The sequence below is a fragment of the Saccharopolyspora antiqui genome, assembly GCF_052246905.1.
GTDB lineage: Bacteria > Actinomycetota > Actinomycetes > Mycobacteriales > Pseudonocardiaceae > Saccharopolyspora.
This window is the reverse complement of the sequence record NZ_JBQQBO010000005.1, coordinates 224,017-280,156: the sequence shown is the minus strand read 5'-3', so window position 1 is coordinate 280,156 and position 56,140 is coordinate 224,017. Positions and strand designations below refer to the sequence as shown.

The 56,140-nt window shown below is 69.5% G+C and carries 54 protein-coding genes and 1 pseudogene (2 of these 55 running past the window's edge); 26 read left to right on the top strand and 29 right to left on the bottom strand.

Going from position 1 to position 56,140, the window contains the following annotated elements; translation table 11 throughout:
* From ACTWQN_RS11835 to ACTWQN_RS11820, 4 genes are all read left to right on the top strand, one after another.
* Positions 1-550, top strand: the 3' portion of a protein-coding gene (locus ACTWQN_RS11835) for an IclR family transcriptional regulator (RefSeq protein WP_443203447.1). It extends 209 nt beyond the left edge of the window; 550 of the gene's 759 nt are visible here — the last part of the coding sequence; its start codon lies beyond the left edge, outside the window; it ends in the stop codon at positions 548-550.
* Between the two features lie 228 nt (positions 551-778).
* Positions 779-1,825, top strand: coding sequence for a Rieske 2Fe-2S domain-containing protein (locus ACTWQN_RS11830; protein WP_443203446.1), 1,047 nt, complete (start codon positions 779-781; stop codon positions 1,823-1,825).
* Positions 1,822-2,049: a hypothetical protein gene (locus ACTWQN_RS11825; protein ID WP_443203445.1), complete on the top strand. Its 228-nt coding sequence runs from the start codon at positions 1,822-1,824 to the stop codon at positions 2,047-2,049. Before ACTWQN_RS11830 ends, ACTWQN_RS11825 begins: the two co-directional genes overlap by 4 nt.
* Positions 2,050-2,183: 134 nt before the next feature.
* Positions 2,184-3,128 (top strand): PDR/VanB family oxidoreductase, encoded by a 945-nt coding sequence (locus ACTWQN_RS11820; RefSeq protein ID WP_443203444.1) that lies wholly within the window; start codon positions 2,184-2,186, stop codon positions 3,126-3,128.
* A 38-nt stretch (positions 3,129-3,166) separates the two neighbouring features.
* Here the strand turns inward: ACTWQN_RS11820 and ACTWQN_RS11815 are convergent, their stop codons facing one another.
* Positions 3,167-3,541 carry a glucose-6-phosphate isomerase family protein gene (locus tag ACTWQN_RS11815; RefSeq protein WP_443203443.1) on the bottom strand — a complete coding sequence of 125 codons (375 nt, stop codon included), beginning with the start codon at positions 3,539-3,541 and terminating at the stop codon, positions 3,167-3,169.
* Between the two features lie 262 nt (positions 3,542-3,803).
* Here ACTWQN_RS11815 and ACTWQN_RS11810 point away from each other — a divergent pair, with 262 nt between their 5' ends.
* On the top strand, positions 3,804-4,556 hold the full coding sequence (locus ACTWQN_RS11810) for an SDR family NAD(P)-dependent oxidoreductase (protein ID WP_443203442.1): 753 nt from the start codon (positions 3,804-3,806) through the stop codon (positions 4,554-4,556).
* Positions 4,557-4,563: 7 nt separating this feature from the next.
* Here the strand turns inward: ACTWQN_RS11810 and ACTWQN_RS11805 are convergent, their stop codons facing one another.
* Positions 4,564-5,577: an adenosine deaminase gene (locus ACTWQN_RS11805; RefSeq protein WP_443203441.1), complete on the bottom strand. Its 1,014-nt coding sequence runs from the start codon at positions 5,575-5,577 to the stop codon at positions 4,564-4,566.
* Positions 5,578-5,715: 138 nt separating this feature from the next.
* Positions 5,716-6,216: a hypothetical protein gene (locus ACTWQN_RS11800; RefSeq protein WP_443203440.1), complete on the bottom strand. Its 501-nt coding sequence runs from the start codon at positions 6,214-6,216 to the stop codon at positions 5,716-5,718.
* A 209-nt stretch (positions 6,217-6,425) separates the two neighbouring features.
* Here ACTWQN_RS11800 and ACTWQN_RS11795 point away from each other — a divergent pair, with 209 nt between their 5' ends.
* On the top strand, positions 6,426-7,298 hold the full coding sequence (locus ACTWQN_RS11795) for a helix-turn-helix domain-containing protein (protein ID WP_443203439.1): 873 nt from the start codon (positions 6,426-6,428) through the stop codon (positions 7,296-7,298).
* A complete protein-coding gene (locus ACTWQN_RS11790) occupies positions 7,295-7,669 on the top strand; it encodes a DUF397 domain-containing protein (protein ID WP_443203438.1) in 375 nt (124 codons plus the stop codon). The genes ACTWQN_RS11795 and ACTWQN_RS11790 overlap by 4 nt, the downstream gene beginning before the upstream one ends.
* 52 nt (positions 7,670-7,721) lie before the next feature.
* Here the strand turns inward: ACTWQN_RS11790 and ACTWQN_RS11785 are convergent, their stop codons facing one another.
* From ACTWQN_RS11785 to ACTWQN_RS11775, 3 genes are all read right to left on the bottom strand, one after another.
* A complete protein-coding gene (locus ACTWQN_RS11785; protein ID WP_443203437.1) occupies positions 7,722-8,489 on the bottom strand; it encodes an IclR family transcriptional regulator in 768 nt (255 codons plus the stop codon).
* A 78-nt stretch (positions 8,490-8,567) separates the two neighbouring features.
* A complete protein-coding gene (moaA, locus tag ACTWQN_RS11780; RefSeq protein ID WP_443203436.1) occupies positions 8,568-9,593 on the bottom strand; it encodes a GTP 3',8-cyclase MoaA in 1,026 nt (341 codons plus the stop codon).
* 444 nt (positions 9,594-10,037) lie between these two features.
* Complete coding sequence (locus ACTWQN_RS11775) at positions 10,038-10,193, bottom strand: hypothetical protein (RefSeq protein ID WP_443203435.1); 156 nt, start codon at positions 10,191-10,193, stop codon at positions 10,038-10,040.
* Between the two features lie 121 nt (positions 10,194-10,314).
* On the opposite strand from ACTWQN_RS11775, the gene ACTWQN_RS11770 reads away from it, so the two are divergent.
* From ACTWQN_RS11770 to ACTWQN_RS11755, 4 genes and pseudogenes are all read left to right on the top strand, one after another.
* The gene (locus tag ACTWQN_RS11770) at positions 10,315-11,136 is read left to right on the top strand and encodes a lipase family protein (protein WP_443203434.1); all 822 of its coding nucleotides are present in this window, start codon (positions 10,315-10,317) and stop codon (positions 11,134-11,136) included.
* A gap of 381 nt (positions 11,137-11,517) precedes the next feature.
* Positions 11,518-11,985 carry a (2Fe-2S)-binding protein gene (locus ACTWQN_RS11765; RefSeq protein ID WP_443203433.1) on the top strand — a complete coding sequence of 156 codons (468 nt, stop codon included), beginning with the start codon at positions 11,518-11,520 and terminating at the stop codon, positions 11,983-11,985.
* Positions 11,982-14,075, top strand: a complete 2,094-nt coding sequence (locus ACTWQN_RS11760) for a xanthine dehydrogenase family protein molybdopterin-binding subunit (RefSeq protein ID WP_443203432.1) — start codon at positions 11,982-11,984, stop codon at positions 14,073-14,075. The genes ACTWQN_RS11765 and ACTWQN_RS11760 overlap by 4 nt, the downstream gene beginning before the upstream one ends.
* Positions 14,076-14,407: 332 nt before the next feature.
* Positions 14,408-14,518: pseudogene (locus tag ACTWQN_RS11755) on the top strand (zinc-binding dehydrogenase); the annotation flags it as partial.
* Between the two features lie 141 nt (positions 14,519-14,659).
* Here ACTWQN_RS11755 and ACTWQN_RS11750 read toward each other — a convergent pair.
* From ACTWQN_RS11750 to ACTWQN_RS11685, 14 genes are all read right to left on the bottom strand, one after another.
* Positions 14,660-15,886, bottom strand: a complete 1,227-nt coding sequence (locus ACTWQN_RS11750; RefSeq protein WP_443203431.1) for an alpha/beta hydrolase family protein — start codon at positions 15,884-15,886, stop codon at positions 14,660-14,662.
* 78 nt (positions 15,887-15,964) lie between these two features.
* Positions 15,965-16,627 (bottom strand): response regulator, encoded by a 663-nt coding sequence (locus ACTWQN_RS11745; RefSeq protein WP_443203430.1) that lies wholly within the window; start codon positions 16,625-16,627, stop codon positions 15,965-15,967.
* Between the two features lie 10 nt (positions 16,628-16,637).
* Complete coding sequence (locus ACTWQN_RS11740; RefSeq protein ID WP_443203429.1) at positions 16,638-18,257, bottom strand: sensor histidine kinase; 1,620 nt, start codon at positions 18,255-18,257, stop codon at positions 16,638-16,640.
* A 75-nt stretch (positions 18,258-18,332) separates the two neighbouring features.
* The gene (locus tag ACTWQN_RS11735) at positions 18,333-19,928 is read right to left on the bottom strand and encodes a flavin monoamine oxidase family protein (RefSeq protein ID WP_443203428.1); all 1,596 of its coding nucleotides are present in this window, start codon (positions 19,926-19,928) and stop codon (positions 18,333-18,335) included.
* A 371-nt stretch (positions 19,929-20,299) separates the two neighbouring features.
* Complete coding sequence (locus ACTWQN_RS11730) at positions 20,300-21,223, bottom strand: PfkB family carbohydrate kinase (protein ID WP_443203427.1); 924 nt, start codon at positions 21,221-21,223, stop codon at positions 20,300-20,302.
* On the bottom strand, positions 21,220-22,662 hold the full coding sequence (locus tag ACTWQN_RS11725; protein WP_443203426.1) for a purine-cytosine permease family protein: 1,443 nt from the start codon (positions 22,660-22,662) through the stop codon (positions 21,220-21,222). Before ACTWQN_RS11725 ends, ACTWQN_RS11730 begins: the two co-directional genes overlap by 4 nt.
* A 25-nt stretch (positions 22,663-22,687) precedes the next feature.
* Positions 22,688-23,686 (bottom strand): ADP-ribosylglycohydrolase family protein, encoded by a 999-nt coding sequence (locus ACTWQN_RS11720; protein ID WP_443203425.1) that lies wholly within the window; start codon positions 23,684-23,686, stop codon positions 22,688-22,690.
* Positions 23,683-24,399 carry a GntR family transcriptional regulator gene (locus ACTWQN_RS11715; protein ID WP_443203424.1) on the bottom strand — a complete coding sequence of 239 codons (717 nt, stop codon included), beginning with the start codon at positions 24,397-24,399 and terminating at the stop codon, positions 23,683-23,685. Before ACTWQN_RS11715 ends, ACTWQN_RS11720 begins: the two co-directional genes overlap by 4 nt.
* 54 nt (positions 24,400-24,453) lie before the next feature.
* Positions 24,454-25,062, bottom strand: a complete 609-nt coding sequence (locus ACTWQN_RS11710; protein ID WP_443203423.1) for a GTP-binding protein — start codon at positions 25,060-25,062, stop codon at positions 24,454-24,456.
* On the bottom strand, positions 25,043-25,417 hold the full coding sequence (locus ACTWQN_RS11705; protein WP_443203422.1) for a DUF742 domain-containing protein: 375 nt from the start codon (positions 25,415-25,417) through the stop codon (positions 25,043-25,045). The genes ACTWQN_RS11710 and ACTWQN_RS11705 overlap by 20 nt, the downstream gene beginning before the upstream one ends.
* Positions 25,418-25,536: 119 nt before the next feature.
* Entirely contained in the window at positions 25,537-25,962 is a 426-nt protein-coding gene (locus tag ACTWQN_RS11700; RefSeq protein ID WP_443203421.1) for a roadblock/LC7 domain-containing protein, read from the bottom strand.
* Between the two features lie 76 nt (positions 25,963-26,038).
* A complete protein-coding gene (locus ACTWQN_RS11695; protein WP_443203420.1) occupies positions 26,039-28,414 on the bottom strand; it encodes a sensor histidine kinase in 2,376 nt (791 codons plus the stop codon).
* A gap of 79 nt (positions 28,415-28,493) precedes the next feature.
* Positions 28,494-29,255, bottom strand: coding sequence for an MHYT domain-containing protein (locus ACTWQN_RS11690; protein WP_443203419.1), 762 nt, complete (start codon positions 29,253-29,255; stop codon positions 28,494-28,496).
* Positions 29,256-29,506: 251 nt separating this feature from the next.
* Positions 29,507-30,577, bottom strand: a complete 1,071-nt coding sequence (locus ACTWQN_RS11685; RefSeq protein WP_443203418.1) for a LacI family DNA-binding transcriptional regulator — start codon at positions 30,575-30,577, stop codon at positions 29,507-29,509.
* Between the two features lie 184 nt (positions 30,578-30,761).
* Between ACTWQN_RS11685 and ACTWQN_RS11680 the strand changes: the two genes are divergently transcribed.
* From ACTWQN_RS11680 to ACTWQN_RS11635, 10 genes are all read left to right on the top strand, one after another.
* Positions 30,762-31,940 carry an amino acid ABC transporter substrate-binding protein gene (locus ACTWQN_RS11680; RefSeq protein WP_443203417.1) on the top strand — a complete coding sequence of 393 codons (1,179 nt, stop codon included), beginning with the start codon at positions 30,762-30,764 and terminating at the stop codon, positions 31,938-31,940.
* A gap of 144 nt (positions 31,941-32,084) precedes the next feature.
* Positions 32,085-32,969, top strand: a complete 885-nt coding sequence (locus ACTWQN_RS11675) for a branched-chain amino acid ABC transporter permease (protein WP_443203416.1) — start codon at positions 32,085-32,087, stop codon at positions 32,967-32,969.
* Positions 32,953-34,023, top strand: coding sequence for a branched-chain amino acid ABC transporter permease (locus ACTWQN_RS11670; RefSeq protein WP_443203415.1), 1,071 nt, complete (start codon positions 32,953-32,955; stop codon positions 34,021-34,023). The genes ACTWQN_RS11675 and ACTWQN_RS11670 overlap by 17 nt, the downstream gene beginning before the upstream one ends.
* Positions 34,020-34,760, top strand: a complete 741-nt coding sequence (locus ACTWQN_RS11665) for an ABC transporter ATP-binding protein (protein ID WP_443203414.1) — start codon at positions 34,020-34,022, stop codon at positions 34,758-34,760. Before ACTWQN_RS11670 ends, ACTWQN_RS11665 begins: the two co-directional genes overlap by 4 nt.
* A complete protein-coding gene (locus tag ACTWQN_RS11660; protein WP_443203413.1) occupies positions 34,750-35,517 on the top strand; it encodes an ABC transporter ATP-binding protein in 768 nt (255 codons plus the stop codon). The genes ACTWQN_RS11665 and ACTWQN_RS11660 overlap by 11 nt, the downstream gene beginning before the upstream one ends.
* Positions 35,518-35,796: 279 nt before the next feature.
* Entirely contained in the window at positions 35,797-36,951 is a 1,155-nt protein-coding gene (locus ACTWQN_RS11655) for a Gfo/Idh/MocA family protein (protein WP_443203412.1), read from the top strand.
* Positions 36,948-38,108 carry a dihydrodipicolinate synthase family protein gene (locus ACTWQN_RS11650; protein ID WP_443203411.1) on the top strand — a complete coding sequence of 387 codons (1,161 nt, stop codon included), beginning with the start codon at positions 36,948-36,950 and terminating at the stop codon, positions 38,106-38,108. The genes ACTWQN_RS11655 and ACTWQN_RS11650 overlap by 4 nt, the downstream gene beginning before the upstream one ends.
* Complete coding sequence (locus ACTWQN_RS11645) at positions 38,105-39,052, top strand: sugar phosphate isomerase/epimerase family protein (protein WP_443203410.1); 948 nt, start codon at positions 38,105-38,107, stop codon at positions 39,050-39,052. The genes ACTWQN_RS11650 and ACTWQN_RS11645 overlap by 4 nt, the downstream gene beginning before the upstream one ends.
* Positions 39,049-39,762: a hypothetical protein gene (locus ACTWQN_RS11640; RefSeq protein WP_443203409.1), complete on the top strand. Its 714-nt coding sequence runs from the start codon at positions 39,049-39,051 to the stop codon at positions 39,760-39,762. The genes ACTWQN_RS11645 and ACTWQN_RS11640 overlap by 4 nt, the downstream gene beginning before the upstream one ends.
* 165 nt (positions 39,763-39,927) lie before the next feature.
* Positions 39,928-42,222, top strand: coding sequence for a PQQ-dependent sugar dehydrogenase (locus ACTWQN_RS11635; RefSeq protein ID WP_443203408.1), 2,295 nt, complete (start codon positions 39,928-39,930; stop codon positions 42,220-42,222).
* Positions 42,223-42,279: 57 nt separating this feature from the next.
* On the opposite strand, the gene ACTWQN_RS11630 is transcribed toward ACTWQN_RS11635, so the two are convergent.
* Positions 42,280-42,897 (bottom strand): TetR/AcrR family transcriptional regulator, encoded by a 618-nt coding sequence (locus ACTWQN_RS11630; RefSeq protein ID WP_443203407.1) that lies wholly within the window; start codon positions 42,895-42,897, stop codon positions 42,280-42,282.
* A gap of 81 nt (positions 42,898-42,978) precedes the next feature.
* On the opposite strand from ACTWQN_RS11630, the gene ACTWQN_RS11625 reads away from it, so the two are divergent.
* The gene (locus tag ACTWQN_RS11625; RefSeq protein ID WP_443203406.1) at positions 42,979-43,872 is read left to right on the top strand and encodes an oxidoreductase; all 894 of its coding nucleotides are present in this window, start codon (positions 42,979-42,981) and stop codon (positions 43,870-43,872) included.
* 111 nt (positions 43,873-43,983) lie between these two features.
* Here the strand turns inward: ACTWQN_RS11625 and ACTWQN_RS11620 are convergent, their stop codons facing one another.
* The 7 genes from ACTWQN_RS11620 to ACTWQN_RS11590 all read right to left on the bottom strand — a co-directional run bounded on the left by ACTWQN_RS11620 (position 43,984) and on the right by ACTWQN_RS11590 (position 48,992).
* Entirely contained in the window at positions 43,984-44,571 is a 588-nt protein-coding gene (locus tag ACTWQN_RS11620) for a ClpP family protease (RefSeq protein WP_443203405.1), read from the bottom strand.
* Positions 44,572-44,803: 232 nt separating this feature from the next.
* Positions 44,804-45,238: an FHA domain-containing protein gene (locus tag ACTWQN_RS11615; protein ID WP_443203404.1), complete on the bottom strand. Its 435-nt coding sequence runs from the start codon at positions 45,236-45,238 to the stop codon at positions 44,804-44,806.
* Between the two features lie 265 nt (positions 45,239-45,503).
* Positions 45,504-46,508 (bottom strand): GlxA family transcriptional regulator, encoded by a 1,005-nt coding sequence (locus tag ACTWQN_RS11610; RefSeq protein ID WP_443203403.1) that lies wholly within the window; start codon positions 46,506-46,508, stop codon positions 45,504-45,506.
* Positions 46,505-47,152 (bottom strand): HD domain-containing protein, encoded by a 648-nt coding sequence (locus tag ACTWQN_RS11605; protein ID WP_443203402.1) that lies wholly within the window; start codon positions 47,150-47,152, stop codon positions 46,505-46,507. The genes ACTWQN_RS11610 and ACTWQN_RS11605 overlap by 4 nt, the downstream gene beginning before the upstream one ends.
* 202 nt (positions 47,153-47,354) lie before the next feature.
* A complete protein-coding gene (locus tag ACTWQN_RS11600; protein WP_443203401.1) occupies positions 47,355-47,801 on the bottom strand; it encodes a GNAT family N-acetyltransferase in 447 nt (148 codons plus the stop codon).
* A gap of 49 nt (positions 47,802-47,850) precedes the next feature.
* Positions 47,851-48,369 (bottom strand): GNAT family N-acetyltransferase, encoded by a 519-nt coding sequence (locus ACTWQN_RS11595; RefSeq protein WP_443203400.1) that lies wholly within the window; start codon positions 48,367-48,369, stop codon positions 47,851-47,853.
* 44 nt (positions 48,370-48,413) lie between these two features.
* Positions 48,414-48,992 carry a helix-turn-helix domain-containing protein gene (locus ACTWQN_RS11590; protein WP_443203399.1) on the bottom strand — a complete coding sequence of 193 codons (579 nt, stop codon included), beginning with the start codon at positions 48,990-48,992 and terminating at the stop codon, positions 48,414-48,416.
* A gap of 62 nt (positions 48,993-49,054) precedes the next feature.
* On the opposite strand from ACTWQN_RS11590, the gene ACTWQN_RS11585 reads away from it, so the two are divergent.
* On the top strand, positions 49,055-49,816 hold the full coding sequence (locus ACTWQN_RS11585) for a hypothetical protein (RefSeq protein WP_443203398.1): 762 nt from the start codon (positions 49,055-49,057) through the stop codon (positions 49,814-49,816).
* Between the two features lie 68 nt (positions 49,817-49,884).
* On the opposite strand, the gene hrpB is transcribed toward ACTWQN_RS11585, so the two are convergent.
* The gene (gene hrpB / locus ACTWQN_RS11580) at positions 49,885-52,326 is read right to left on the bottom strand and encodes an ATP-dependent helicase HrpB (protein ID WP_443203504.1); all 2,442 of its coding nucleotides are present in this window, start codon (positions 52,324-52,326) and stop codon (positions 49,885-49,887) included.
* A 213-nt stretch (positions 52,327-52,539) separates the two neighbouring features.
* On the opposite strand from hrpB, the gene ACTWQN_RS11575 reads away from it, so the two are divergent.
* The 3 genes from ACTWQN_RS11575 to ACTWQN_RS11565 form a co-directional block, all read left to right on the top strand.
* Entirely contained in the window at positions 52,540-53,457 is a 918-nt protein-coding gene (locus tag ACTWQN_RS11575; protein WP_443203397.1) for an LLM class flavin-dependent oxidoreductase, read from the top strand.
* Positions 53,458-53,695: 238 nt separating this feature from the next.
* Entirely contained in the window at positions 53,696-55,483 is a 1,788-nt protein-coding gene (locus ACTWQN_RS11570; RefSeq protein WP_443203396.1) for a serine/threonine-protein kinase, read from the top strand.
* 93 nt (positions 55,484-55,576) lie between these two features.
* On the top strand, positions 55,577-56,140 hold the 5' portion of the coding sequence (locus ACTWQN_RS11565; protein WP_443203395.1) for an FHA domain-containing protein. It continues 237 nt past the right edge of the window; 564 of the gene's 801 nt are visible here — the first part of the coding sequence; it begins with the start codon at positions 55,577-55,579; its stop codon lies beyond the right edge, outside the window.

Sequence of the window (56,140 nt, the reverse complement as noted above, 5' to 3'; positions counted from 1 at the left end):
GGGGCTGCGGCTGTGGGAGCTCGGGGCCCTGGCACCGCGCAGCCAGGGGTTGCGGGAACGCGCGCTGCCGTTCCTGGAGGACCTATCGCAGGTCACCCGCGAGAACGTGCAGCTCGCCGTGCGCGAAGGCACCGAAGTCGTCTACATCGAACGCATCGCGGGCTCCAGCGCGGTGCAGGTGCTCACCCGCGTCGGCGGCCGGTTCGCGCTAACCGCCACCGGTGTCGGGCTGGTGCTGCTCGCGCACGCCCCCGCCGAGGTGCAGGACGACGTGCTCAGCGGCCCCATCCAGCGCTTCACCGAATGCACCATCACCGACCCGCAGGCCCTCCGCCGGATGCTGGCCGACATCCGCACCAACGGCTTCGCCATCAGCGACCGCCAGGTCACCTCGGACGCCCTCTCCGTCGGCGCACCCGTGCACGACCAACACGGCCAAGTCATCGCCGCGGTCTCCCTGGTCGTCCGCCACGGCAGCGCCACCCCCCACGCCCTGGTCCCCCTGGTCCGAACCAGCTCCCGAGCCATCACCCGAGCCCTCACCCACTGACGGGCATGGGTGAAGGGCACCTTCGACCGACTATGCCGGTCAAAGGTGCCCTTCGGCCTTCACCCGAACCGGTTGAACGCGATCGGCTTCCATCTTTTGGAAAGGGCGTTGGTCGGGTGCTGGTGGCGGCCACACGATGTCGTGCATCGCCGGGAAGTCTGGCCGCTCCGCCGGACCAAGCCCGACCACCCGAACTTCCACCGCATAGCACCCACAGCGGAGTCGACGATGACGTCCATCCCACGCAACCAGTGGTACGTAGCGGCCTACGGTCGCGAAATCGGTCAAGAGCTGTTCTCCCGCACCATCTGCGGCGAGTCGATCCTGTTCTGGCGGACCAAGTCCGGCCAGGTGACGGCGATGTCCGATCGCTGCGTGCACCGCCGGTTCCCGCTGTCGCAGGCGCCGACCCGACTGGTCGACGACCAGGTCATCTGCGGCTACCACGGCTTCACCTACGGCGCCGACGGCGGCTGCGTCGCCGTCCCGGGCCAGACCCGGGTCCCCCGCACCGCGCGGCTCAAGCCGTATCCGGTCGTCGAGCAGGACTCGTTCGTCTGGGTCTGGATCGGCGACGCCGACCAGGCCGACGCGACCACCATCCCGCGCGCGCCCTACCTCGACTCCCCCGACTACACGACGGTCAGCGGCCTGGAACCCCTCGCGGCGCGCTTCAGCCTGCTGGTGGACAACCTGCTCGACCTGTCGCACGAGACCTACCTGCACGGCGGCTACATCGGCACGCCGGAGGTCGCCGCCACCCCGATCACCACCGAGGTCGACGACGAGGCCGGAATCGTCTACGTCAGCAGGCACATGGACGACGCCGAGTGCCCGCCCTTCTACGCCAAGTCCACCGGCCTGACCGGGCGGATCGCGCGCTGGCAGGACATCGAGTACACCCCGCCGTGCCTGTACAAGCTGCACAGCCGGATCGCCCCGGTCGGCAGCGTCCCCAACCCCGACGGCAGCGACCCGGATGCCTTCCACGTCGAGGTCGTCTACGCCATCACCCCGGAGACCGAGCACAGCACGCACGACTTCTGGGCGGTGGCGCGCGATTTCGCGCTCGACGACCAGCAGGTTTCGGACTTCCTGGCGGAGAACAACCGCACCGTCGTGCTCCAGGACGTCACCGCGCTCGACGTGCTGGAGAAGGTGATCACCACCGAGCCCGAGGGCTACCAGGAGCTGTCCGTCAACATCGATACCGGTGGGCTGGCAGCGCGCCGCATGCTCAAGCGCATGGTCGCCGGGGAAACCGTGGCGTCATGAGCGACATCCCCGCCGCCCGACCGATGCTGACCGGTGACCGCGTGTTCCGCATCCACTGGGTGCTCGGCACCGACCGGCTGCGCGCGGTGTGCTACTGCGCCGCCGAACGCGAATTCGAGGACCCGGTGGAGCTGTGGGAATGGCTGCTGTCGCACCCCGACGGCCACCAACCCGCCGTTCCGGTGCCGCCGAGCGTACGAGAACCGGTCGGCGCCACCCGCTAGCGCACCCGCCCCCGTCCCGCGCGGCGATGGAACTGGCGCCCCGTTCGAGTGAGGGGTGAAGGGCACCTTTTTCCAAGTTACTTGGCGAAAGGTGCCCTTCACCTCACCTCCGAGATCACGAAACGGAACATGTGATGATCGAGCCCGAACTCGACCTGCTGCTGGACCGCAAGGAGACCGTTGCGGATGGTGTCGTGCGGCTCACCCTGCGCCATCCCGATGGCCAGGCGTTGCCCGCTTGGACGCCTGGTGCCCACCTGGATCTGCTGTTCGGCGACGACCTGGTCCGGCAGTACTCGCTGTGCGGGGATCCCGGCGACTGTTCGACGCTGCAGGTCGCGGTCCTGCGCGAGGCGGCCGGTCGCGGCGGCTCCCAGTACGTGCACGACCAGCTCGTCGAGGGCAACCGGGTGCGGATTCGCGGGCCGCGCAACCACTTCCGGTTCGAGAAGGCCAAGCGCTACCTGTTCATCGCGGGCGGCATCGGGATCACACCGCTGGTGCCGATGATCGCGGAGGCGGCCGCCGCCGGTGACGACTGGCGGTTGGTCTACGGCGGCCGGAGCCGTGCTTCGATGGCCTTCCGCGATCAGCTCGAAGCCGCGCACCCGGACCGCGTCGAGATCCACCCGCAGGACGAGCGGGGGTTGCTGGACCTGCCCGCGCTCTTGGCGAACCCCGAGGACGGCACGGCGATCTACTGCTGCGGACCCGAACCGCTGCTGGCGGCCGTCGAGGAGCACTGCGCCCGGTGGCCCGCCGGGTCGCTGCACGTCGAGCGCTTCGCCCCCAAGCCCGTCGAAGGCACCAACGATTCCTTCGAGATCGAACTCGCGCAGACCGGCCGGGTTCTCACCGTCCCCGCCGACCGCTCGATCCTGGAGGTCATCGAGGGCTCCGGGCTCGCCGTGCTGTCGTCCTGCCAGGAAGGCACCTGCGGCACCTGCGAGACCACGGTGCTCTCCGGCACCCCGGACCACCGCGACTCGATCCTCACCGCCGACGAGCAGGAGGCGGGCGACACGATGATGATCTGCGTGTCCCGCTCCTGCTCCGAGCGCCTCGTCCTGGACCTGTGAGCCCGGCTCGTGAGTGAGAATCCCGGTTTCTTGCCGCGCTACTTCAACAGCTGGTAGCCGGTGTGCTCGGGGTTGGGCTTGGTCGTCCAACCGTCGCCGGTTGCCACCACCAGGTTCCGCATGCCACCGGCCCGCTCGATGATGTCGTAGTCCTGACCGGCATCCGCCGCGTAGCAGAACAGCGTGACCAGCCGCTCGGCACCGACGTTGACGCTGCGGTGCACCCAGTGGCCGGGCACGTACACGGCCTGACCAGGGTTGATCTCGATGGCCTCACTGCCGCCGTCGAGGGTGTCCAACAGCATGACGCCGTGCCCGGCGAGGCCGAAGTAGAGTTCGGCGCGGTCGGCGACGGCGTGCAGGTGGCCGCGGGTCATGAAGTACTCGTCGCCGACCCTGCCCGGTTCCAGCACGCTGGTCCCGGTGATCAGTCGGCAGCGGCCTCGTCGACGACTTCCGCATCGCCCAGAACCTGTCCACCGCGCAGGACGAGTTCTCCCCCAGCACCGACCGGCACGCCGACTACGCCCGCCGCCACGCCGAATTCCTCGACGCCTATGCGAGCCTGGAGCCCTGGTTCGAGCGCGATCACCGCTGACCACCGAGAATTCCACGAGGCCGCCGACGGCAGCGGTCCCGCGCCGTCGGCGCGCCAACCACCGACCAGGGGAGAAAATGACCGATCTCTTCACCCTCGAAGGCAAGACCGCGGTAGTGACCGGCGGTGCGCGGGGCATCGGCGAGGCCATCGCGACCGCGCTGCGCGACGCGCGCGCCAGGGTGTTCATCTGCGACATCAACCCCGACACCGGCGGCGCCACCGCGCAGCGCCTCGGCGTGGAGTTCGTCGCCGCCGACGTCACCGACTCGGCCAGCGTCGACGCCGCCTTCGAGCACGTCGTGACCACGGCCGGGGCGCTCGACATCGCGGTGAACAACGCCGGAATCGCGCACAACCACCCCAGCGAGGACCTCAGCGACGCGGACTGGCGCCGGGTGCTGGCGGTGAACCTGGACGGGGTGTTCTACTGCTGCCGCGCGGCGGGCAGGCAGATGCTCCGGCAGGGCTCGGGCAGCATCATCAACACCGGCAGCATGAGCGGCCACATCGCCAACCACCCGCAGCCCCAGTCCGCCTACAACGCGGCGAAGGCGGGCGTCATCCACCTGACCAAGTCGCTGGCCGGTGAGTGGTCCGCGCGCGGGGTCCGGGTCAACTCCATCTCCCCCGGCTACGTCGGCACCGAGATGACGCAACTCGGGATGAGCAACGAGGAATGGCGCCGGGCGTGGATCGAGGGCACCCCGATGGGTCGCGTCGCCCAACCGCGCGAGATCGCCCCGGCCGTGGTCTTCCTGGCCTCCGACGCGGCCAGCTTCTGCACCGGCACCGATCTCGTCGTAGACGGCGGCTACACCGTCTGGTGACCGGCGGTCACGGGGCCTGCTCGTAGGCCGCCAGTTCGGCCAGGTAGGCGTCCTTGAGCGCGTTCGGCAACCAGGCGATCTCGAACGCGTTGCGCTCCAGCTGGAGCACGTCCCGCGGCGAGATGGCGATCGCTTCGCTGAGCGCGAGCAGGTTCTCCGTGACGTAGCCGTTGAAGTAGGCCGGGTCGTCGGAGTTGACGGTCACCCGCATGCCCAGGTCCAGCATCCGCCGGATCGCCTGGTGGCCGAGGTCGCCGCGCACGTATCCGTTGGAGATCGGGCACACCGTCAGGCCGAGTCCGCGCCGGGCGATTTCGGTGTGCAGCGCCGGGTCGTCGAGGGAGTTGACGCCGTGGTCGATCCGGTCCACGCCGATCACTTCCAGGCACTGGCGGATGTGCTCGGTCGAGTTCTCCTGGTCCACGTCGCAGTGCATGGTCAGGAAGTACCCTTCGGCGCGGGCCCGCTGGAAGACCGCGGCGAACTTGACCGGCGGGTTGCCGTGCTCATCGGAGTCCAACCCGACTCCGACGATCCATTCCTTGTACGGCAAGGATTCCAGCAGCGTCGCCATCGCGTACTCGGCGGAGAAGTCCCGCAGGAAGCACATGATCAGCTGGGCGCGCACGTCGAGCAGTCGGCGCGCGTCCAGCACGGCGCGGCGCAGCCCGCGGATCACCGTGTCGAAGGAGACGCCGCGCGAGGTGTGCGCCTGCGGGTCGAAGAACAGCTCCGCGTAGCGCACCTGCTGCGCCCGCGCCTTGGTCAGGTAGGCCCAGGCGAGGTCGTAGAAGTCCTGCTCGGTCAGCAGCACGGCCATGCCTTCGTAGTACACCCGCAGGAACGACGGCAGGTCGTTGAATTCGTACGCCGCGCGCATCTCGGCGGCGTCCGCGTAGGGCAGGGTGAGGCCGTTGCGCGCGGCCAGCTCGAACTTCAGCTCGGGTTCGAGGGTGCCCTCGATGTGCAGGTGCAGTTCGCACTTCGGGACCCCGGCGATGAATTCCTCGATCTCGGTCACGGGCCTATTTTTCCCCGATTCGCTCCGGAGATCGATGAGCCACCCCGACCGGACTCCTGCGGTCGAACCCGAGCGGGCGGCCGAGGGGCAAGGCGGCGATTTCGCGCGAAATCGCCGCCAACACCCCCAGGTACGGCACTAGCGTCGATCAGCCAACCAACCGAAGCGGCGGAGCGCGCGGGCCAGCTGCTCGGTCTCGGCGGCGAGGCAGCCGAGGCGTTCGGTGTCCACGTCGTCGACGGAGAGCTGTTCCGCTTCGCAGCCCAGGTCGTGTTCCAGCAAGCGCATTGCCGACACCATCTGCTCCGGCGTATCGATCCGCGCCGGGATCTCCGCGGCATCCGGTAGGACTTCCCGCTCGGATCCCCGGAATGCGAAGGACACCATGCAGTCGGTGCACGACTGGACGGCCTCCGGCAGACCGGGCGTACCCCCGTCGGGCGGCGCGCATTCCTCGACGGCGTCGAGCCGGAAGCGCTGCCGACACCACGAGATGGCCAGGGAATCCGTTGTGCCGCGAAGCATGTGGGAGAACCGGCACCACTCCGGGACAGCGCCGCGTCGGTACTGGAAGTACTGGAGCTGGTCGCTGTTGCCGGATGTCGCCAGCGCGCCCGGTACGGTTCGCCGCTGCTGCATCGCCCCTCCTCCGACGGCCCGAACGGCCGTCGCATCGGTCGTGGATTATGAGAAAGATTCAGTAGATCTCGATACTGCCTATCGTATGATCAAAGTATCGTGAGAGTACTCATAACAACATCGTTCGATCGGGTGGCGCCTGGGCGGCCTGTGATACTCGGCTCGGCATTTCGCCCAACGGCCCCGAAATCAAAGGGAGAACTGCATCGATGGGACGAGCACCTGCGTCGAGCACGGTCCAGGCACTCGAACTGGGACTGCGCCTGCGCGAACGCCGCGAGCAGCTCGGGTTCACGGCCGCGGCGGTCGGGAAGACGACTGGCATCGGCGGCAACAACATGTCCTCGATCGAGATCGCCAAGCGCAAGCTCACCGCGACCAAGCTCAACGAGCTCGCCCGCGTCTACGAGCTCTCCGACGACGAGCGCGCCGAACTCGAACAACTGCGCGCGCAAGCCGAGCGGCGCGAGTGGTGGGACGACTATTCCCGGATGTACTCAGAAGAATTCCTGCGGTTCGTCGGACTTGAGGCAGGCGCCTCGGCAGAACGCGAGTACGCAGCCGAGACGATTCCTGGTCTCCTGCAGACCGCCGACTACGCCCGCGCCATGGTCCGAGGCGGATCTCCGTACATCAAACCTGTTGACGTCGGGCCACGAGTCGAATCTCGGCTAGCGCGCCAGAGTCGTCTGGATGACACGGACTCGTTCACGTTGACCGTGATCATCGGGCAGACCGCGCTCCGACAGGAAGTGGGCAGCCGAGAGATCATGGTCAACCAGCTGGCACGCTTGGGCAAACTCAGCGAAGAACGCCGCGACCACATCAAAATCCATGTCATGCCTTACTCCGCCGGAGCGCATCCGCTCATCGGCGGTGGCCTTTGGGTTTTGTCGTTCGAATCCCGTTGGATGCCCGATATGGTCTGGCAGGAGTCCGTGACCAGGGGATCTTTGATCGACAAGCCACACGTCGTACGCGAACTCAGCGCTAGCTTCGATGAAGCGGTGGACCGTGCTCTGGATCTCGACGACTCACTTGAGATGATCCATCAGATCCGCAAGGAGATGGAGACATCATGAGAAGCGTTTCGCCGACCGCATCCGCCTGGTTCAAGAGCTCCTACAGCAACCCGTCACAAGCGTGCGTCGAGATCCGCTTCGGTGGGGGTGCTGTCCGCGTTCGGGATTCCAAGGACCACGGCAACGGGCCCAGCATCGCGGTGCCCGAAGCCGAGTGGCCGACCGTCCTCGCCGAGGTCACCGGCCGACTGCCTGCCGGTGCCAACCGCACGATCCGCATCGCGCACCGCGCCGATGGCGGCGTCGACCTCCGACCGCGCGCCACGGCATCGTTAACGCTGTCCTACACCCCCGCCGAGTGGGATGCGTTCGTCGCCGGGGTCGGCGATGGTGAGTTCGACCTACCGCACACCGCCGAACCCGCGGCCTGACCCGATCCACGACACCACCGGGCGCGGCGTGCCGTGGCGAGCACGCACCGGTTCAGAAGCCGTGCGTTGCGAGGTCTCGGGAGATCGCGCCCGCTGTCTCGCACACCTGGTTCACCAGCGCGGACTTGGGCTGTTGTCCGGAACCGCAGATCCGCTCCGCAGCGCCGGACACGCCGACCGCGCCGACGACCAGCCCGCCGTAGCCGCGGATCGGCGCGGCCACGCCCACCACGCCCGGCATGAACTCCTCGATCTCGGCGGCCCAGCCGACATCGCGCACCCGGCGCAGCGCGGGGCCGAGCACGTCCGGCGTGGTGATCGTGCACCGGGTCAGCGAGTCCAGCCCGCGGTCCGCCGCGGCGGCCGCGAGATCGGGATCGGATGCCAGCAGCACCTTTCCCAGGGCGGTGGCGTGCAGCGGGAGGGACGTGCCGGTGTCCAGTGCCTGCGGCGAACTGTCGGGCCGGAACACGTGGTGCACCACGAGGACGCCGCCTTCCACCTGGCAGCCGATTCGGACGGCTTCCCGGCTGCGCGTGGCGAGCGCGTCGGCCCAGTTGCGCGAGCACGAGCGCAGTTCGTCGACGTCGACGCAGCGGGTGGCCAGGTCCGCCAGCGATCCGCCGATCCGGTACTTGGCGGTCGCCCGATCCTGCTCGACGAAGCCGACCTGCCGCAGCGTGCGGAGGATGCCGTGCGCGGTGGGCCGGGCCAGATCGAGGGAATCCGCGATCTCGCCGACGCCCAAGCAGCCCGCTCCGCGAGCGAGCAGGCGCAGGATCGCCGCCGCGCGCGCGATCGACTGAACAGGGCCCGGCATGCTCACCGAATCTAATCGGCGGCCCGGTGCGCGGCACTTTCAACCGAAACGACCGGGCGAGTCCTGCTCGCCCGGATTTCAACCGCCGATGTAGGACATCTCGACCTTGGGGAGGTTGGTGGTCTCGGAGGTGCGCAGCTGCGAGTAGCGGTCGGTGCGGCGGCCCCAGATCGCTTCGATGCGGTGCCGCAGTTCGGCGTCGTCGGCGCCGCCGCGCACCAACGCCCGCAGGTCGTGTCCACGGGCGGCGAACAGGCAGGTGAACAGCTCGCCCTGCGCCGAGAGGCGGGCCCGGGTGCAGGTGCGGCAGAACGGCTCGGTCACCGAGGCGATGATCCCGACCTCGCCTCGGCCGTCCAGGTACCGGTAGCGCTGGGCGACCTCGCCGGGGTAGTCGGGGTCCACCGCGGTCACCGGCCAGGCGGCGTGCAGGCGTTCGACGATCTCGCGGGCGGGCACCACGTCGGCCATCCGCCACCCGTTGGTGGTACCGACGTCCATGTACTCGATGAACCGCACGACGTAGCCGTGCTCGCGACCGAACTCGGCCAGTTCGAGGATGTCCGCGCCATCGTTCATACCGCGCTTGACCACGGTGTTGATCTTGATCGGGGCCAGGCCCACTTCCTCGGCCGTGGCGATCCCGCGCAGCACCTGCGCCAGCGGCACCCGCGTGTCGCTGATCCGCGCGAACCGGTCCGCGTCCAGCGAGTCGAGGCTGACCGTCACCCGCGACAGGCCCGCGTCGCGCAGCGGCCGCGCCTTGGCGGCCAGCAGCGAGGCGTTGGTGGTCAGGGCGACGTCGTCGATCCCGTCGACCTCGACGAGCATCGCCACCAGCTTCTCCAGCTCGCGACGCAGCAGGGGTTCGCCGCCGGTCAACCGGATCTTCCGGACGCCATGGTGGGCGAAGGCACGCACCAGCCTGGTGATCTCCTCGAAGGTCAGCAGCTCCGAGCGGTCCAGGAACACGTGGTCGGCGCCGAAGACCTCCCGGGGCATGCAGTAGCGGCAGCGGAAGTTGCACCGGTCCGTCACCGAGATCCGCAAGTCCCGCAGCCACCGGCCGAACCGGTCCGCTCCGGCGCGTTCGGAGTTCCGCATCCCCGCCTCCAGCGCGTCACGACGCCCTACCACCGATGGTGCTACCCGTGCGCAGCGGCGGCAACAACGGCATTCCACTCGCCGCATCCACGGGGCCGCGATGTGCCCGGTGCGCCCAGCGGTGTTCCTGGGAAAGCACTTCACGGGCCCGCCTGCGCGATGCAGTCGACAGCCTCAGCAGGCTGTCCTTCGTCCCCATAGCGACCCGCGGTCCGTCCACATTAGACGAATGGGAATGCGCTGCGCTGGCAGCGGCCAGAGCCGGTCAACCCGACAGTCCTCGATGACCCGGGTCCGGGGCGAGACGATCCACTTCACCGCGCGGTCCTGCTCGGCGAGTTCCACGATGGCCGACCGCCAGCCCGACCACGAGCAGGGAGATCGCGATGAGCAGCACCCGAGCGCGCACCGACAACCCACTGATCCGGCGCCGGAGACCGGCGATCATGATCTCGGCGCGCGGAGCACGTAGCCGACGCCGTGCACCGGGTGGATGAGCCTGGCCTCGGTGGTGTCGAGCACCGGCGACGTCGATCTCGGGCAGCGCCGGTGCGCATTGCCCGCTCGGGGTCTGTCGCTGAACCGGATCACGGTGTCCATCCCTTCAGGTGACCAGCGGTCTGCGGGCCGAATCTTTCGTTGCCATAGTTGCGAAAACGCGCCCAAGGCAAGTTCACGGACGCGCCGAAAAGATCTCGAAACCATTTCACGGAGGCCAACCATGGCGACGGTGTCCGAACTCGACCACACGGTGACCGACTACCAACTGCAGCACGCCTACTGGCTCGCCAAGGCGGCCAAGCTCGCCTACGACGAGGAGACAACGATCCGCGACACCACCATGCAGTGGGGCTTCGATCGGTGCGAGTACTTCCACGCCGAGCTCGACGCGTCGTTCCCGATCTCCGACACCCAGGCGTTCGTGGCGGCCAGCGAGCGGATGATCATCGTCGCGTTCCGGGGCACCGAGCCCAAGAAGATCCAGGACTGGCTCACCGACACCAACACGCTCGCCGCCCCCGGGCCTGCGGGCAGGGGTTTCGTGCACTGGGGCTTCAGCCGGGCGCTGGACGCGATCTACCCGTCGGTGCGCGACGCGGTGGAGCAGTTCCGGGACAACGGCCAGACGCTGTGGTTCACCGGCCACAGCCTCGGCGGCGCGCTGGCCATGCTCGCCTCCGCCCGGATGTTCTTCGAGGAGCCCGCGCTGCTGCCCGACGGGGTCTACACCTTCGGTCAGCCGCGCACCTGCGACCGAATGCTGGCCGACCCGTACAACCAGGCGCTCGCCTCGCGGGTGTTCCGGTTCGTCAACAACAACGACATCGTCCCGCAACTGCCACCGGAGCCGGTGTTCCACCACGTGCACGACGTGCGCTACTTCGACAACCGGGGCGCTCTGCGCGAGAAGGTCTCGGTGATGAGCGGATTCGCGGACAAGTTCACCGGCTTCACCAGCGACGTGTTCGCCCCGGCCGCCGACGGCATCCGCGACCACCAGATCGACCGCTACCTCGAACTGATCGAGAAGAACATGCCCTGACCGGGGTGTACCCAATTGGCCGGACTTTCCGGCCATTCGCGGGCGTCAGTTCCCTGTGGAACTGACGCCCGCTCGCATGAGAATCCACATAGGACTGTCGACTTCGCGTCGATGTGGACGCCCCGAGACCCGGTAATCGATTGCGACCCGGCGAGTCCGCGTGAGGCGCACAGGTCCAGACCGCTGTCGCGAATGGTCATCACGGCGGAACCGCCGCATTTCCGCTGGCCGTCGCCGGGAACGGATGCAGCGACTAGCCTGAACGTGGGCTTCGCAGCGTCGCCCCAGGAGGAGGGGCCTGGCGCGGCGCACTGCGACGATGTCGGGATCGACGCGGCGGAGGCCGCGGTTGCCCGACCGGCACTTCGAGGGGATGCGGCGATGACCAGGCGATTCACCCTGACTGTCAACGGGCGCGACGTGCGGGTGACCGCCGAGCCGGACACTCCGCTGCTCACCGTCCTGCGCAACCAGCTGGGTCTGGTGGGTTCGCGGTTCGGTTGCGGCCTGGGCATGTGCGGGGCCTGCTTCGTCCGGATGGACGGTCAGGTGGTGCCCTCCTGCGACACTCCGATGTGGTCGGCCGAAGGCACCTCCGTGATCACCGTCGAAGGACTGGCCGACGGTGATCGGCTGCACCCGGTGCAGCAGGCGCTGCTCGACGAGCAGGCCGCCCAGTGCGCGTTCTGCATCTCGGGAATCGCCGTCCGGGCGGCGGCGCTGCTGGAGTCCACGCCCAACCCCGACGAGGACGCCGTGGTCGAGGCGCTGGACCGCAACCTCTGCCGCTGCGGCGCGCACCAACGCATCGTCCGAGCAGTGCTCAAGGCGGGGAGCGCGGCGCGATGACCGACACATTCGAACTCGTCCTGTCCGACTGGGTCACGATCACCGAAGACGGCATCGCCGAGGTGCGCGTCGGCAAGGTCGAACTGGGGCAGGGCGTGCTGACCGCGTTCGGACAGCTGGCCGCCGACGAACTCGACCTCGGCATGGCGCGGATCCGGATGCTGCCCGCCGACACCGGAAGAGGTCCGGACGGGGGTGTGACGGCGGGCAGTCTGTCGCTGTCCACTTCCGGTCCGAAACTGCGGCTGGTCTGCGCCAACGTGCGAGCGCTGCTGCTGGCCGAGGCCGCTCGCCGTTGGCAGGTGGACGTCGACGCGCTCGAAGTCGCCGACGGTCGCATCCAGACGACCGACGGCACCCGGCAGACGACGTACGGCGAGTTGTCCGGCAGCGTCGATCTCGACGTCGAAGCACGCACCGACGTTCCCACCAAGCCCGCTGCGGACATGCTCGTCGCCGGTACCGACGTGGCGCGGCTCGACCTGCCGGACAAGATCGCCGGTCGGCCCCGGTTCATCACCGACCTGCGGCTGCCGGGTCTGCTGTTCGGGCGGGTGGTGCGTCCGCCGTCGCCCGGCGCGCGCCTGTTGCGGGTGGACGACATCGCGCTGCCGCCGGATGTGCGGGTGGTTCGGGACGGCTCCTTCCTCGGCGTGGTCGGCGACGACGAGGCCGCCGTCGTGCGCGCCGCCGAGCAGTTGCGGCAGGCCAGCGGTTGGGAGGAGACCACCAAGCTCCCGGATGAGGACGACTTGGTGTCGTTCCTGAAGCGCGGCCCGCACGAGACGGTCCCGGTGGTCGCGGAAAACCCGGCAGGCGCAGCGGGAAAACGGCTGCGCGCGCAGTACAGCAGGCCGTTTCTCGCACATGCCTCGATGGCGCCGAGCTGCGGCGTCGCCCGCTGGGGTTCCGATGGCACGATCTCGGTCTGGAGCCACAGCCAGGGCATCCACCGGCTGCGGGAGGTGATCGCGGCCACCCTCGGCCTCGATGTGGCGGCGATCAACGTCCAGCACGTCGAGAACGCGGGCTGCTACGGGCACAACGCGGCCGACGACGCCGCCTTCGACGCCGTGCTGCTGGCCCGAGCCGTGCCGACCCGCCCGGTGCAGGTGCTGTGGAGCCGCCAGGACGAGCTGTCCTGGTCGCCGTTCGGCTCGGCGATGGCGGTCGACGTCGAGGCGAGCATCGACGACACCGGGGCGGTCCAGTCCTGGACCTACGACGTGTTCAGCCAGGGGCACATCTCCCGGCCCGGGTACGCGGGTGCCGCGGGCCTGCTCGCCGGGGCATACCTGGCAGGCGGGACGCAGCCACCGGCCGCCACCGATCCGCCGCTACCGGCCGCGGGCACGGCGCGCAATGCGATTCCCAGCTACCACCTGGGAAATCGGCGGATCACCGCGCATCGACTGCTCGAAACCCCCATCCGGTCCTCCGCACTGCGCTCCCTCGGTGCGTTCATGAACGTCTTCGCCATCGAGTCCTTCATGGACGAACTCGCCGCCGAGGCGGGCCGCGATCCGCTGGAATACCGGCTGGCGCACCTCACCGACGAGCGGGCCCGGCAGGTGTTGGAGACCGCGGCCGCCGCAGCCGGATGGCACGACAGCACTCCGCCGGAGACCGGTCGCGGCATCGGTTTCGCCCGCTACAAGGGCATGGGCGCCTACTGCGCCGTGGTCGCCGAGGTGGCGGCCGAGCACGACATCCGGGTGCGGAAGCTGACCATCGCCGTCGACGCCGGGTTCGCGGTCAACCCGGACGGAGTGCGCAACCAGATCGAGGGAGGCGCGATCCAGGCGACCAGTTGGACGCTGAAGGAGCGGGTCCGCTTCGACAACCGCCGAATCACCAGCGACGACTGGGAAAGCTACCCGATCCTACGCTTCAGCGAGATCCCCCACATCAATGTCGAGCTCATCCAGCGGCCCGACACGCCGATCGTCGGAGCGGGCGAAGCCGCCCAAGGCCCCACCGCCGCCGCCATCGCCAACGCGGTGACAAACGCGATCGAAGTCCGCGTCCGCGACCTACCAATCACCACCGAAGCCGTACTCACAGCCATCGAATCCTCCGACGCGCGATGAACTCGGGGTGAAGGGCACCTTTGACCGGCATAGTCGGTCAAAGGTGCCCTTCACCCACCACTCGATCGGTGCGGAAGCGCGCCGGAGCGGAGCTGGGACCGTGCGGGTTCACCTGGACGGTCATGGGTGAAGGGCACCTTTTACCAAGTAAGTTGGCGAAAGGTGCCCTTCACTCCTCACCCGAATTGGGGTTGAGGCCGTCGCCGGAGTTTCCACTTGGGCGGTACTGCTGCTGGATCCAACTCCGCTTAGGGCTTCGTGACGCTCGGCACAGGGCATTGATCTCTAGTTAAGTCGACGTTCGATCCTGGGTTCCGCGACCGTTGGACTTTGGCCGGATCCGGCCTGTCATCGGCGAAGTCTTCCCGCTGGAGAAGGCCGCCCAAGCGCACGCCGCCCTCGAATCCCGCGGCATCCTCGGAAAAGCCCTGCTGGTGCCCTGACCACCCGCGAACGAGCGCTCCGGCAGGACGGCGAAAACGCCACCCGCTGCGCATGAGAGATGGCGATTTCGTGTGAAATCGCCATCATCTCCGACAACATCGCGGAACTCTGACTGTCCTATGTGGCTATTTGGCGGATGGTCACGGGATCAATCGCGCATCGGGATGCGTCGGGGAATCGCCGTCGAACAGGTCCGTCTGCTGTCCGCGCAGCTGCAGCCCGAAGAACGCCGCCAGGTAGTCGCGCTGCGCCGCGATGCTCCGCTGCGGATCCACCGTTCCGATCGCGCCGACCAGCTCCTCCGGTGGCACCGGCTTCTCGCGGTCGATCTGCGGCAACAGCACCTGGGAGTCGGCGAAGCTCATGTGCTCGGCGGCAGGCAGGTAGACGTCCCGCTTCCAGGAGGTGGAGTTCGCCCAGAACGAGGCCCAGTCCGAGGCGTGCAGGTGGTTGTGGGGCAGCTTGGCGGAACCGCTGGTCCCACCGCCCATCAGGAGGAAGGGACGGTCGGCACCGCGTGCCGCCGCCTGACCCGAGTTGGGGTCCATGCTGCCGTCGAGGTTGGCGCCCGCGTCGATCCGCTGGTCGGTGAGCATGGTCTCGGCCGCGGTGAAACCGCCCATGGAGTGGCCGAACATGCCGACCCGCGACAGATCGAGAGTGGTCCGGATCCCGGGTGGCAGCGGCCGCTGCGCCGCGTCGGGGTTGCCGCCCGAGGCGATCACGCCGAGCTGGTCGAGCACGAACCCGGTGTCCAGCACCCGTTCCCGCATCATCCGCGCCATGTCCACGCCGCTCGCCGGGAGTTCCATCCGGTCGGGGAACTCCACCGGCGAGGCGAAGGTGTGATCGATGGTGACCACGACGAAGCCCCGGCTGGCGAGGTCCTCGACGAGCGCGGTACCGAACTGGCGCGAGTTTCCACCTCCCGGCGAGTAGAGCACCACCGGTCGTTCCCCGGGGATCGGGACGGCATCGGCCCGGGCATGGGTGCGGGTTCCGGCGAAGTCGGCCGTGCCGGGAACCACCCCGAGCGAGCTGGAAATCTGGTCGTAGTACTCCGCCACGCCCGGCGTTAAGTGCGCGGTGCTCGGCTGGTGCGGTACCGACAGGGCCGGGTACCACAGCGAGACCATCAGTTCGCGCGGCTGGTTCGGCTGCTCCTCCCACGGGTCGGTGCGGCTGTGGTCGACGAGGTGCAGATCCGCGGTGCCCACCGGGTGGGAGCCGGTCGGCTCGGGCAGCGCGAGTTCGACGGGCTGCTGGGGCGGGGGCGCCGCGGTCGCGCTGACCAGTCCGGTCGCGGCGACCAGCGCGCCCGCGCACAGCGTCGGGATGAGCGCCTTGCGCCAGTTCTTCTTTGCCATGCGCTCAGCATCGTGACCGCGGCAGCGCCGGACATCTGTCGAACGCCGCCAACCGGACTAGCCGAAAGATATAGCCGTTCAGCCGCGTTCGACCAAGCCCGCCTCGTAGGCGATGATCGCGGCCTGCACCCGGTTCGGCACCTCCAGGCGGCGCAGGATCGCGCTGACGAAGACCTTCACGGTGCCTTCCACCACGTGCAGCCGACGGGCGATCTCCGCGTTCGGCAACCCGTTGCCGACCAGCGCCAGCACCTCCCGCTCGCGTGCGGTGAGGCCGTCGACCAGCCGCCGGGCCCGCGCCGCGCTGGACATCCGATCACCGCCGGAGCCCAACTGGCGGATGGCCCACTGCGCGATCTTCGGCGACAGGTACGCGGCACCGCCCGCCACCGCCCGAACACCGGCGAACAGCTCGCGCGGATCGCCCGACTTGAGCAGAAAACCGCTGGCACCGCCGCTGAACGCGCGTGCGATGTGTTCGTCCTCGGAGAAGGTCGTCAGCATGATCACGCCCGTGCCCGGCGCGGTCCCGCTGATCTCGGCCGCCGCCGAAAGCCCGTCCAGCCGGGGCATCACGATGTCCAGCAGTGCGACGTCCGGGCGGTGCGCCTGAACCAGTTCCACCGCCTCGCGGCCATCAGCTGCCTCGGCGACCACGTCGAATTCCGGATCCTCGCCGAGCACGGCGCGGATGCCCGCCCTGGTCAGCGGGTCGTCGTCGGCCAGCAATACCCGGATCACGCCGTTCTCCTCACTGCGAGTCCGCCGAGATAGCGCTGCGCGGCACGCCCTCCTTGAGCACCAGTCGGTCGGCGACGAAGCAGAACCGGAAGAAAAGCTGGTCGTCGCGCTGTTCGCTGGACCAGTACTGTCGGCATTCCGCGCCTTCCGGTGGTGCCGGGAGCATACGTTCGGGATCGCCGAGGATCTGGAACGGGGGCAGCTGCCCATCGACCTCCGAACGCGCCGCGCCGACCGGAATCCGCTCGTACACCGCGGGATCGAGGCTGTTGTTCGCACCGACCAGGGCGTAGAGCGCCATTCCGAGCACCGCGACGACGGTGCCCGCCAGCACCGGCATCCGGATCACCTCGATCAGGCGGCGTCGCGCCTCGCCACGGGTGCGCTGCCGGACCGACTCGGTATCCACGGGCAGGTCGTTCGGACTTGCGTCGTGCGGAAGCGTCGCGACCAGCGCGAACCCGTCGTCCCGCGGACCAGCATCGAGCGTTCCGCCGAGCAGCCGGACGCGTTCCGCCAGGCCCACGAGACCGTATCCGCCGCTCGCGGCCGCGTCCGGCTGCCGGGTCGGTGGCCCGTTCGCGACGGTGACGACCGTGCTATCCGCGCGGTGTTCGAGCCGGACGGTGACCGCCGCGCCGGGTGCGTGCTTGGCCGCGTTGGTCAGGCCTTCCTGGACCACCCGGTGCGCCGCCCGCTCCACGACCGCTGGCAGTCCCCGCGGCGGCTGCGCCGGTTCCCAACCGACGTCCAAACCCACGTCGGTGGCGCCCTCGACCAACCCGGCGATGTCGACCCGTTCGTCCTCGGCCGGATCGCCGTCCGGGCGCAGCATCCCGACGATTTCCCGCAGCCGCTCGGTGGCGTCCGCCACGCTGGCACGCAGCTCCCCCGCCATGGCGCGCCGCCGTTCCGGCAGGTCCGCGGCCACCTCCAGGGCTGCCGCGCGCAGCGCGACGAGGCTCCACTCGTGGCCGAGCGAATCGTGCATGTCCCGCGCTATTCGGGCGCGTTCCCGCAGTCGCGCCTGATCGACCTCAAGCCGCTGCTGGCGCTCCAGCAGCGCGGCGCGCTCCCATCCTGCGGCGGCGAGTTCCGCCCGCAACCGCCGGTACCGGCCGACCAGCCACGGCAGCACGACCACCACCAGCAGGATCAGCACCAGCACGAACCAGTCGTAGAGGCCGAACAACAACCCGAAGCGGCCCCGCGCCGAACTGTCCGCCAGCACGCTGACCGGAAGCCCGGCCAACACGATCGCCGCCAGCGGCAGCAACACCGAACGCGCCTGGTCCACCCGACGCCCGGCGAGGTAGCCGAACACCGCCGCCGCGCCGAACGGCCACACCCGGCCCGGATGCGTGGCGGTGGGCTCCAGCACCAGGGCGACCACCATCGCGGCGGCGACGAACAGCCCCAGCGTCGCTACCCGGAAGCGGTCGAAGAGCACCACCGCCGCGCCGAGCACCAGACCGCCGACGATCAGCTCGCCCCAGCGCAGGACCGCGTCGCCGACGGTCGTCGCCTCCAGGACCAGCGGAACCAGCAACACCGCCCACAGTACGGCCGCTGGCCAACGCATTCGCAGCGCGGACAGCGGCCGGTCACCCCGTGTGATCACGTCGAGCACTCGTCCATGCTAGTGCGCCAGAGACGCGATCATTCATCCACAGTGGACAATGGGTGATGCTGTTGCGGAAGCGGTTCAGCCTCCTGCTCTGACCCGGTCGTGGATGTTGCTGACCGCGTAGCGGGCGGAGTCCAGCGCGCCCGCCTGCCAGGCGATGAAGTAGCTGAGCCAGTCACCAGCGAAGTAGACGCGTCCGGCGGGCTGGTTGAGCAGTGCGTACTCGCCGCTGGTGCGCGAGGGCCAATCGACCCAACCGCCCTCGATGAACGGAGTCCGGTGCCATGCGACGGAAAACGCGCTGGCCAGTTCGTCGCGGTACTTCCCGCCGTGGATCTTCGCGCCCTGCGCGAGGGCCCGCTCGATGCGCTGGTCCGGGGTGAGCGATCCGTAGGTGGCGGCGTTCTTGCCGGTGTTGTAGTAGCCGACGACCACGCCGCGCTGCCCGTGGAACCCGTACGACGGGTACCAGATGTGCGCCAGGTCCATGTCGGTTTCGGTGATGCCGCCGTAGAGCCGCTCGTCTTCCTCCCACCAGCGGCGGCGGTACTCCAGACCGATCTTGCCCACCGGGTTCACCGTCGGGAACCGCAACGCCGAGGCCACCCGCGGATCCAGGTTCGTGGGGATCCGGGCCAGCACGTGCGGTGGCAGTGCCGCGACGCAGAAATCCGCGGTGACGAGCTGGGCTTTGCCGCGCTTGTCCCGGTAGCCGACCTCGACGCCGTCCGGCAGATCGGTGATCTTGGTGACCTCCGCGCCGAGCTGGAACTTTTCCGCCCCGATCGCGCGGTGCAACGCCAGCGGGATGGCATCCATGCCGCCGACCGGCTGGAACATCGCCATCGCCTGGTCGTAGCCGAACTCGAACGAGAAGTACCGGCCGACCTGGCTGGCCAGCACGTCGGGCAGCGACGGCGGCGGCCCCAGCACCTCGCCCGCCTGATCGGCCGCACCGGGCTCGACGCGGTAGCCGCGCCGATCGGTGCCCCGGTAGGCGAACCCGTCCGCCTTGTCCCCGATCGCACCGAAACCGGACAGGAAGGTCAGCAGCCGATCCTTGTCCGCCACCGACAGCTGCTGGTCCAGCGCGCCCTGGTCCAATGCCTTGGCCAGCAGTTCCGAGACATAGCCGTAGACGTCGGCCTTCGCGGTCCGGTACTGCTGGACCGGCGCACCGGTCTGCTCGTTGTAGATCAGCGCATTGGCGTTCTGGTTGATGAACGGCTCGATCGGGATGCCCAGTTCGCGGCAGTAGTCCAGGGTGATGTGCGACTGCGGTAATCGGGCGGGCCCGGCGTTGAGGTAGTGGCCCTTGGCGAACCGGGCGGTTTGGGTGTGGCCGTCGAGGTCGGTTTCGCTCGTGCCGCCGCGCACCGTCCAGTTCCGGCCGCCGACCCGATCCTTGGCTTCCAGGACCGTGCACCGGTAGCCTGCCTTGCCGAGCTCGTACGCGGTGGCGAGGCCAGCGATTCCCGCGCCGAGGATCACCACGTGCCTGCCGCGCTTGCCAGCGTCGAGATCTCCCACCGAGGGCGGCCGGTAGTCGGGTACTGCCAACGCCTGCGGCGCGGCGACGAGTCCGAGTGCGCGCATGGACTCGAACATCACCCCCGCCCCGCCCGCGACGCCGATCGACTTCAACAGGCTTCGCCTCGTCACGTTCGCTGTCATGCGTCTCCCCTCGCTGATCACGGGGAGAAGCCTGAACGCCCGCAGTGATCGGGCGAGTGACAGGCCTGTGTCGTACTCGTTGGTAATTCAGGTACTTCAGACGGATCGGCACTGAACAGCGTTGCGACCTCTCCGATTCCAGCACCGCACCGGAATTGTCTACTGTGGATGAATATGAGGTCGGGCCTGTCCCGTGATCCCCGCAGCGGCAACTCCGGCGGAGTCCTCCTTTTACATCCCGGACACACCGATGTGACTCGGAACTCCGAGGCCGCAACCAAGCGTTGATCAACGGTCCGGTCGAGCCCGGAGCACGGTGCCGACGCTGAGCCGGTCGCCGCCCTGCTGACCACGCTCGCGCAGCCTTCCCTTCACCCCGCCCGGCGGGTGAGGAACGACTCGATTTCGGATGCCGCGGGGGCGGTAGCCGGGCCGGGTTTGGTCACCGCCAGGGCTGCTGCCGCGTTGGCGTGGTGGGCCGCTGCGCCTGGTTCGCGGCCGTGGGCGAGGTTGGCGATGAAGACACCCACGTGAGCGTCTCCGGCGCCGTTGGTGTCCACTGCGGACACCCGAAAACCGGGCACCCGCACCGGGTCCCGAACGCCGGTGGCCAGCACGCAGCCGTCCGGGCCGGTGCGCACCACGACTCCGCGGCAGCCTCGGTGCAGGAGGTCGAGCGCCGCCGTGGCGGCATCGGTGCGTCCGGTGAGCAACGTCGCCTCGCGGAGGTTGCAGCTCCACCAGTCGACCCTCCGCAGCGTCGCCGCGAGCACATCGGGGTCGATGTCGGCGACCAGCGGCCCTGGGTCGACGACCACCGGCACTCCCGGATCCAGCTCGTGCAGCCACTCCGCCAGCGCGGGCCCGCTGGCAGGTTGCGCCAGGCTGTAGCCGGAAACGTAGGCGAAATCCCCGTCCAGGACCGGCACGCGGGCGAGATCCGAGCGGCTCAGCGTCGCTTCCACGCCGAAGCTCGTGACGAACGTGCGCTCCCCCGCCGCGTCCACCAGCGCGACGTCGTACCCGGTGTCCTGGTCGGTGCGCACCGGTTGCAGCAACTCGATCCCGGCTTCGTCGAGCTGCTTGCGGACCAGGTCGCCCAGCGGACCCGTGCCGTGCAGGCCGCCGTGGGCGACCCGCATCCCCTGTCGCGCCGCCGCGACCATCACGTTGAACCCGCCGCCCGCCGTCATCCGGCTGGACGTCGCGAGCACGTCGCCGCCGCGCGGCGGCAGCTGCGGCACCGTCATCACCAGGTCGACCAGCACGTTGCCGAGGTGCACCAAGCGGCTCATCGCGTCGTCACCTTCCGGGCGTTGAAAGCGAGGTAGAGGATCGCGGCGACCGCGAACGCGGCCACCCAGCCGAGGCCGGTGCGGCCGAGCCAGGTTTCCGACAGCGGACCGGCGAACCACACATCACTGTCCGATGTGGACGCGGTGGTGAACAGCAGGCCGGTCGCGAACCCCGCCAGCCAGGACAGCGTCGCCGACCAGCGGACGCCGCCCCGGTACCAGTACCGGCTCGACGGTGTCGTGTCCAGCAGCGCCTGGTGATCGTAGGACCGGCGGAAGACCATGTCGACGAGGAAAACCGCCACCCACGCCGTGATCGGTGCGGCCAGCAGCGAGATGAACGTGATGAACGGCCCGTAGAAGTTCTTCGCGATGAGCATCAGGTAGATGCCGCCCGCCAGGATCAGCACCACGTCCAGCGACACCGCCAGAACCCGAGTGGTGCGCAGGCCGAGCGTGATCATGGTCAGGCCCGCCGAGTACACCGACAGGTGGTTGGACAGCAGCAGCCCGCCGAACGCCGCGAGCAGGTACGGAACCGCCATCCACGCCGGTAGCAGGGCCTGGATCGCCGAAACCGGGTCGGCGGCCGAGGCGAGCGCGGGATCCTCCGCCGACAGCACCGCACCGAGCCCGATGAGCAGCACCAGCGGGATTCCGGCGCCGGTCGACGCGGCCGCTACCAGACGTCCGCCGCGCACCGCGTGCGGCTGGTAGCGGGCCATGTCCGCACCGGCATTGGCCCAACCGATGCCCGTCCCGGCGGCGATCGTGCCGATGCCGACGATCATGCTGGTGGTCGGCGCGGCGGGCGCGGCGAACACCGCCGTCCAGTCCACCCTGGCCACCAGGAACGCCCCGACCAGGATGTTCAGCGCGCCGAACAGGTAGGTGGCCCACCGCTGGATCACCAGGATCGTGGCGTGGCCGAGACCCGAGACCAGCAGCGTCAACGCGACGAACACCAGGATGCACAGCACGGTCACGACCGCGTTCGCCTCGACCCCGAAGGCGATCGCCAGCAGCGCGAGCAGCGCGTAGGCGGCCGTCGTGGTGTTGATCGTTTCCCACCCGACCCTGGACAGCCACGAGATGAAGGTGGGACCCCAGTTGCCCCAGGGGCCGAACACCGCGCGCGAGAGGGTCATGCTCGGCGCGCCACCCCACTTGCCCGCCACGCTGACCAGCCCGACGAGCGCGAAGGACCCGAACGCGCCGATCACCGCGACCAGCAGCGCCTGCCACAGGTTCAGCCCTCGGAAGGCGACCAGCGTGGCGCCCAGCGGCAGCCCGAGGATCGAGATGTTCGCCGCGAACCAAACCCAGAACAACTCGCTGGGTTTGCCGCGCCGCTCGTCGTCCGGTACCGGTTCGATGCCCCGCGTTTCCACGGCACCGAGTGCGTTCGCCGGTCCCGTGCGCGATGAGGTGGTTGACATGGCGATGTGCCTCCCGTGTCGACAGCTAGCCCGTTGGGCGGAGTTTCAGTAGTTCGAGGGCGGTTTTTTCGATGGGTAGCTGGTTGACCTGGTGGATTTTGCGGATCGCTTCGTCCGGGAATGCGGCGCTGCCGTGGCACGCCCCCGCGATCGCGCCGACCATCGCGGCGATCGTGTCGCAGTCCCCGCCGAGCGAGGCGGCGAACCGGCAGGCCCGCCACGGATCGTCCGGCCAGACCGCCAGCACGGCGAACACGGCCGGTACCGATTCCTGGGTCGCCACGCTGGTGCCGACGAGCCTTTCGATCAGCTCGGCGGCTTCATCGGGGGCGGTCCCCTCGACCAGCCCGTGCGCCCACCCGAGCCGCGTGGCGACGTCACCCGCGGCCACCCAGTGTCCCTTGTGGACAGCCATGGCGGCCGCCTCCGCCGCGAGGCCAACGGCTTCCGCCACCCCGGCGCCCGCGATGCCAGCGCTGACCGCGGCCGCCACCGCCGCGGCACCGGCAAGTGCCACGCTGGTGCTGTGCGTCACCCAGCTCGCCTCGACGACGAGATCGACCAGTCCGGCGAGGTCATCGACCGGTGCCACGACACCCACCGGAGCGATCCGCATCGCCGCGCCGTTGGTCGTGCCGAAGCGGCCGGTCTCGTCGATCGGGGTGCCCGCGACGACGGCGTCCACCGCCCGCTTGGTCGACGGCCCGAGCAGGTCGAGCGAGCCGCGACGACGCATGTCCTGCTCCCACGCCAGCAACCGGTCCGCGAGGCGGCGCGCGTTGATGTGGCCGCCGCCTTCCAGGAGCAGGTCGGCCACGAGCATGGCCTGCTCGGTGTCGTCGGTGACCGAGCCCGCTGGCATGTTCGGCGCGATCGGCTGGTCCGGCGGGCCCGGCAGGAACCCGGTCAGTTCGCCGTAGCGGCTGAGGATCTCGTTGCGCGGCACGGATTGGGTGGGCATCCCCAGCGCATCACCGATGGCCAGGCCCAGCAGTGCGCCGCGCGCCCGCGGCGCACTGCTCACCGGTCACCGCCGAAGCTCTGGTGCAGCTGGAACCGGTCGGGATCCAGCAGGCTGTCCACGTGCTCGACGAACTCGCCCGCGTGGGTCCGGCCGAGCCGACGGGTTCGCAGCACCGAGCTTCCCGGGGCCCGGTCGAGCATGCGGGCTTCTTCGGGCAGCAGTTGGTGCAGCGCCGCCCACTGCTCGCCGCGCTCGACAACCAGGCCGACCGAGCGCAGCACCTCGAACAGCGACCGCTGGCCCAACCCGATTTCGGGCAGCCTCCGCAGCTCCCCGATCGCCGGAACGCGGCTGCGCTCGAAGGAGATCGGTGCGCCGTCGACGAGCTTGCGCACCCGGTCCACCGCGACGAACTCGTCATCGTCCACGCCGATGCGCTCGGCCAGTTCCGCGTCCTGGACCAGGTCCAGGCGAACCACGCAGACCTCGGTGCGCACGCCCTGCGCGGCGAGCGCGTGCGACCAGCCAGCGCGGTCGTCCAGCGATCGGCCGTCGAAATCGACGAACGAGCCCTTGCCGGAGTGCGTCGCGATCAGCCCCTGATCGCCCAGTTCGGACAGCGCGAGGCGAACCGTGTTCCGGCTGACCGCGAAGCGGGTGGCCAAGGCGTGCTCACCGGGCAGCCGCTCGCCGTGGCGCAATCGCCCGGCGCGGATGTCGGCGGCCAGTTCCGCCGCGATCAGCTGGTGCTTCAACCGAACCTGTCCAGACATGTCCAGCACAGTAGAACGTGCGGGCCGGTCTGGCAACAGCTCCGGGTTCGGAAGTCAGCGCTCCTCGGGACCGCGCCGCCCGGCGTAGGTCCGGCTGGCGTGTTCCACCACGGCGATCAGGACTTCCTTCGCCGACGACCGCTCGCGAGCGTCGCACAGCACGACCGGGGTGCCAGGGTCGAGGTCGAGCGCCGAGGCGACCTCCTCGACCCGGAACCGCCGGGCGCCCGCGAAGCAGTTGACCGCCACGATGAACGGGATCTCCCGGCGCTCGAAGTAGTCCACCGCCGCGAAGCAGTCCTGCAGGCGGCGGGTGTCGGCGAGCACGACCGCACCGAGCGCGCCCTGCGCGATGTCGTCCCAGAAGAACCAGAACCGGTCCTGTCCCGGCGTGCCGAACAGGTACAGCGCGAACTGGTCGTGCAGGGTGATCTTGCCGAAGTCCAACGCCACCGTCGTGGTGGTCTTCTGCTCCACCCCGGCGGTTTGGTCCACGCCCCGACCGGCCTCGGTGAGGTGCTCCTCGGTGCGCAACGGCCGGATCTCGCTCACGGCACCGACCATCGTCGTCTTGCCGACGCCGAAGCCACCGGCGATGAGGATCTTCAGCGCGACGATGGGCGGTGCCTCCGGCGGCCGGGTGTCAGAGCGCGCGGAGTCCATTGATCACTTCCCTCAGTACGGCCTCGCTGGGCAGTTCGCGCGGGGGCGTGGGTCGGTCGATCCGGAGGTGACCGGCGTCGAGCAGATCGTTGAGCAGGATCCGCACGACGCTCAGCGGCAGGTCGGACCGGGCGGCGATCTCGGCGACCGAAATCGGCCTGTTCCGGCTCAGATCGAGGATGCCCGCCTGTTCGGGGGTGAGCGTGATGTCCTGTTCGGGCAGGGTGTTGGCGATCACCAGCGCGATGATGTCCAGGAAGCCGCGCTGCGGTTGGGCGCGTCCCCTGGTCATCGCATACAGCCGCACCATCGGTCCCGCTTCGTCGTCGTACCAGTTCCGGCGGGACCCGTTCACGACCGCAGCGCCTTCCTACCCATCGGCTTCCGCCCTTCCACCGCACCGCACCGGCGCTGCTCTCCCGTTGGCCCGAGCCGTTCGGCCGGTCATCGTTCGGCTGATCATCGGTCGGCCGGTCATCGGTCGTCCGGCAAATCGCCGACGTGCGAGCGTTCGGCGGCGTACATGTGCTCGCCGACCTGGTTGATCAGCCGCGCCATCTCGTAGGCGACGAATCCGATGTCGGCGCCTGCCTCGGCGAACACCGTGAGGCAGGTCCCGCCGCCCGCGGCCACCACGAACAGGAAGCCGCCGTCGAGTTCGATCATGGTCTGCCGGACCGAGCCCGCATCGAAGTGCCGACCGGTGCCCTTGGCGAGGCTGTGCAACGCCGAGGCGACCGCGGCCAGGTGTTCGGCTTCTTCGCCGCTGATTCCCGAGGAAACCGCCATGGCCAGCCCGTCGTTGGACAGCAGCAGCGCGAGTCTGACCCTCGGCACGTTGTGGACCAACTCGTCCAGGAGCCAACTCAACTCCCCGGCGTGCTCGGTGGTGCCAAACATCAGTCCTCCCAAAAGCCTGTCCGTGCAATCGTTTTGCTCTGCGGTGCGAGTTGCGCGCCGGTTCACCGAAAGGCGTTCAGGCGTCCGGGGCACCGTCGCCCCGCGCCCCGCGCCCGCGGGCGAAGCCCTGCTGGACGGCGGTCATCATGCTGCGCGCCTGCTCTGGCGAGAGCTTCGCGCCGACGGCGTCGGCGGGTGCCTGGCCTCGGGAGTCCGCCTCCCGCAGTCCGGGTGCGAGGCTGGCCTGCCGGGTTCGGCGTGGCAGGCCATCGGCGGGCTGCTCGTCTGGTTCCTCGGTGGCGGCCGGGTTTTCGGGCACCACGACCTCGCCGGTGATCGCCACCGGTTCGGCCGGGTCCGGCCAGCTGGCCGCCTGCCGCCGCGTTGCTCTCGGCATCGCGGACGCCTGCGGAACCCTGGTGGGCAAGCGGGTCGCGACCGCCCTCTTGGGCAGCTGGACGAAGTCGTCGTCCAGCTCGGCAGCCGCATCCAGCCGCCGATCGTCCTGGTCGGGACGCCCGATACGCGGGTCGGTCGTGGTGAGGATCGACGCTGGCAGCAGCACCACGGCAGTCGTGCCGCCGTACGGCGAGCGGCGCAGCGACACGCTGATGTGCTGGCGGCTCGCCAACCGGCTCACCACGAACAGGCCCAGCCGATCGCTTTCGAAGAGCTCAAGCCGGTGCGAGTCGGAGATCAGCCGGTTGGCGTCGGCCATCCGCTCCGAACGCATGCCCAGCCCGCGGTCCTCGATCTCCACGACGAATCCGGTGCCGACCGGCTCGCCGTGCACCAGGACGGTGCTGCCGGGTGGGGAGAACGACGTCGCGTTCTCCACGAGTTCGGCGAACAGGTGGGTGAGATCCGAAACCGCTGAGCCGACCACGGAAAGCTCCGGCATCCGGTGCACCTCGACGCGCTCGAAGTCCTCGACCTCGGAGACCGCGGAGCGGACCAGGTCCATCAACGGCACCGGATGGCGCCAAGCCCGGCCGGGCGCGGCGCCGGACATGATGATCAGGCCCTCGGCGTGCCGACGCATCCGGGTCGCCAGGTGGTCGAGCCGGAACAGGTCTTCGAGCGTGGCCGGATCTTCGGTCCGGCGCTCCATCGCATCCAGCATGCTGAGCTGGCGGTGCACCAGGGACTGGTTGCGGCGAGCCAGGTTGACGAACACCCCGGAGACGCCGGTGAGCAGTTCGGCGCGTTCGGCCGCGGCCTGCAGCGCGGCGCGCTGCACCGCGTTCAGCGCCTCGCCGACCTGGCCGATCTCGCCCTCACCGGGCGCGACCACCGGAACGTCGGCGGCGATGTCGATCTTCTCGCCCGCGCGCAGCCTGCGCATGGCCTGCGGGAGCCGCCGGTCGGCCAGTTCCATCGCCGAGTCCCGCAGGCCGACCAGCTCGATCACCATGCCGCGACCGATCCGGACCGACACCACCAACGCCAGCAGCACGGCGAGCAGGCCGAGGACGACCGTCAGCGCAGCCTGCGTCAGCACCGCGCCGCTGGCCGCTGCCGCCTGCGCGGCGGTGGTGGCGCTCGCGTTGGCCCGCGTGGTCGACACGCTCTGCGCGAGCGGCTGCACCGCGCCGCGCCACTGGTCGGCGGAGAACGCGACGACGCCACCCGCGCCGCCATCGAGCAGCGCGTTCTGCATCGAGGTCAGCGACCGGAAGGACTCGTCGTTGACGAATTGCTGGTAGGCGGCCTGATCCGCTGGGTCGAGGTCGGGCAGCAAACTGCCGGTCAACGCCTGCTGACCGCCGAGTGCGGTGGCGAACGCCTGGTGCTGCTGCGGCGTCATGTTCCCGGCCGCCAGGATCGAGGTCACGACGGCGTCCTGGCGGGCGATCATCTCGCCGACCCGGCCGAGTTGCAGGACGACCCGCGCGGCGGACGCGGCTCGCCCGTCCTGGACGTTGGTCAGCGCCTCGTCCACCGCGAACGCGTCCTCGATCGCGGTCGTGTAGGCGCGGTAGGCGCCGTCGCAGTCGATCCGCCGGGCCACCAGGTCGGCATGATCGCCCTGCAACCGGTTGAGATCCGCGACGAGGACCTGGACGCGCTGGTCCACGTCCGGGGCGACGTTGGCGATGTCGGCTCGGGCCACGGTGACGCCATCGGCGAACGCGGCAGCGGCGGCGGCAGTGCGCGATCGCTGGGCGGCGATCGCCTGCTCACCGCCGCCTGGCGCGGCCAGGTGCTGCGCCACGGCGGTGCGCTCGGCCTGCAGGCCGTCGACGAGATCCGTGATCGGTCCGGCGAGTTTCCCGTTGAGCTCTTCGACCTGGTGCAGCGTCCACGCGCTCTGCACCGCCGAGACCGTGGCCAGCGCCCAAAGCGCCATCAGCGAGACGACGGGCACCGCGAGCAGCGCGACGGTTTTCGCGCGCACCGATTTCGGCCGCAACAGGCGCGGAAATGCGCGCGTGCGGGAATACCCAGGCATGCGTCCTCCATCCCGGAGGGAGTCGGAAAAAATTGGTGCGGGCCTATGACCCGCTAGCGGAAAAGCAGTTGATCGCGAATCACCTGGCGACCGGATCCACCTGCTTCTCATCGGCATTGCCCGCTCTTCGCGGCGCGTTCGGTGAAATCGCGACGAACGCCGACGTCAGGAACAAATACGAACCCAGCAGGACGGTGAGCGGAAAGATGAACTGCATCGGAGTCGCACCGTCGACCGGCGAATGCATCGAATGCAGACCGACGTGCACGGCGGCCATTCCGGTGTAGTGCATCGCGCTCACCGCGATGCCCATCACCAGCGAGGCGCCGAAGGCCGCCGCGGGGCCTCGGATGGCCAACGTCGCCCACAGCGCGGCGGTCGCGGCGACCACCGCGATGACCACCGACAGCGCGACCATCGCGGGGTTGTAGTCGACGGTGCCGGAAAGGTTCATCGCGGCCATGCCGACGTAGTGCATGGTGGCCACGCCGAGACCGGCGATCAGACCGCCGACGAGCACCGCGAGCACCTTGGAACGGCTGTAGCCGACCGCGAAGACGCCGATGCCGACGACCACGATGGCGACCAGCAGGCTCAGCACGGTCAGCGGAACGTCGTAGCGCACGTCGCTCCCGGTGACGCGGAAGCCGAGCATCGCGATGAAGTGCATCGTCCAGATGCCGGTGCCGATGGCGACGGCGCCGTTGATCAACCAGTTGCGCCGCGAGCGGCCGGTCTTGGCCAGCGCTCGCACCATGCAGCGCAAGCCGAGCGCGGCGCCCACGCAGGCCATGGCGTAGGACAGCACCGGCGTCAGCCAACCAAAGCCGAATTCCGTCATCGAGCCTATTTGACTCATCAGTTCCCAATAGCGCATAGATGGCACATGGCAAGAATCGGCCCGCATTGCCCCGGCCGTTCACGTTGCCCCGACAATACTCATCGAGATCATCCACCACAACCGTACTCCGGAGTAAGTTAGATCGCGTAACGAACCGTGCACGCACAGTCGACTATCTAATCGATATGGCACATTTAATTCGCACTTAAGTAACGCCTTCTAATTCGACACAAAGATCAACAAATCGCGAATTATTTGATCAGTGCACTGTGGACATACGTCGAAGGCTGCCCGGAGCGCGGCGCGGCGGTGGACTCGCGGACGATGAGTTCGTGCGTCGTGGCCCGGCGGCGCGGGCGCGCTGAGGGCGACTTCAAGGCGAGCAGCAGCGCCTGCTCCCCCATCTCGGTCATCGGCAACCGCACCGTGGTCAGCGCGGGCGAGAGGTGTTCGGCGACGGCCACATCGTCGAACCCCGCGACCGACATCTCCGCCGGTACCGCGATGCCGCGCGCCCGCAGCGCCGAAAGCACGCCGATCGCCATGTCGTCGTTGAGCGCGATCACCGCCGTCACTTCGGGATGCTCGTCCAGGATCCGCCGCATGGCCAGCGTGCCGCCGTCCCGCGTGAAAGCCGCCTCGACCACGGGCACGTCCGCCAGCGACAACCCGACCGCGCTCAGCGCCTGACCGGCACCGGTGAGCCGATCGGCCACCGTGGTCAGCGCCCGAGGTCCGACGACGAACGCGATCCGCCGATGTCCCAAGGAAAGGACGTGCTCGGTGATCGACCGGCCGCCTGCCGCGTTGTCCGGCAGCACCGCGTCGGTGCCGAGGTGGTGCCGCCCGATGACCGCGACCCGGCCGCCGGATTCCTGGAAGGCCTGCAGATCCCGCTTGACCGCCGACTGCATCCGCGCGTCCACGAACCCCGAACCGGCGATGACGATCGCGCGCACCCGGTTGGCGATCAGGGTGCGCACCTGGACGAGTTCGCTGTCCGGATCGCGGCCGGTGTGGCAGATCTGCACGGTCAACCCCTGCTGCGCGCCGACCCGCAGCACCCCGCTGGCGATCTCGGTGAAGTAGGGGTCGCCGATCTCGTGCACCAGCAGTCCGACGGTCGTGCTGGCACCACCGGCCAGCGTGCGGGCATGCACGTTGGCGACGTAGCCCATCTGCGCGGCGACTTCCCGAACCCGCTGGGCGATCTCGTCGCTGACACCCGCGGAGCCGGACAGCGCGCGCGAGGCCGCCGCGATCGAGACCCCGGCCCGCTCGGCGACGTCGACGAGCCGCAGCCGACCGCGCTGCTGTGCCATCCGAGTGCCTCCCCGCTGCCCGCCCGCCGGTCCGCGAACCGCTGCCACACATGATGCGCGGCGCCCCTTGCCGCCACCGGCCGTGGTCCCTATTCTGCCGTAAGCGCTTACGTAAGCGCTTACGGATGCTCCCAACGACGGGTGGATCATGAAAATTTCAAACGGTCTCCGACTCGGAGCACTCGTGACCAGCGCGGCCTTAGCGCTCACCGGTTGCCTCAGCTCGGGTTCCAGCGGCAACGACGACCGGATTCGGATCGGCATCTCACTCCCGCTGACCGGCGACTTCTCCGAGCCCGGCAAGGGCGTCCGCCGCGGCTACGAGGCGTGGGCCGACTACGTCAACTCGCGCGGCGGGCTGCTCGGCCGCCAGGTGGAGTTGGTGATCCTCGACGACCAGTCCAACGCCGACCGGGTCGCCGCCGACTACGAGAAGCTGATCAACCAGGACGGCGCGGACCTCGTCTTCGGCCCGTTCTCCACCCGCCTGGTGATCCCGGCCGCGCAGGTCGCCAAGGACTACGGCTTCCTGTTCGTCGAACCGGCGGGCGCCGCCGAAGAGGTGTTCAACCAGGGCTTCGACAACCTCTTCTACGCCGCGCCCGCGATCGCCGAGGACCACTACAACTACCTCGCCGAGGCGATCCTGGCGATGCCCCCCGACCAGCGACCGGAGACCGCCGCGTACGCGGCCATGGACGATCCGTTCGCGCAGGGCACCGCCTACGGCCTCAAGGAGAAGCTGGCGGCGGCTGGCATCCGCACCGTGGTCGACGAGGTCTACCCGCCCAACACCACCGATTTCGGGTCCATCGCGGCCAAGATCGCCGACTCGCGGGCGGAACTGGTGGTCGGCGGCACCCAGTACCAGGACGCGGTGAACCTGATCGTGGCGCTGCGCCAGCTGGGCTACCAGCCCGCGATGGCCGCCTTCTCGACCGCGCCGACGAACCCGGAGTTCCCCAGGGCGATCGGCGAGCAGACCGCGGGCATCCTCTCCCCCACCGGCTACACGCCGAAGGCGGCGTTCCCGTCCAACCAGGAGTTCGTCGCCCACTACACCAAGATGCACGGCACCGAACCCAACGAGGACGAGGCCAACGCCTGGACCACCGGGCAGGTGGTGGCCGCCGCCGTCCAGGCCGTCGGGTGCGCCGACCCGGATCCGGAGTGCCAGCGCAAGCTCATCGACTGGCTGCACAACAACGAGGTGGACACCGTGGTCGGCAAGCTCCGCTGGGACCAGACCGGCAAGCCGCAGGGCGCGCACCTGATCCAGCAGTACGTCGACGGCCGGATCCAGATCGTGCTGCCGGAAAGCGCCAAGGAAGCGAACCTGATCCATCCGAAGCCGACGTGGTGAGGTCGCGGTGAGACATCCTCTGTCAACCTCAGTTCTCCCGAACCGCACCTCAGGGGACCGTGACGCAAACCAGCCACAAGAAACGACGAAACGTGAGATCGGGCTGGACGTGACCACCACTGTGAATCGCGGGGAGGCGGCACAGTGAGCGGATCCCTGCTCCTGCAGAGCCTGGTGCTCGGCGTGCTGCTGGGTGGGCTCTACGCCCTGCTGGCGGCGGGCCTGACGCTGTACTTCGGGGTGATGCGCGTGGTGATGCTGGCGCACTCGGCGTTCCTGATCCTGGCCGCCTACCTCGCCTGGTTCTTCACCCTGCGAACCGGCTTGGATCCGCTGCTGTCGCTGGCGTTCACCGTCCCGCTGTTCTTCGGGCTCGGGGTGCTCATGCAGCGGCTGCTGATCTCCCGGCTGCGCCCGGCGACGCTGACGATGATGTCGGTGCTGCTGACCTTCTCGATCGCGCTGGTGATCGAGGGCATGCTCGGGTTCGCATTCAGCGGCACCCATCGACGGATCCAGCTGCCCTACTCCGGGGCCGACATCGTGCTGTTCGGCGCCAGCATTCCGGTCGTGAAGCTGATCGCCTTCGGCCTCGCCGGGGTGTCGCTGGCCGGGCTGTACCTGCTGCTGAAGATGACCCGGTTCGGCCACGCGCTGCGCGCCACGATCCAGCACCGGGCAGCGGCGCAACTGGTCGGCATCAACACCGACCGGATCGCCGGGTTCGGCTTCGGGCTCGGGCTGGCCACCGCCGCGATCGGGGGCACCGCGCTGGCGCTGGACTCCACGATCTACCCGTCGCTGCACTGGCACTGGATCGGCCCGCTGATGGCGATCATCGTGGTGGGCGGCCTCGGCAGCATCCCCGGTGCGGCGATCGCGGCCATGGCGCTCGGCCTGGGCCAGAGCCTGCTGCAGATCCCGCTCGGAACCACTTGGGCGCAAACGGTTTTCTACCTCGCGCTGTTCGCCACCTTGTTGCTGCGTCCCCAGGGATTCTTCGGAGGCCGACTTGCGCAGCGGTTCTGACGTGCCCACCTCGGTCCGGGCGGCGAAGCTGGCCGCGCTGCTGGCGCTGGCCGCGCTGGTGCTCGCCTTCCCCAGCCTGGCACCGGATGCGTTCATCCTGTCCGTCGGTGTGGTGATCATGAGCTACGCGGTGCTCGCCACGTCGTGGAACTTCGTCGGCGGCTTCACCGGCTACATCTCGCTGGGCCACGCCGCGTACTCCGGTCTCGGCGGCTACGCCACCGCACTGCTGATCCTGCGCGCCGAGCTGAACCCGTGGCTCGCGCTGCTGCTCGGCGGCCTGCTCGTGGCGCTGCTGGCGGTGCCGATCGGCATCGCGAGCCTGCGGGTGCGGGGCGCGTCGTTCGTCATCGTCTCGATCGCGTTGGTGCTGATCACGCTGCTGGTCTTCCAGAGCTGGGGATCGTTCACCGGCGGTTCCAACGGGTTGCGCGTGCCGCGGCCGTTCGGCGCGGACGTGCTCCGGCCCGAGCAGCACGAGCGGTTCTTCTACCTGCACGCCGCGCTGCTGGCGGTGGCGCTGCTGTGCTGGTGGGCGATCAACCGCTCCCGCTTCGGCACCGGGCTCAAAGCGATCCGGGAAGACGAGGACAAGGCGCAGTCGCTGGGCGTGCCGACGTTCGCCTACAAGCTGGTCGCGTTCGTCATCTCGGCGTTCTTCACCGCACTGGCCGGTGGCCTCTACGCCCTGTGGTTCGGATTCCTGGACCCGATCTTCCAGTTCTCCATCCTGGCCGGGTCGTACCTGGTGCTGATGAGCCTGCTCGGCGGTGTCCGGAGCCTGTTCGGGCCGCTGCTCGGCGCGGTGATCGTGGGCTACGCCGTGGAGTACTTCAAAGCCCAGTACGGCGACACGCAGTTCCACCTGGTCGCGATGGGTGTGCTGCTCGCGGCCGTGGTGCTGTTCATGCCCGACGGGATCATCCCGGCGCTGACCGACCTGGTGAACCGGTTCCGCCCGCGGGCGGCCTCGATCCGCGAGGTGAGCCAGGGCGAACTGGCCGAGCGGCGGCGCGCCGAAGCGGCCCCGGCCAAGGAGGAAGCGCACCGATGAAGCCCGTTCGCGGTCTGGAAACCACCGGACTGACCAAGTCCTTCGGCGGGGTGCGCGCGGTCGACGGCGCGAGCGTCGCCTTCCGGCACGGCAAGGTCAACGCGCTGATCGGCCCCAACGGATCGGGCAAGACCACCTTCTTCAACTGCGTCACCGGGATGATCCGGCCGGATTCGGGCACCGCGAGCTACCGGGGCGCGGACATCACCCGCAGGCCCCCGCACCGGATCGCCCGCCTGGGCATCGGCCGCAGCTTCCAGCTGTGCCGGATCTTCCCCCGGATGACCGTGCTGGAGAACCTGCTCGTCGCGGTCCGCCCGCAAACCCTGCTGGCCCAACTGGTCTCGGCCCGCCAACGCGGCGACGTGGACCGGGCGCGCGAGCTGCTGACCCGGGTCGGCATCGAGCACCTGGCCGACACCGAGGCCCGCGATCTCTCCTACGGCCAGCAGAAACTGCTCGAACTCGCGGGCGTGCTGATGGCCGAACCCGAGACGATCATGCTCGACGAACCGGCCGGTGGGGTGAACCCGGCGCTGATCGACCGGATCAGCGATCTGGTGCGGGCGCTCAACGCCGAGGGCAAGACCTTCCTGATCGTCGAGCACAACATGGATCTGGTGATGAGCCTGTCCGACCACGTCGTCGTCTTCGACCGCGGTCGGCCGATCGCCGAGGGAACGCCGGACGAGGTCCGCGACGACCCGCGAGTCCTGGAGGCATACCTTGGCAGCTGAGCAGCGGGGATCGGGCGAGCACCTGCTCGAACTCCTCGACGTCGAGGCCGGTTACGGCCGCGCGGCGCTGGTTCTGCGCGGCCTCACGGTGCGGGTGCCACCGGCCAGCGTGGTCTGCCTCGTCGGACCCAACGGTGCCGGGAAGTCCACTGTGCTCAAGGTGGCCAGCGGCATGCTCGCACCGCGCTCGGGGCGGATCCTCCTCGACGGCCAGGACGTCACGCACCGCCGCCCGCAGCAACTGCTCAAGGCGGGCCTGTCGCACGTGTTGCAGGGGCACAGCGTCTTCAAGGAGATGTCGGTGTCGGAGAACGTGCTGCTCGGCGCCTACACCCTGAAGGACAAGTCCGAGATCGCGGAGCGCGTCGACTTCGTCAAGCAGCTCTTCCCCGTCGTCGCCCAGCGGTGGGGATCGCTGGCGGGAGCGCTCTCGGGCGGGCAGCAGAAGCAGGTCGAGTTCGCCCGCTCGCTGATGGTCAGCCCGCGCGTGGTGCTGCTCGACGAGCCGTCGATGGGCCTGGATCCCAAGGCGACCGAAACCGTCTTCGAGCAGGTGGCCCGGATGCGCGACGCCGGAACCGCGGTGCTGCTGGTCGAGCAGAACGCCCGCCGCGCGCTGGAGACCGCCGATCTGGGCTGCGTCCTCGACCTCGGCCGGGTGCACATCGCCGGTCCGGCCGCCGAACTGCTCGAAGACCCGCAACTCGGCGAGCTCTACCTCGGCAACCGCCGCTCGTCGACCACCAAATCGTCCTGACGCCCGCTTTCCGACCCTGAAACGTTACGCGGATTGGGAGGTCCAATGAGCTCAACGCAAGCTCGACGACAGGCAAGCGGCGAAGCCGCTTTCTCTTTCCCCCCTACGCAGATGGACCACCCGCGGGTTCTCAGACGTCGCCTCGCGAGGACAGCCCCGACGCCGTGTATCGGACATACATAAGTCGGGGATCCCGCAGCCGAGGCGGCGTCTGAGGTTCCGCCAAGTGACCACTTACGCAAAACCACCCGCGTACATGCAAGGGGAGTCAGTCGAGTCATGCCAGATCACACGTACCGCATCCTGATGAACGGCGTCACCGGCCGGATGGGTTACCACCAGCACCTGCTGCGGTCGGTGCTGGCGATCCGCGACGAAGGCGGCATCGCCCTCGACGACGGCAGCCGGATCCAGGTCGAACCGGTCCTGGTGGGCCGCAACGCCGACAAGCTGGCCCGCATCGCCGACCAGCACGGGATCGCGGACTTCAGCACCGACCTCGACCGCCTGCTCGCCGAGGACGACGCCCAGATCTACTTCGACACCCAGGTCACCGGTGAGCGCAAGAAGGCGATCCTCAAGGCGATCGCCGCCGGGAAGCACATCTACACCGAGAAGCCAGTCGCGTCGTCGGTGGCCGAGGGCGTGGAGCTGGTGCAGGCGGCCGAGGCGCGCGGCATCGTCAACGGCGTGGTGCACGACAAGATCTTCCTGCCCGGTCTGCGGAAGCTGAAGCGGTTGGTGGACGCGGACTTCTTCGGCCGGATCCTGTCCGTGCGCGGCGAATTCGGCTACTGGGTCTTCGAAGGCGACGTGCTGCCCGCGCAGCGGCCGAGCTGGAACTACCGCGCCGAGGACGGCGGCGGTGTGGTGCTGGACATGTTCTGCCACTGGAACTACGTGCTGGAGAACCTCTTCGGCCCGGTCCGCTCGGTCATCGCGAAGGCCGTCACGCACATCCCCGAGCGCTGGGACGAGAACGGTCGCCGCTACGACGCCACGGCCGACGACGCGGCGTATGCGATCTTCGAGCTCGAAGGTGGCGTGATCGCCCAGGTCAACTCCTCCTGGGCGGTGCGGGTGGAACGCAAGGAACTGGTGGAGTTCCAGGTCGACGGCACGCACGGTTCGGCGGTCGCCGGGCTCTTCGGCTGCCGGGTGCAGCCGAGGGTGCGCACCCCGCGGCCGACGTGGAACCCCGACGAGCCGACCACCGAGGACTTCCGCGCCCAATGGGACGAAGTGCCGGACAACGCGGCGTTCGGCAACGGCTTCCGCACCCAGTGGGAGCAGTTCCTGCTGGACGTGCACCACGGCAGGCCGCACCGCTACGACTTCGCCGCCGGGGTGCGCGGCCTCCGGCTGGCCGACGCCGGGCTCACCTCCTCGGCCGAAGGCCGCCGCGTCGAACTCCCCGCTGGCGGCACGGCATGAGCGCGAGCATTCACCTGCCCGCGGCCGACGGCGGCTGGAGCGAGGTCGTGCTGCGGGAGCCCCGGCAGTGGAAGGAGCACCCGCGGCCCTACTCCTCGCGGGTCGCCTTCGCCGCCGCGCACGTGGCCGCCGATCCGCTCGGCGACAACACCCCTGGCTCGCCCGCGGCGGTGGACTGGGAGTCCACATTGGCCTTCCGCCGCGAGCTGTTCCGCTACGGCCTCGGCGTGGCGGAGGCGATGGACACCGCGCAGCGCAACATGGGCCTGGACTGGACATCGGTGCGGGAACTGGTCCGCCGCAGCGCCGAACAGGCCCGCGCGTTCGGCGCCCGGATCGCCTCCGGCGCCGGAACCGATCACCGCGACCAGCTCGACACCCTCGACGAGGTCATCGCGGCGTACGAGGAGCAGGTGGGTTTCGTGGAGTCCACCGGCTCGCAGGTGATCGTGATGGCCTCCCGCCACCTCGCCCGGATCGCCCGCAGCGCCGAGGACTACCGGCGGGTCTACGACGCGGTGCTGCGGCAGGTCGCCGAGCCGGTGATCCTGCACTGGCTCGGCGAGGTCTTCGACCCGCAGCTGGCCGGTTACTGGGGTTCCTCCGACGTGCCGACCGCGACCGGGTGCTTCCTCGACCTGGTCCGCGACCACGCCGAGAAGGTCGACGGGGTGAAGGTCTCACTGCTGTCGGCCGAACACGAACGCGGGCTGCGCGCCGCGCTACCGGCGGGGGTGCGGCTGTACACCGGTGACGACTTCAACTACCCGGAGCTGATCCGGGGCGACGGGCAGCACCATTCCGACGCCCTGCTCGGCGCCTTCTCCGCGGTCGCCCCGGCCGCGTCGGCGGCGCTGGCCGCGCTGGACGAGGGCGACCTCGCGACCTACGACGCCGAGATGGCGGCCACGCTCGCGCTGTCGCGACACGTGTTCAGCGCGCCCACCTTCTACTACAAGACCGGGATCGCCTTCATGGCTTGGCTGTGCGGGCACCAGCCCGGCTTCACGATGATCGGCGGCCTGCAGTCGGCGCGCAGCGCGGTGCACCTGGCGCGGGTCTTCGAGCTCGCCAACGAGGCGCGGTTGCTGCCGGATCCCGAGTTCGCCGCGCACCGGATGCGGTTGTGGTTGGCAGCGGCGGGGGCGGTGCGATGAGCGCGTTGCCCGCAACCGCGCGGAATCGCGATGTCCCCTCGGATGCCCCGGCCCGGGTGCCCACCCCGCGGCCCGGCGATCCGCGGCTGGCCCGGCTGTCGCTGAACCAGCGCACCACGGCCAACTGGTCGTTGCGCGAGGCGGTGGACGGCTGCGTGGCCGCCGGGATCGGCTCGATCGGCGTGTGGCGGGAGCCGGTCGCCGAGGTCGGTCTCGGCACCGCGGCCCGGATGGTCGGCGATGCCGGTCTGCGGGTTTCCTCGCTGTGCCGGGGCGGTTTCTTCACCGCGGCGGACCCGGACGCGCGGGCCGCTGCGCACCGCGACAACCTCGCCGCCCTCGACGAGGCGGCGGCGCTGGGCAGCGGTGTGCTGGTGCTCGTACCCGGTGGGCTGCCCCAGGGCGACCGCGACATCGCGGGTGCCCGGCTGCGCGTCGCGGAGGCGGTCGCGGCGTTGGTACCGCACGCCCGCGAGCGCGGCGTCCGGCTCGGCATCGAACCGATGCACCCGATCTTCGCCGCCGACCGGGGCGTGATCTCGACCCTCGCCCAGGCGCTGGACATCGCCGAAGGGCACCCGCCGGAAGTGGTCGGCGTCGTGGTCGACACCTTCCACGTGTGGTGGGAGCCCGGGGTGCTGGCGCAGATCGCCCGCGCCGAGGGGCGCATCGTCAGCTACCAGGTGTGCGACTGGATCACCCCGCTGCCCGCCGACAGCCTGCTCAGCCGGGGGATGGTCGGCGACGGTCACATCGACTTCGGCTCGCTCAGCCGTGCCGTCGCGGCCGCCGGATATCTCGGCGATGTGGAGGTCGAGATCTTCAACGCCGACGTCTGGGCCGCACCCGGCGCGGACGTGCTGGCCACCTCGGCCCGCCGCTACGTCGAATTCGTGCAACCGCACCTGTCCGCACCACCCGAGCGGGAGGGAATGTCCACATGAGACACCGCCGAAGGCTGGCCGCCGCACTGGCCGTCGGCCTGCTCGCGACCGCGACGGCCACCCCGGCCGCGGCCGCAGATGGCTTCCGGCCGCCGTTCGCGCTGGTGCGGCCACCGGCCACGGACCGGTTCTGGGACCCGCTGACCCCCGGGAAGTGGGAGTTCGCGAACCGCCAGGTGATCATGACCGAGCGCGGCGACGCACCGGAGGGCCCGCGCCGCCCGTTCGAGTACGCGATCGTCGACCGAGGCCCCGAGTTCGCGTCGTTGCGCTACACCGCCGAGGTCCGCATCGACGAACCGGTCAGCCGAAACGACCGCGACGTGGTCCTGATCTTCAACTACCAGTCCCCCACCCGCTTCTACTACGTGCACCTCTCGCAGGACAACACGATCTACCCGCACAACGGGATCTTCGTCGTCGACAACGCCGACCGCGAGCGCATCGACGACCAGTGGAACGGCACCACCGGTGCGCCGCCCGCGATCGACGACACCGACTGGCACGACGTGCGCCTGGACTACCGCGCATCGTCGGGCGAGATCGCGGTGTACGTGGACGGATCCGACGAACCCCTGATGACGGCGACGGACACCAGCTTCTCCGGCGGGCGGGTCGGCTTCGGCTCGTTCGACAACTACGGACGCGTCCGCGACGTGACCGTGGTCGGGACGACGGCCCGACCGGCAACCGGCACTTCTCCGTCGTGAGCCAGGTGGGCGGTTCCCCCGGAACCGCCTCGGCTTCGGCCAGCAATGCGAGACCGCAGTTCAGGCAGCGCTGCGCGCGAATTCCCGTGCCGGGCCTCGGCTTTCGGCAACGCGCACCGAGCTGTCACCTTTGACCAACCCACAACGGCGAGGGATGGAGTCCGAATGGGCGTGCACAGAAGATGGGTCTCCGCGATCACCGGCGCGGTGGTCGCGGCAACCCTGTTAGCACCACCGGCGGCGGCCGACGATCCGATCACCGATCCGATCCCGGAGGATCCGGTGCAGTCGCGGCTCGGCCTGGTCCTGACGGAGTACGCGCAACTGCCCGCGTCCGAACCGACCCCACCGGCGACCGACCCGCGGCTGATCCGGCACAACCGGATCAACTACATCGGCGAGGTCCCCGACGGTTCGGGCCGGATGTACGTCCCCGATCTCAACGGTCCCCTCTACCTGCTCGATGGCGGCCAGCAGCACGTGTACCTGGACTTCAAGCAGCGCTACGAGCACTTCTTCTCCGGTCGCGGCATGGGCAGCGGGTTCGGTTTCGTCACCTTCCACCCCGAGTTCGCCACCAACGGCAAGTTCTACACGGTGCACTCCGAGGATGAAGAGGCGATCGCCGAGGAGGACCCGACCTACCCGAACCAGCCGGATGCGTTCGTGCAGAGCGTGGTCACCGAGTGGACCGCCGACGACCCGGCGGCCGACGAGTTCTCCGGGACCAGCCGGGAGATCTTCCGCTTCGGCTTCACCACCCAGGTGCACGCCATCCAGCAGATCGACTTCAACCCGACCGCGCGGCCGGGCGATCCCGACTACGGGCTGCTCTACCTGGCGGTCGGTGACGGCGGCATCGGCGTGGATTCCGATGTGCCGCAGGACATGAGCACACCGGCGGGCAAGATCCTGCGGATCGACCCGGCGGGCACCAACGGCCCGAACGGCCAGTACGGCATCCCCGCCTCCAACCCGTTCGTCGGCACTCCCGGGGCGCTGGGCGAGATCTACGCGCTGGGGATGCGGGATCCGCACCGGTTCAGCTGGGATCCCGCCGGGCGCAACGCCATGTACCTCGGTCACATCGGGCAGCACGCGATCGAAGCGGTCTACGAGGTCCGCGCCGGGGACAACTTCGGGTGGAGCGAGCGCGAAGGCCGTTTCGAGTTCCGCCGCGAAACCCAGTGCTACCTGTACCCGCTGCCGGAGGACGACGACCAGTACGACTACGTCTACCCGGTCGCCGCCTACGACCACGACCCGCCGCCGAACTGGCCGTGCGACGCCGACAGCGGCCATGCGATCTCCGGTGGTCAGGTCTACCGCGGGACGGATCTGCCGCTGCTGCGGGGCAAGTACATCTTCGGCGACCTCGTCGACGGCCGCGTGTTCTACACCGACGTCAACCGGATGCAGCGCGGTGCGCCGCGCGCGCCGCTGCACGAGATGCAGCTGTTCGACACCGACGGCAACCAGCTGCGGATGACGGACTTCGTCGGGGATGGGCGCGTGGACCTGCGCTTCGGGGTCGACGCCGAGCGCAACCTGTACCTGTTGGCCAAGGCCAACGGCAAGATCTGGAAGGTCACCGGAACCCGGATGGGCGCCGGATCCGAGGTCACCCGCGAGGTGCAGCGCGATCTCGTCGCGCACTACGACTTCGAGCACCCGTTCGCCGCCGACGATTCCCAGGAGCTCGACCAGGGTTCGTCCGGCACGTTGCTGGCGCAGGTCAACGGCGGCGAGGACATGCGGGTGGCCGACGGCGCGTTCCCGGGCAGCAACAACGCACTCCAGTTGCAGCAGCAGGCCCCCGGCGTGAACGGGAACGACGACTGGAAGGCCGGGGTGTGGGACGAAAACGGCGTGCAGTCGCTGAGCGCGTTCAACGGCACCAAGGGCGCGACGGTGATGGGCTGGTTCAAGATGACCGGGCAGAACCCGAGCCCCAACTCCACGACGCCGGAGCCCGATGACCTCTTCAACGCCGTCGGCCTGGCCGGAGTCCTCAGCGGGAACTCCGACGGGCACGACGTCCGGGCGTTGCTGGAACTGATCGATGTGGACGGTGAAATGCGGCTGGTGGCGCTGGGCCGCCGCGTCGATGGCGGCAGCTCCCAGACGTTCGCCGCCCAGCAGGACTGGCGCGAAATCCTCCCGCCGGACGAATGGGTGCACCTGGCGGCGACGTTCGACTACACCAACGGCGAGATGGCGCTCTACCGCAACGGCGAGCCGATCCCGGGCTTCTACACCGTTCCCGGCGATCCGTGGCAGCTCGACGGATCCGGTGCGAGCCCGACGAACCCGCGCGGCATCAAGATCGGCGGCAGCTTCCCGCAGAACACCCTGGAGCGCAATCCCTGCAACTGCCGGATGGACTCGCTGATGTTCCTCAACACAGCGGCCGACGCCGACACGATCGCAAAGCAATACCGGCGCTTCTTCAACCACTGACGCCGCAGTAGAGCGGATCTGTTCGGAGTGAGGGGCACCCGTGACCCGGTTACTTGGTCACGGGTGCCCCTCACCGCTGTCATCCCGAGGGTTCAGGCCGTGTAGGAGTTCGTTCAGGAGGTGGTTTAGGGCTTGGTCGGTGGTTGTTTCGGTGGGGAGGATGCCGGTGGTGGTGAGGCTGGCGAAACCGTGTAGTGCGGCGAAGACCGCGAGTGCGATCGCTTCGGCGTTGCCGGGGTGGACGTCGCCGCTTTGCTGACCGTCGGCGATGACCGCGAACACCACGGCGCCCAGGTGGTGACCGGCGGCGAGGAGTTCCTCGGTGGCGTCCGGGGCGAGCTTGCGCACGAACATCAGCTCCAGCAGTTCCGCCTCGTGCGCGGCGAAGCGGACGTAGGCGCTGGCCATCGCGGCGAGCTTGGCGCGAAACGGTCCGCTGGTCGCCGCGGCCGCGCCGAGTTCGGCGGACAGCCGTTCGAACCCGCGCAGCGCCAGGGCGTTCAGCAGCGCCCGCTTGTCCTTGAAGTGCCGTCGCGGCGCGGCGTGGCTGACGCCGATGTCCCGCGCGAGTTCCCGCAGGGACAGGGCATCGACCCCGGACGTGCGCAGCGCGGCGGCGGCGGAGTCCAGCAACGCGGCGCGAAGGTCCCCGTGGTGATAACGACCTTCAGCCATGGCCCGCAGCCTACCCTGAATGTTGCCATCGACTGCATTGTTTTCGTTGCCAACTTTGTTGCCAATGACTACATTGACGGCATGGCAACTACTTGGAACACCGCCCAGATACCCGACCTGACCGGCCGCACCGCGGTCATCACCGGCGCGAACAGCGGCCTCGGCGTGCGCACCGCCCAGGCCCTGGGCAAGGCCGGTGCGCACGTCGTGCTCGCCGTCCGCGACCTGGACAAGGGCAAGGCCGCCGCGACCGAGGTCCCCGGCAGCCACGAGGTGCGCCGCCTGGACCTGGCCGACCTCGCCTCGGTGCGTGAGTTCGCGGCGTCCTGGGACGGCGAGCTCGACCTGCTGATCAACAACGCCGGGGTGATGATCCCGCCGGAGGGCCGCACCAAGGACGGCTTCGAAACGCAGTTCGGCACCAACCACCTCGGCCACTTCGCGCTCACCAACCTGCTGCTGCCGCACCTCACCGACCGCGTGGTGACCGTCTCGTCCACCGCGCACCGGTACGTGCGCGGCATCAACTTCGACAACCCCAACTTCACCGGCGACTACCGCGCGCAGCGCGCCTACGGGCAGTCCAAGCTGGCCAACCTGCTGTTCACCCTGGAGTTGCAGCGGCGGCTCGACGAGATCGACTCCCCCTTGCGGGCGCTGGCCGCGCATCCGGGATACGCGGCCACCAACCTGCAGAGCAGCAGCTCGAATCCACTGATGCGCCTGGTCATGGCCGTCGGCAGCCGGTTCCTCGCGCAGGACGCGATGGCCGGTGCGCTGCCAACGCTGTACGCCGCGACGCAGGACCTGCCCGGCGTGAGCTACCTCGGCCCGGACGGGATGTTCGAGATGCGCGGTGGCCCGACACTGGTCAGCCGGACCGCGGCCGCGAGCGACCCGGCGGCGGCCAAGCGGCTGTGGGCGATGTCCGAGGAGATGACCGGCGTCACCTTCCCGCTCTCGAAGACCGAGTAGCCCGAGCGGACAACCGCTGGGTGACCGGCACTCCCGCCCGGTTGCGCGCCCTGCCAACCGGTGTGGGCCTTCCGTTCCAGCCCGCGTAGCCGCTCGCGGCGAAATCGCGCGCTACTCGGTGCTGCCGACGATGTGGTCGACGAAGCCGTAGGCGAGGGCCTCCTCCGCGTCGAACCAGCGGTCCCGGTCCGCGTCCGCGGTGATCCGCTCCACGGACTGGCCGGTCTGCCGCGCGGTGATCTCCGCGATCCGCCGCTTCATCTTGCCGAACACCTCGGCCTGGATGGCGACGTCGCTGGCGCTGCCGCCGACACCGGCCGACGGCTGGTGCATCACGATCCGGGTGTTGGGCAGCAGGTACCGCTTGCCCGACGCGCCAGACGACAGCAGGAACTGGCCCATCGACGCCACGAAGCCCAGGCCCCAGGTCGACACGTCCGGCTTGACCAGCTGCATGGTGTCGTAGATGGCCATGCCCGCGTTGACCGAGCCGCCCGGCGAGTTGATGTAGAAACTGATGTCCTTGGCCGGGTCGGCGGCGGCCAACAGCAGCAGCTGCGCGCTGATCCGGTTGGCGACCTCGTCGGTGACCTCCGAACCGAGGAAGACGATGCGGTCGCGCAACAGCTGCTCGTAGACCGAGTCGTTCAGGGACAAACCCGAGGGCGACTGCATCTCAGGTGCCAGGTGAAGTGTCATCGTTTGCCTGCCTCGATCGGTGTGCACGTCAGAACCGACCGTATGCCGCCGAAGTCCGCTCGGGGCGTGTTGTTCGCTCAGGGCGTGGTTCGCTCCCAGCGATCAGCGCATTCGAGACTGCTTCGAGAATTCGATTACGCACGGCACCCGGATGCTCCACAGTGGACTTCCGCATCCGGGGAGGACCGCGACCGACCCGGCCGCTTGGGGCCCAACAGCCGGGTCGGCGCGATCATGTGGCGGGTCCGGTGCGGAAGGTGAATCGGAAGGTGCCGATCCAGATCTCGTCGCCGTCGACCAGCCTGGCTCGATCCACCGGACTGCGATTGAGGTAGGTGCCGTTGAGCGAACCGGTGTCGGTGATCGTGTAGTGCGCGCCGTCGCGGTCGATTCGCGCGTGGCGACGGGACACGGTGGGCGAGTCGAGCGTGATGTCGCAGTCCCGATCTCGCCCAACTGTCGTCCCGCCCACCGAAACCGGAATGGTGGCACCGGCACGCGGTCCCCGGGTGACCACAAGACCGGTGCCACCCACCGGGTCGGGCCGAACCTCCGGTACCGGAGTCAGCGGTGCGGCCTGCCCAGGAACGAAGACGACCGCCTCGGTCGATTCATCGCCGAACGTTCCCACGGCTGGGGCAGGTACACCGCTTCGGCCCTCATTCATGACATCCTCCTGGTGGTGCGACCACCACGGTCGCGGCAGCAGCTGCACGGAGGGTCGTCGGGGAACCCCGCAAGCCCCGGCTCTCCCGTCTTCGCGCCTCAGGGCCTGCATGCTCCAATCTAACGGCGCGAACCCGGACTTTCTTGAGACGAACCTGAAAAGAGACTGGGAGAAGCCCCAGCCAGGTCCGGACCACCCTGCGTGACCGGATGACGGCTAGGTCGCCAATCACATGGCGGACGGCGGAAATTCGATGGCGGTTGAATCACAATTCGGCTGCCAGCGGGCGATCTTCGGCGCCTGCGGCGGTGGTGCGGAAGCGTGCCCGGTACGTGGTGGGTGCCACCCCGAGGCTCTGCTGGAAGACGCGGCGCATGGTCTCCGAGGACCCGAAACCGGATTGCTCCGCGACGGCGTCGACGGGGTCGTTGCCCGCTTCGAGCAGCGCCCGAGCGGCCTCCATGCGCAGCGACTCCACGTACTGGCCCGGTGTCATCCCGGTCTCGTCGCGGAAGAGCCTGGAAAGGTGCCGAACGCTGACACCGCTGCGGCGGGCCAGGCCGTCGAGGCTGTGCAGGGCACCGGGATCGGCTCCGACTGCGTCCATCACCTGCCGCACCGCGGGATGCTTCGCCTCGCGCGGGCTGAGGCGGGCGCTGAACTGGGACTGCCCGCCCGGCCGGGCCATGAACACCACCAGCTGCTGCGCCACCCGGCGCGCCAGGGCGGCTCCGTGATCTTCCTCGACCAGCGCCAGCGCCAGGTCGATGCCCGCGGTGACACCGGCCGAGGTGGTGACCTCGCCGTCGCGCACGAACACCGGGTCGGCCTCGACGCGCACCCTCGGGTAGGCAATGGCCAGTTCGCGGGCGAGCTCCCAGTGCGTCGCGGCGCGTCGGCCGTCCAGCACACCGGTCGCGGCCAGCACGAAAGCCCCGGCGCACACCGACGTGATGCGCTTGCCGCGACGCCCCAGATCGGCCGCGAAGGCGATCAGTTCCCGGTCGGCCACCGCCTGCCGCCAGTCCCGCCGGCCGGGCACCACGACGGTGCCGACCCGCCGGGGCAGGCTCTCCGGCCCGCCGTCCACCCCGATGCGCACCCCTGCCGAGGTGCGCACGTCGGAGCCGGTGGTGGACACGACCCGCACGTCGTAGTTCGCCCCGAAGGCGTTGGCCGTGGCGAAGACCTCGACTGGACCGGTCACGTCCAACAGCTGCACCTGGTCGAAAGCGACCACGGCGACCAGGTGCTCGGCGGCAGCGCTCATTCCGGCCACGTCGAGTCGAGGATGGTGCGGACGAAGTCGCCGCGTTCGAAGCCGGGCACGTAGTGTTCCAGCACATCGGCCTTGACGTTGCCGAAGGTGGTCTGCGGCCTCGGCCGGATGCCGTCGGTGAAGGCTTCGAGGATCCGCCGCTTGAAATCGGGGCGCGGGTGCAGGGCGACGATGGCGTTGCGGTCGGCCTCGTCGATGTCCTGGTAGCCGATGCCGAGCACGTCGTACTCCACGCCCGCCGTCACCAACGCGACCTCGGGTTCCATGAACTCCGGGATCCCCGGCGTGGTGTGCAGCGCGATCGCGGTCCAGACCCTTCGAATGCTGTCCTCGGGCACCCGGTGGGCCATCAGGAAGTGCCGTGCCTCGTCGGCGCTGTCCACCTCGAAGCGGCGGCCGCTGCCGCGGAATCGCTCGCCGAGGCCGAGATCGTGGAACATGGCGCCGATGTAGAGCAGCTCGGGGTCGAAGCTCAGGTCCCGGTTGCGGCCCTGCAGGGCGCCGAAGAAGTAGACGCGGCGCGAGTGGTGGTAGATCAGTTCGTTGGTGGTGTCCCGCACCAGTTCGGTCGCGCTCCGGGCCAGCTGGGTGTGCGGAACCACTACGTCCGGTGCGGTGGGGAGTTTGGTCGTCATCGCGCTCACCTGAGTCCTTCGATCGGTCCTGCCGTAGGCCCAGCGTCCACCTCCGGCACCGCCGGACACCATGGCCATAAGGCCATATAACCCACAGATGCGGACATGGGCGGCGGCCCGCAGCGGCGCCGCCATCGGCGGGCCGAGCGCCGAATCGTCCACTGTGGATATGCAAGGCGAAAGGCCGGTCCGCTGGCGCGGATCAGAGGTGCTTGGTGAAGAACACGCGGCGGTAGCCGTGGTCGGTGGCGCGATGCGTCTCGACGAACCCGCGGCGGGCGTAGTAGGCGAGGTTCTCCGTCATGGCCTCATTGGTGTACAGCCTGACTTCGGCGACGCCGTGCTCGCGCGCCCGCTCGTCGGTGAAGTCCAGCAACCGCCCGCCGATTCCGCTGCCCTGCGCGTCGGGTGCGACGGCGACGTTGTCCAGCAGCACGTGATCGGGCCCGAACCTCAGCACGAGCAGGCCCACCAGCACGTCGTCGTGCTCCGCCACCCAGACCCCACCGGCTTCGACGAGGGCCTGGTAGTCCGCTTTCATCGGCGCCGGTTCCTGGCCCATGCGCTCGGTGTAGTGCGCGTAGGCCTGGCGAGCCAGCTCGAACAGCGCCCCGGCATCGCCGCGCAGCGCGGGTCGGATGGTCATCATCTCGGCAGTCTGACCACGGCCGGGCCGCGGTGTCCAGCGTTGGGCACGCTCAGCTGAGGTGCTTGTAGAAGAAGCTGCAGTCTTCGAGGGAGCCGGTCGGGTCGGCCGCGTAGTCGGGGACGATGCCGTACCGCGTCCAGCCAGCGGAGTGGTAGAGCCGCTCCGCGGCACTGCCGGTCGTGGTGTCCAGCATCAGGAGGGTGGCCCCGGCTCGGGCGGCGGCCTGTTCGGCGGTGGCGAGGAGCGCGCGGCCCAAGCCCCGGCCGCGGGCGTCGCGGTGCACCATCAGCTTGGCGATCTTGGCCCGGTGCCTGCCGTTGGGCGTGTGTTCCAGGGCCAGGCTGATGGTGCCGGTGATGCCGTCGAAGCCGTGGGCGACCCAGACGGTGACGCTGCCGTCGGCCACGGCGGGCTGCAGGCCGCGCCACCAAGCCGTCGCCGCATCCTGGTCGAACGGGGCCAGGAAACCCAGCGAGAAGCCGTCGGCGACGGCGGAGACCAGGACGTCGGCCAAGCCCTTCACGCTGTCGCGGAAGTCGGCTGCGGACAGGCGGGTGATGTTGTGCAACTGGCGCTCCTTCGTACCGCGCGGGGTGACGGGAATCGGGCCGCTCACGGCAGGACGACGACCAGCGCGTAGCGGACCGGATCGGGACCCGGGTTGCGGAACCGCGAACGACCCCACAGCCGGAAGCGCAGGCAATCCCCCGCCGAGACCCGGTGCACGCCGCCCGCAGTGACCTCCAGGACGCCGTCCAACACCCAGATGTGCTGCTCAAGGCCCGGTACGGCCGGTCCGTCGTAGGAGATGTCCGCGCCCGGCCGCAGGACGCCCTCGACGACCTCGCCACGCAGTCCGGGATGCGGCGGGGACACCGACCGCCGGGTGAAACCCGAGGATTCGTCGTGCCACACCGCCTGCTGGGCGGCCCCGACCAGTTGCGGCGGCTCCGACTCCACCTCGGCCAGCAGCCGCGACATCGTGCGCTCGTAGGCCGCGCACAACCTGTTCAGCAACGTCGCGGTCGGGCTTATCTCGGCCCGCTCCAGCCGCGACAACGTCGAGCGGCTGATACCGGTGCGCCGCGCCAGCTCGTCCAACGACCAGCCGCGCGCCACGCGCAGCTCGGCGAGCCGACCCGCCAACCGGGCCTCCACGCCCTCGGACTCCACCTCTCCCGTTGATCTCATATTCGAGATCCTATCCCACATATGAAACGCGCAGGTTAACGGCGCGCGTGGCACTGCGGCTCGTGAGCGATTACCGGTTCCAACCCGCTGATCCGGGGATCAACGTCGCCGACGTCGGGGTGCTGCTGCGCGCCGACCTGTCGACGATCGACCTGCTGTCGCTCCGCGCACCCGAATCGCTGACGGTCCAGGCGCGGGCCGACGGTGTGGCGGTGCTCCCGCGCACCGCCCCCTACGGCACCACGGGGTCGTGCGAACAACCGATCATCACCATCGGGGATCAGCTGCTGCTCCCCTGGGGTGCCGAGCCGATGCGCACTCACTCCGGCGACCGGGCCATCCGGAATCTGACGTCGCTGATCAGCGGTTTGGCGTGCGCTCGACGAGATCCGGGGCAGGAATCGGATCTCCTGGTAGGCCCCTTGGGTGGACCGATCGCGCTCAACGCCACGACGGGCAGCCTCGCCGACTGGGGCGGCGCCCCGGCGGAGATCATGCACGTCGTGTTCAAGGTTGCCGGTGGCGGTCTCGAAGAGACCCTCGCGGTGGTCCAACCCGGCCGCCCCGCCACGATCGGGGTGCCCCACCGGGCCGATGGCGGCAGCTCCTCGCCACCGCCCGTCCGGTTTCCCGAACGGCCCGGTCGCGGTCATCTCGCTGGACCAGAACGGCGCTCCGCTGCACGCGACCGTCGTGGAGCCGTAACCGATTCTTCCGATGAGGGAGTGCGCGGATTGGTCTGCGTGGCGGCGCGGGTAGCAGACCTGGCGATTTCGCGCGAAAACGCCACCCGCCCCGCATGGGAGACGGCGATTTCGCGCTAAATCGCCCACCTCACCCGAGGTGGACGGCCCGACACGACCACTTCAAAAACAGGCACTCAGAGATGGGTTCAGCGCCGCTTCGCGGTGCGGCGGGTGGGTGTCGCGGTGGCCGGGTCCTCCGGCCAGGGGTGCTTCGGGTAGCGACCGCGAAGTTCCGCGCGCACCTGCTGGTATCCGTTGCGCCAGAACGAATCGAGATCCGCGGTGACCGCCGCCGGACGCCCGGCGGGCGAGAGCAGGTGCAGCACCACCGGGACCCGCCCATCGGCGATGCGCGGCACGTCGTGCCAGCCGAAGACCTCCTGGAGCTTCACCGGTAGGACCGGCTGCTCGCCCTGGTAGTCCACCTTGATGCGGGAGCCCGAGGGAACTTCGATCCGCTCCGGCGCGAGCTCGTCCAGCCGACCGGCCACCGACCAGTGGATCAGCCGCCGCAACGCGATGTTCGCCGGAATCCGCAGATCCGCCCGCCGCTTCGCCTTGGACAGCTCCGGCTCCAACCATCGATCCGCCGCGGACAGGAGGGATTCTTCGTCGGTGGGTGGCCAGGGATCGCCGAGCGTGGCGTGCAGGAATCCCAGCCGTTGCCGCAGCCGCCGCGCTTCGTCGGTCCAGTGCAGCAGTTCCAGCCCTTCCGCGCGAAGACCGTCCAGCACCGCGAGCCTGATCTCGGCGGGGTCCGGGTCGGAAATCCGCCGCCTGCTCAGGACGATCGAGCCGAGCCGTTCGGCGCGGCTGGCCCGCACCTCGCCGTCGCCCCAGCTGACCTCGTCGGCGGTGGTCAGCAGCGCGGGTGCCGCGCGCCGGGCCAGCACCTCGTCGGCCGACGCGGCCAGGCGGATCGTGCCGTGGGAGTTGCCCGGCGCACGGTCGGCGACGGCGACCGCCAGCCACTCCGAGTCGCGCAGTCCGGAGTTCGCGGGCAACTCAACCGCTGTCCCGGACGCCATCAGGTACACCGTCGAATCCGCGCCGCGACGTCGCGCCAGGCGCTCCGGGTGCGCCAGCGCGACGACCAGTGCCGCATCACCCCGTGCCGCATCACCCCGTGCCGCCGTCCCGGCGTGCGGCGGCACCAACGCCCGCAGCCTGCGGACCTCGCGTTGCCACCGCTGGCTGCCCGGCGCACCCCGGCGCAGCTGGGCGAGCGCGGCGGTCACATCGCCTTCGGTGGTCAGGGTGTCGTCGTCGAGAAGTGCGACGACCTCGGTCGTGATGTCCGTGCCCGCCGACTCGCCACCGTCCAGCAGGGCGCGAGCCAGCCTCGGGTGCAGACCGAGACCGGCCATCCGGCGGCCCCGGTCGGTCACCGCACCCGAGGAGTCCAGCGCGCCGAGGCCGCGCAGCACCTCCCGGCCAGCCGCCAGCGCTCCGGCGGGCGGCTCGTCCCACCACGTCAGCGCCGACCCGTCCGGTGTTCCCCAGCACGCCAGTTCCAGGGCGAGCCGGGTCAGCTCCGCGGTCCGGATCTCCGGTTCCGGGTAGGCGGGCAGCGTGCTGTGCTCGTGCTCGGGCCAGCAGCGGTAGACCGCACCCGGTCCCTGCCGCCCGGCGCGCCCCGCCCGCTGGTCGGCGACCGCGGCGGACACCCGCACCGTTGCCAGCCCGGACAGACCACGACGGTTGTCCACACGCGACACCCGCGACAGTCCCGAATCGACGACGGCACGCACGCCCGGCACGGTCAGGCTCGATTCGGCCACCGCTGTCGCCAGCACGACCCGGCGACGATTCCCCACGCGCAGCGCCGAATCCTGCTGCGCATGGGTGAGTCTGCCGTGCAGCGAAACCACATCCACATCGGATGAATCGGACAACTGCGCCGAAGTGCGGCGGATCTCGGCGACACCGGGCAGGAATGCCAGCACGTCGCCGTCCTGCTCGGCCAGGGCGGTGCGCACGGCACGCGCCACGCACGACTCGATCCGCTCGCCCCGACGCGTTGGCAGGTAAGCGGTGCGCACCGGATGAGTTCTCACCTTCGCCTCCAGCACCGGCGCGCCACCGCGCAGTTCCGCGGCGCGACCGGCCGCCACCGTGGCCGAGGTCGCCAGGATCCGCAGGTCCGGGCGCAGGCCTTCCCGGGCGTCCAGCAGCAGCGCCAGCAGCAGATCCGCGTCGAGGTGCCGTTCGTGGCACTCGTCGAGCACCACCACGTCGATCCCGGTCAGCTCCGGGTCGGACTGCAGACGCCGCACCAGCAGGCCGGAGGTCACCACCTCGACGACGGTGTCGGGGCCGCGGCGGCGCTCGCCGCGCACCGAGTACCCCACGCGCTGCCCGACGTTCTCGCCCAGCAGGCTCGCCATGCGTTCGGCCGCAGCGCGGGTGGCCAGCCTGCGCGGCTCGGCCACCACGACGCACAGCCCCTGCTCGGCAAGCGCCAACGGGACCAGCGTCGTCTTGCCGGTGCCCGGCGGGGCCACCAACACCGCCGTACCGCGTCGCGCCAGCGCACCGGTGACGTCGTCGAGCACGGCGCGCACCGGAAGGTCGGGGAATTCGAACATAACGCCGCCATCCTGCCACTCCGCGATGCGCATGCCGTTGGTCGCGGCGGAGGTGCCCGGCGCCTTCCAGTCGTGCACCGGTGCGGATCGTCCTGATCGGGTACCCGGCAACGCGCCGGGAGTGCGCGAATTGTCGTTGCGCAGCAAGCAAATCCATCCGGTGCGGCAGTCCGGCGGCGGGCGACCGGGGAGACGCGGGATTACGATCGGGGCATGGAGTTCATGATCTCGATCCCGCAGTTCTACGCCGACGGCGAATTCGACGCGGCCACCTTCGGCGCCTACCTGGAGCGCGTCGAGGCGCTCGGCTTCGACAGCGCGTGGACCCAGGAGAACGTGCTGGCCGCGATGCCGCTGCTGAGTCCGATCGAGACGATGACCTTCGCCGCGGCCCGAACCGAGCGGCTGCGGCTGGGTTGCGCGGTGTTCGTGACGACCCTGCACAACCCGGTGCACCTGGCGAAGAGCCTGAGCACGCTGGACCAGCTGTCCCGGGGTCGTCTCGAAGTCGGCGTCGGTACCGGCGGGCGGGGCCGGATGTTCGCGGCGTTCGGCGTCGACTCGGCGCGCTTCGTCGGCCAGTTCACCGAAGGCCTGGAGCTGATGAAGGCGCTGTGGACGCAGCCGCGGGTCACCTTCGACGGCCGGTTCTGGCAGCTCGACGACGCGGCCATGGAGCCCAAGCCGTTCCAGAAACCGCATCCACCGATCTGGTTCGGTGGCAGCAGCCCGGCGGCGCTGCGCCGCGCGGTCCGGCACGGCAACGGCTTCTTCGGCGCCGGATCAACCACCACCGCCCAGTTCGCCGAGCAGGTCCAGGCGGTGTACGCCACGCTGGCCGAGCACGAGCGGGACGCAGCCGAATTCCCCATCGCCAAGCGCGTCTACATCGCGGTGGACGACGACCCCGCGCGGGGCCGGGAACGGATCAACGCCGCCCTGACGCGGATTTACGGCCACCGCTCGGAGACCATCGAGGCCGCCGCGGTCGCCGGAACACCGGAGGACTGCGTGCGAGAACTCCGCGAGGTCGAAGCCGCCGGTGCGCAACGCATCCTCTGCACCCACCTGTTCGACCACGCCGAGCAGCTGGAACGCCTCGCGACCGAGGTCATGCCGCACTTCCGCTGATCTCCGTCGACGTCGGAGGCGGGGCACCACGGCGCCGCCGACCGCCCAGCGGCGACTGCCGGAATCGGCGAAACGCAGGGCGACGCACGATTGCTCCAGTATTGGGATTCCGTGCCGACTTTCGATCGGGACCGGTCCCGGTGGGCCGCTTCGGTGCAATAAAGTTGGTCCGTCTTGCCGCGAGACTGGGCCATCTTGCCGCGAGATTGGGCCGTGGCCCGTGGCGATCGGAGGAGCGGTGCACACCGGTCAATTGGTCATCGGCCGATATCGGTTGGTCGAGCAGATCGGTTCCGGCGGCAACGGAATTGTCTGGCGCGCCATCGACGAGGAACTGGACCGGCCGGTAGCGATCAAGCACGCCTTGTCGCGGGACAGCGAGAACGGTGCCGAGCGGATCAGCCGCCTGCGGCGCGAGGCCAAGACGTTGGCGCAGGTGAACCACCCCAACGTGGTGACGCTGTTCGACGCGGTGGCCGACGGCGCCGAGTGGTGGCTGGTCATGGAGTACGTCCCGGCGCCCGACTTGGCCGCGCACGGCACGCTGCCGCCGAGCCGCGTGGCCCGGCTCGGAGCACAGCTGGCCAGCGCGCTGGAGGCGGTGCACGCCATGGGCATCGTGCACCGCGACATCAAGCCGAGCAACGTGCTGATCACCGGCGACGATCGCGCCAAGCTGGGTGATTTCGGGATCTCGCGCGTCGTGCACGCCGACGTGACGCTGACCGACTCCGCCCTGCTCACCGGAACTCCCGGTTACGTCGCACCGGAGGTGGCAGGCGGCGACGAACCCATCCCGGCCTCGGACGTCTTCTCGCTGGGCGCCACGCTGTTCGCTGCGGTGGAGGGCGTCTCGCCGTTCGGCCCCTCCGACAACCCCCTGGTGCTGCTGCGCCGCGCGGCGGCGGGTGACATTTGCGCGCCGAGCCGCGCCGGGGCGCTGGCTCCCGCGCTGTCGGCGATGCTGCGGGTCGACCCGGCGAAGCGACCAACAGCGGCAGAAGCAAAGCGGATCCTCGAAAGCATCGCCGACCGCACGGCCGCCGATACCGACCCGCCCCCGGTGCCGCGACGCCGCCGCTTCGGCATGGCGACGGCATCCGTGGCGGTCGTGGCCGTGCTGGCGATCGGCGCGTGGCTGGTGTTCGACCTGACGTCCAGTTCCGCCGACGACACCGCGCGGTCCGGCCCGTCGCCGACCATCGGCGATCCCCGCACGGCCGATCCCTGCGCGTTGATCGACCCGGCCCCGCTCGCGCGGTTCGGCGACACCGACGTGGACACCGACTACGGCAACTTCAACCGGTGCGACGTCATCGTGCAGTCCGGGGACAGCGAAGTGGACGTCCAGGTGCAGCTCGAAAAGGGGACCTCCGGAGGCCCGCCGCTACCGATCGAGAAGGTGGGTGAACTCAGCATCGTGCGGGAGCCCGGGGACAGCGAGGGATGCGAGCGGATGCTGCTGCTGCCCGACCGCTACCGCATCCCGATCAGCGCCGAGCAGAACGGCGAAGGCCAGGCCGATTTCTGCGCCATGGCCGACGCGGCCGTCACCAGCGCGGTGGAAGTGCTTTCCCGAGGCCAGCTGCCGCGCCGCCCCACGCCGGAGCCCGCGTCGCTGATCAACGCCGACGCCTGCGCACTGCTCGACGCCAACGCGCTGGCCCGGTTTCCCGGTGTCGACGCCATCCATCCGGAAATCGGCTTCGGCGGCTGGGAATGCCGGTGGAACAGCACCACCAGCCCGCTGACGCTGCTCGTCCGCTTCGACCGGAACGAGTCGCTGAACGCCCACGACGGGCGCCCCGTCCAGCTCGCCGGCCGCGACGCGTTCGTCGAGCCCGAAGGCTACGGAGACGATACGTGCGAGGTCAGCGTCGTCCACCGGAAGTACGCGGGCGAGGACGCGGAGCCGATGGACGAACTGCTGCTCGTCGTGGTCATGGGTGCGCAGCCGCCCGACCAGCTCTGCGGGCTGGCCACCAGTCTCGCCGAGCCTGCCGCCGCCGCGCTGCCGCGACCATGACCCGAGGCGTGGTGCCGATCCGATTCGGGAGGGCTCCCAGGTCTTCCTGACATCCTGCGACGAGACCGACATCTGACGTCTTCGGAGGTGGCTGTGAGCGAGAATCTCAAGGTGGCTGGGGGTAGTCCGCTCTCGGCCGGGCACGGCAGCCTGGCATTCGGCGTGCCGACGTCCACGCCGGGCACGATCTACGCGCTGGCGATCGCGGGTGGTATCACGGTCCGGCCGCGCGAGGGGCGCACGATCCTGTTCGGGCGCAACCGGCCGGACGTGCACGTCTGCATCGGCGAGAGCGACCGGCGGGTCAGCCGCCACCACGGTTTGCTGACCTGCCACGAGAACATGTGGTGGGTCAACAACACCGGGCGGCTGCCGATCCGGCTACCCGACTCCCGGCTGCTGTTCACCGACGACGAACCGATTCCGATCACCGAGGGTTACACGCCGCTGTTCGTGCGCGGATCCAACGACCGCGAACACCTTCTTGAGCTGTACGTGACGGGACTGGACGGGCAACAGCCGACATCGCAGCACAACGATCCCACCCAGCCGCCGAGGACGTGGAAGCTCTCCCCCGCCGAAAAGCTGACCCTGGTCGTGCTGGGCCAGCGGTACCTGCTCCACGAGGCGCACCCGCAGCCGCTGTCCTGGCGGCAG

Excerpts from the sequence above, each read along its gene's own strand:
- ACTWQN_RS11830 (WP_443203446.1), top strand. The coding sequence starts at position 779 with ATGACGTCCATCCCACGCAACCAGTGGTACGTAGCGGCCTACGGTCGC.
- ACTWQN_RS11825 (WP_443203445.1), top strand. The coding sequence starts at position 1,822 with ATGAGCGACATCCCCGCCGCCCGACCGATGCTGACCGGTGACCGCGTG.
- ACTWQN_RS11820 (WP_443203444.1), top strand. The coding sequence starts at position 2,184 with ATGATCGAGCCCGAACTCGACCTGCTGCTGGACCGCAAGGAGACCGTT.
- ACTWQN_RS11810 (WP_443203442.1), top strand. The coding sequence starts at position 3,804 with ATGACCGATCTCTTCACCCTCGAAGGCAAGACCGCGGTAGTGACCGGC.
- ACTWQN_RS11800 (WP_443203440.1), bottom strand. The coding sequence starts at position 6,216 with ATGCAGCAGCGGCGAACCGTACCGGGCGCGCTGGCGACATCCGGCAAC.
- ACTWQN_RS11795 (WP_443203439.1), top strand. The coding sequence starts at position 6,426 with ATGGGACGAGCACCTGCGTCGAGCACGGTCCAGGCACTCGAACTGGGA.
- ACTWQN_RS11790 (WP_443203438.1), top strand. The coding sequence starts at position 7,295 with ATGAGAAGCGTTTCGCCGACCGCATCCGCCTGGTTCAAGAGCTCCTAC.
- ACTWQN_RS11785 (WP_443203437.1), bottom strand. The coding sequence starts at position 8,489 with ATGCCGGGCCCTGTTCAGTCGATCGCGCGCGCGGCGGCGATCCTGCGC.
- moaA (WP_443203436.1), bottom strand. The coding sequence starts at position 9,593 with ATGCGGAACTCCGAACGCGCCGGAGCGGACCGGTTCGGCCGGTGGCTG.
- ACTWQN_RS11775 (WP_443203435.1), bottom strand. The coding sequence starts at position 10,193 with ATGGACACCGTGATCCGGTTCAGCGACAGACCCCGAGCGGGCAATGCG.
- ACTWQN_RS11770 (WP_443203434.1), top strand. The coding sequence starts at position 10,315 with ATGGCGACGGTGTCCGAACTCGACCACACGGTGACCGACTACCAACTG.
- ACTWQN_RS11765 (WP_443203433.1), top strand. The coding sequence starts at position 11,518 with ATGACCAGGCGATTCACCCTGACTGTCAACGGGCGCGACGTGCGGGTG.
- ACTWQN_RS11760 (WP_443203432.1), top strand. The coding sequence starts at position 11,982 with ATGACCGACACATTCGAACTCGTCCTGTCCGACTGGGTCACGATCACC.
- ACTWQN_RS11750 (WP_443203431.1), bottom strand. The coding sequence starts at position 15,886 with ATGGCAAAGAAGAACTGGCGCAAGGCGCTCATCCCGACGCTGTGCGCG.
- ACTWQN_RS11735 (WP_443203428.1), bottom strand. The coding sequence starts at position 19,928 with ATGACAGCGAACGTGACGAGGCGAAGCCTGTTGAAGTCGATCGGCGTC.
- ACTWQN_RS11730 (WP_443203427.1), bottom strand. The coding sequence starts at position 21,223 with ATGAGCCGCTTGGTGCACCTCGGCAACGTGCTGGTCGACCTGGTGATG.
- ACTWQN_RS11725 (WP_443203426.1), bottom strand. The coding sequence starts at position 22,662 with ATGTCAACCACCTCATCGCGCACGGGACCGGCGAACGCACTCGGTGCC.
- ACTWQN_RS11715 (WP_443203424.1), bottom strand. The coding sequence starts at position 24,399 with ATGTCTGGACAGGTTCGGTTGAAGCACCAGCTGATCGCGGCGGAACTG.
- ACTWQN_RS11710 (WP_443203423.1), bottom strand. The coding sequence starts at position 25,062 with ATGGACTCCGCGCGCTCTGACACCCGGCCGCCGGAGGCACCGCCCATC.
- ACTWQN_RS11700 (WP_443203421.1), bottom strand. The coding sequence starts at position 25,962 with ATGTTTGGCACCACCGAGCACGCCGGGGAGTTGAGTTGGCTCCTGGAC.
- ACTWQN_RS11695 (WP_443203420.1), bottom strand. The coding sequence starts at position 28,414 with ATGCCTGGGTATTCCCGCACGCGCGCATTTCCGCGCCTGTTGCGGCCG.
- ACTWQN_RS11690 (WP_443203419.1), bottom strand. The coding sequence starts at position 29,255 with ATGACGGAATTCGGCTTTGGTTGGCTGACGCCGGTGCTGTCCTACGCC.
- ACTWQN_RS11685 (WP_443203418.1), bottom strand. The coding sequence starts at position 30,577 with ATGGCACAGCAGCGCGGTCGGCTGCGGCTCGTCGACGTCGCCGAGCGG.
- ACTWQN_RS11665 (WP_443203414.1), top strand. The coding sequence starts at position 34,020 with ATGAAGCCCGTTCGCGGTCTGGAAACCACCGGACTGACCAAGTCCTTC.
- ACTWQN_RS11655 (WP_443203412.1), top strand. The coding sequence starts at position 35,797 with ATGCCAGATCACACGTACCGCATCCTGATGAACGGCGTCACCGGCCGG.
- ACTWQN_RS11650 (WP_443203411.1), top strand. The coding sequence starts at position 36,948 with ATGAGCGCGAGCATTCACCTGCCCGCGGCCGACGGCGGCTGGAGCGAG.
- ACTWQN_RS11645 (WP_443203410.1), top strand. The coding sequence starts at position 38,105 with ATGAGCGCGTTGCCCGCAACCGCGCGGAATCGCGATGTCCCCTCGGAT.
- ACTWQN_RS11640 (WP_443203409.1), top strand. The coding sequence starts at position 39,049 with ATGAGACACCGCCGAAGGCTGGCCGCCGCACTGGCCGTCGGCCTGCTC.
- ACTWQN_RS11635 (WP_443203408.1), top strand. The coding sequence starts at position 39,928 with ATGGGCGTGCACAGAAGATGGGTCTCCGCGATCACCGGCGCGGTGGTC.
- ACTWQN_RS11630 (WP_443203407.1), bottom strand. The coding sequence starts at position 42,897 with ATGGCTGAAGGTCGTTATCACCACGGGGACCTTCGCGCCGCGTTGCTG.
- ACTWQN_RS11625 (WP_443203406.1), top strand. The coding sequence starts at position 42,979 with ATGGCAACTACTTGGAACACCGCCCAGATACCCGACCTGACCGGCCGC.
- ACTWQN_RS11620 (WP_443203405.1), bottom strand. The coding sequence starts at position 44,571 with ATGACACTTCACCTGGCACCTGAGATGCAGTCGCCCTCGGGTTTGTCC.
- ACTWQN_RS11615 (WP_443203404.1), bottom strand. The coding sequence starts at position 45,238 with ATGAATGAGGGCCGAAGCGGTGTACCTGCCCCAGCCGTGGGAACGTTC.
- ACTWQN_RS11610 (WP_443203403.1), bottom strand. The coding sequence starts at position 46,508 with ATGAGCGCTGCCGCCGAGCACCTGGTCGCCGTGGTCGCTTTCGACCAG.
- ACTWQN_RS11605 (WP_443203402.1), bottom strand. The coding sequence starts at position 47,152 with ATGACGACCAAACTCCCCACCGCACCGGACGTAGTGGTTCCGCACACC.
- ACTWQN_RS11600 (WP_443203401.1), bottom strand. The coding sequence starts at position 47,801 with ATGATGACCATCCGACCCGCGCTGCGCGGCGATGCCGGGGCGCTGTTC.
- ACTWQN_RS11590 (WP_443203399.1), bottom strand. The coding sequence starts at position 48,992 with ATGAGATCAACGGGAGAGGTGGAGTCCGAGGGCGTGGAGGCCCGGTTG.
- hrpB (WP_443203504.1), bottom strand. The coding sequence starts at position 52,326 with ATGTTCGAATTCCCCGACCTTCCGGTGCGCGCCGTGCTCGACGACGTC.
- ACTWQN_RS11575 (WP_443203397.1), top strand. The coding sequence starts at position 52,540 with ATGGAGTTCATGATCTCGATCCCGCAGTTCTACGCCGACGGCGAATTC.